Source organism: Rhizobium sp. 01L419, from assembly GCF_056400025.1.
Genome location: NZ_JBFTSM010000007.1, coordinates 272,806 through 321,986, shown reverse-complemented (window position 1 = coordinate 321,986; position 49,181 = coordinate 272,806). Strand labels below are relative to the sequence as shown.

Sequence of the window (49,181 nt, the reverse complement as noted above, 5' to 3'; positions counted from 1 at the left end):
TTTGCGTTCCGTTGTCCAGCGTCGCCGCCGGACGTCACCGATCATCAAGTCAACCTGTCGAAACTCGTTAGACATAAGCTTATCCTCAAGCCTGTGCTTGAGCCTTCCTGCTTATGCTGAGTGTCCGGTCGAAAATGGGGGCAGTTCAGTGAGCCACATTTCAAATTCATTCATATTCGTATTCTTTAGGTGCCTAGCCACAAGCGCCAGAAGCCCCTTGTTGTCGTAGCATTTAGCAAGTGCGACGATGTCGTTAGATGAAACAGCGTCGGCAATGCGCTGCCGCGCCTCCGCCCCAATAGCGGCCACATCGAGCGCAGCAGTTTTTGTTGCGAATTCAGCGGCGATCTCGTCAATAGAATTTGCAGCGCTCAGATCAATCTTCTTTAAAGTGCGATCGATCCGTCTGCGGCAATAGCGTGCTGCGGCGCTTTCCACCAATGCGGGGGTAACGTCTGCCATCACCACTTGAAGAAGCGCGCGCAAACGCTCGTCGCGGGCGTCTCCTGTATAGCCCTCGTGCTCTGCTATTTTCGCACCAACGTCGGGAAGCAAGAACAGGTTCTCGATTTCAGATACTGGAAGAACCGCAATACCCAGAGTGTCAAGATGCGCAATTTCCGCGTCCGAGTAGTCGTCCGCATCGACAATTCCCGAACAGGTTACACGCGTAAGCCTCGCGTTGGCGCGCATAGTTACGACAGAGTGGATTACCTCTTCACACGAGCCACGCGGAATAATGGTCCAATCCGGATAACAGCAGCGATAGATGGCAATGTCCAGGCTCGTCCGTCCTCCCTCAACAAAGAGTACAGGACGACGACTGCCTAAGATAAGAGTTGTAATTTCCTCATCAAAGCCGGTTTCCTCTGGAACTGGCTCAATCGTCCAACCAGTTCCAGGTAGATAGTCGCGAATGACAAACTTCTGAGCAATTCGGGAGGCAGCGAATTCGAGGTCATGCGTGATAAAAACGAAGGCGCAGTCCGGCCGCGCGCCTTCTAACTCGTCCCACAGCTTATCCATGATGGACCGATGAACATGAAGCTCTGGTTCATCGAAAATCAAAAGGGTATCGGGATCAGCAGCAAGCACCTGCCCGATCATGTAGAAGACAGAGCGCTCACCATCGCTTAGTGCGCTAGCACTGTAGGGCACACTTGAACCACCAGCCCGCACATAGATGTCGTCTCCGGTTATTTCGAGCGTTCGGTGCGGAATAAGTCGTTGCCAGATATCTACAAGCTGTTCGAAATACGTCAATTCCGGCTGAGACGTATTTCCTTGTCGTAACCTCTGGTGGCTTCGCAACGTCGTGTTTGTTTGTTCGGCAAAGAGCGTTTGTAGCAAGAAGTCAAAATCATTCAGCATTCCGGTCGCCATGTCGCCATGCCACCGGCTTCCAACACGGTTGCCAAGGAAAGCGTCTTTATGAGCGTGTCCGGTTCGCAACCCCTTCAGCGCAACGTCCTGATTGATCTTGTCAACATTAGGATTGAGCGACAGCGCCCTATGTGCGGAGATTCGGTGCGCTCGGAGCTCGAGTTTACTCTCTATTTCGACTGCAAGCCGCGTCTTCCCCCCGCCGTTAGAGCCAACGAATATAATCGAGGCGCCCGCCGAAACTGCAAACGACGTTTCCCCAGTTGGACCTGGGACCGAGAATTCAAAGGCCATCAAAGAAGGATCCGGTTATGACGTGAAAAACGAAACTTGTATGTAATTGAAATTGTTTGACTTGGTCTCAGAAAGGCAGACTTCGAATCTCTTGTTACTTATCTGACGCACGGCGTCTTTAAGCAACCTTAGCCTGCCACTTTCCCCTCACTCCCCCACAGCACCCCCAGCCTTCTTCCAAGCATCAATCCCACCCTCAATATGACACGCACTCCCCACCCCGGCATCCTGCGCCGCCTGCACAGCCATCGCCGACCTCTCCCCAAACGCACAATAAAACACCACCCTCTTGCCCGTCGCCACCGCCAGCTCATGCAGCATCCCGCCCGCTGACAGGTTCTCCTGCAGATCCGCATAGGGCGCATGCAGCGCGCCCGGGATCACCCCGTGCCGCTCCCGCTCGCTCCTCTCGCGCAGGTCGACGATAACAACATCGCTCCGCCCCCGCAGCCCCAGCGCATCCTTCGCACTAACCGCCCAGCCCTTCCGCGCAATCTCCTCCTGGTGGAGGCCGATATGGCTGTTGGCGGGGACGGCGACGTCCATCATTTTCGGGTTGGGCAGATGCAGGTTGTTCATCAGCTCGGCATATTCCTCGACCGATTTCACCTGCAGGCGCGGGTTGAAGCGTTTTTCCTCGCCGATGGTGGAGACGGTGTCGCCCTTGTAGTCATGGGCGGGGAAGAGCAGCGTTTCCTCCGGCAGGCGGAGCAGCTTGTTGAAGATCGAGTCATATTGGGCGCGGGGATCGCCGTTCTGGAAATCGGTGCGGCCGGTGCCGCGGATGAGCAGCGTGTCGCCGGTGAAGATGCGGTCGCCCATCAGGTAAGAATAGGAATCGTCCGTATGGCCGGGCGTATAGAGCACGTCGAGGCTGAGGCCCTCGATGCCGACGCGGTCGCCTTCGGAAACGCGCATGGCCACGACATCCGCCTTGGTCTGCTCGCCCATCACGGTGATGCAATGCGTCTGGTCGCGCAGCGCGCCGAGGCCGGTAATGTGGTCGGCATGCAGGTGCGTATCCACGGCCTTGACCAGCTTCAGGTCCAGCTCGCGCACGAGCTGCATGTAGCGATCCACCTTTTCCAGCACGGGATCGATGATCAGCGCCTCGCCGCCCCGCCTGGAGGCGATGAGATAGGTGTAGGTGCCGGAAACACTGTCGAAAAGCTGTCGGAAAATCATCTGTCCACTCCGTTGCTGGCTTGGTTGTCCTGAACCGTGCTGCGAACTGCATCGGACTTATCGGCCGATCATAATATTGCGCCGGGGAAAGCGGAAGAAGCGGGCGGGGACGGATGACAGATCCGCCCTCGCCTAATCTTGGTAGCTGACGTAAGGCGATGTAAGCCTTGCCGTTACGTCATGGCCCGTAATCAGGTCAGGATCGGCTGCGGCACGATGCGGATATAGGGCTTCGGCTCCTTCCAACCCTGCGGATAGAGCTGCTTTGCCTCATCGTTGGAAACCGAGCCGGCGATGATCACCTCGTCGCCCGGCTTCCAGTTGACCGGCGTTGCCAGGCGATGCTTGGCTGTCAGTTGCAGGCTGTCGATCACGCGCAGGATCTCGTCGAAATTGCGCCCCGTCGTCATCGGGTAGGAGATGACGAGCTTGATCTTCTTGTCCGGGCCGATGACGTAGACATTGCGCACCGTCTGATTGTCGGCGGCGGTGCGGCCTTCGGATGTGTCGCCGGAAGCGGCCGGCAGCATGTCGTAGAGCTTGGAGACTTCGAGCGAGGGATCGCCGATCATCGGGAAATTCACTGCGGTGCCCTGCGTCTCGGCGATATCCATCGCCCAGCCGGAATGCCTGTCGACGGGATCGACCGAGAGGCCGATGATCTTGACGCCGCGCTTGTCGAATTCCGGCTTCAGCCGCGCCATGTAGCCGAGCTCCGTGGTGCAGACCGGCGTGAAATCCTTCGGGTGGGAAAACAGGATGCCCCAGTCCTTGCCCAGCCATTCATGGAAGGCGATCATGCCTTCGGTTGTCTCGGCGGTAAAGTCGGGGGCGATGTCGTTGATACGCAGTGACATGGTCTTGATCCTCTCTTGAGTTGCCGGCCTCCTCGGCCGGGTCGCGAAATCTGGGTTGATCCTGATCACACGCCGCGAAGTCATTGATGTCTGGCGTGTTGGATGTACGATGCAGACATTACGGACGACCCGTTCCCTCAGCGTTCCCCGGCGCAGCTTTCCGTGCGGCGGGCGGGAACGCGGCCGGGGCGCATATTCAGACATGGCTTTTTTTCTTCACTCTCCGGTTTTTGACCGGCCCGACTTCGATCAGATTGCATTCGACAGGGGCGTATCTTGAAAATCTCCATTCAGCTGCTCGGGCGCTTTGCCGTCCGCATCGATGATGCCGAAATTCCCGCGGCGGCCTGGAAGCGCGATCGCGCCGCCGCCGTCATCAAGCTGCTCGCCATCTCGCCAGAGCATCGCGTCCACCGCGAACAGGCCATGGATGCCTTCTGGCCGGATCTGGATGCCGAAGCGGCCGGCGCCAATCTGCGCAAGGCGATCCATTTCGCCCGCAAGGCGCTGAATGCGCCCGATGCGATTGCGATTTCGAAGGAGATCGTCACCTTCTCGCCCGAGGCAGAGGTGGAAACCGATGCGGCGCGCTTTGAGGCATCGGCGAAAGCCGCACTCCGCAGCAAGGACCCGGCTGAATGCGAGGCCGCCGCCGATCTCTATGCCGGCGCGCTGCTGCCTGACGATCGCTTCCTGGAATGGCTTGATAGCCCTCGCCAGCGCCTGCAGCAGCTCTATACGGACACGTTGCGTGCCGGAAAGCTGTGGCGTCGGCTGATCGCGCTCGACCCGACCGACGAGGAGGCGCAATGCGCCCTGATGCAGGCAGCGCTCGATGCCGGCAACCGCACGGAGGCGATCCGCCAATTCGACCAGTTGCGCGAAAGGCTGCATGCCGAACTCGGCGTCGGCCCGAGCCGCCCGGCAATCGAGCTTTACGAGCAGGCTCTCGCGCTTTCGGGCACGCAGCCCGCCGCACCCGTCGAGCGCATCCGCGCCTCGCTCGCCTGGGCGCTGGTGCATCTGCAGAGCGGCGAATTCGGCAAGGCGGCGGATCTGGCGCGGCAGACGCGCGCCGAGGCGCTGGATGCAGGGCTTGGCCGCGAAGTCGGCGAAGCAGGCGCCATCCTCGGCCTCACCGCCCATATGCAGGGCCAGTGGCGCGAGCTTTTCCGCAGCGAATTCACCGAATGGGTGCGCAAGCGCAGCGCCTTCGTTCCCGCCGTCTTCGATGGCCATCTCTGCCTTGCGGAATTCTGCCTCTGCGATGCGAAGGGCCACGGCCTGATCGCCGAAAGCGCCAATGAGCTGCTCGGCGTCGCCGATGAGGCGAAATCATCGGCCGGCCGCGGCCTTGCCTGCCTGATCCTCGGCGAAATCGCACGCTGCGCCGGCAATCTCGATGAGGCCGAACGGCTGCTGACCGAGGCCGAGCGTCTGCATGTGGAAGCCAATGCCATCTCCGGCCGGGTGCTTGTGCTGGAGCGGCTGGCGGAAATCGCCCTTGCCCGCGGCCAGAAATGGCGCGCCGGCCGGCTGATCCAGAAGGCATTCGCCGATGCGCAGGGCTCCTGGCTTTCCAACCACCTGCTCCTGCGCCTGCAGGCGCTCGCCGTGCGCTCCGCCACCAGCAGGGAGAAGCTCGCTGACGCCATCCTCACGGGCGACCGGCTGCTGACCCCCGGCGCCTGCCAGCCCTGCTCCATGGGCCTGCGCACCGCCTCGGCGATCGCGCTCGCCCAATCAGGCAATCTGGAACAGGTAGACAAGCGACTGAACGAAGCCGAACGCATCGCCGGCATGTGGCAGGGCGGCCCCTGGGCGGCTGCTTTGTGGGAAGCGCGCGGCGTGCAGCGCAAGGCGCAGGCCAACAAGATTCGCTCTGTCGCCGCCTTCGCGGAGGCCGCCGCCCGCTACGAAGAGCTCGGCCGGCCACTCGATCAGGCGCGGTGCCTGAGCCAGATGAACGAGGCGCAGATGGGCGTGGCTGTGTGAGCTGCCCGATTCCGGTCAAATCCCCGTTTTTACTGTGCAAAAATAATGCAAATGCCCGGCGGAAAGCACCGCCGGGCATTTATTAAGCAATAGCTGAAATAATTTCGCCGCGATTTAAAAAGTGAAATTGCGGTTCCATTATTCCGGCCTACAATGCTCCACGCTGGATGCTGCAAAACCAGTGGAGAAGGGTTGCCCACATCTTCCAAATCGGGTGGCCCTTCTCCTTCCATACAGCAAGCGGCGGCCAGTTTCTATTACATGCGTAACATTTTGAACGGGCATTCAAGAAATCCCCGGGCGAACGGGGCTGCACGATGACGTGATCTTCCAAAAGTTGAAGAACACAATCTGCGCCCTAGAACGTCTTCGAGGGGACGTTTGAGGGAATGTCGATGATCAGAGATAAAATGTCGGCGAGTCACTCGCCGATGCAGGAAGACGACGTCGCTCTTTGCCAGCGCGTCTACGAGCATATTTGCATGGCAAGACATATCGCCACCGACGGCGAACGCGAGGAACTGGCCATCCAGATCCTGCATTTCTATCAGCATGGGGTGAAGGACCAGGGCAGTCTGGAGCGTTTGTTGTTGTAGGTGGGGCAACATTTTTTCCGCAAAATTCATTAGGATAGATGGCAAGCGCCTCTGTCTGTTTGAGCCCTGATCCGGGCAGCGAAGCTCCCTGCTCTCCCGCGCCGGCCGGCATGACCGAATGAACCATTCACCTGCATTTGCGCACTGCTGACAGGAACTGTCAGCAGCCATGCCGCATGATGTCGAAACTACGTGCCTATCCGCCAGTCACCATCAGCCGGAACCCGGATAACCGAGGGATAGCTGGGCTTCAGTCCAGACACGATCGGAGCAGAGCGCCCGACATGAAGCCGCACCAGCGTATCTTCTTCATCCAGTTTGCCGTGGCCTTTTCGCTCGGGGCCTTCGTGTCGCGGCTGCCCGATCTTCAGCGCGCCTTCGGGCTGACCGAAGGCGAACTCGGCCTTCTGCTTGCGGTCATGTCGGCAGGCGTGCTCTTCGGCCTGACCTTTTCCGTGCGGTTCATCGAAAGGCTTGGCGCACGCACCACCGCCTTCGTTACCGTCTTCGGCGCCTCGCTGTTCTTTGCGCTGATCCCCTGGATGCCATCGGCCCTGCCGGCGGTGCCCCTGTTTTTCATTGCCGGTCTCTTCACCGGCGCATTCGAGATCAATGCCAATATCGAGACCGACCGCCACGAGGCGCTGCTCGGCCGCCGCATCATGAGCCGGGCGCACGGCATGTGGAGCGCCGGCTTCTGCATCACCGCGCTTGTCGGTGCCGGCATGCGGCAGGCTGCCGTTCCGATCGAGCTGCATATGGCCGCCGCTGTCGCCTTCGTGATCATCGCCGGCACGATCATTTTCGCCGGCATCGAAAACGCGCCGCTGCGGCAGGATGCCCACCCCGGAGATGCGCCGCTCATCGCCGTTCCCACGCTCGGGCTGCTGCCGCTCTGCCTCATCGGCGCGGCACCCCTTCTCGCCGAGGGCGCCAGCGTCGACTGGTCGGCGATCTACATGCGCGACGTCTTTGCGGTCGCGCCCTTCGTCGGCGGGCTCAGCGTGACGATATTCTCCCTGCTCATCGCCATCGGCCGGCTCGGCATGGATCCCGTCATCGACCGCTTCAATCCGCGCCCGGTCGCAATCGCCCTCCTGCTCATCGCGACAACCGGCCTCGTCATGGTCGCGACGGCGCCGCATCCGGTCGTCGCACTCCTGGGCTTCGGCCTGACGGGCATCGGCTGCTCCTCGGTCTATCCGCTCGCCATTTCCGCCGCAGCCCGGCGCACGGATCGCCCGGCCTCCATCAATGTCGCGGCACTCGGACAGACGACCTTCATCGTCTTCTTCGCCGGCCCGCCGCTGCTCGGCTTCATCGGTGAATATTTCGGCATCCGCTTTTCCTATTGGGCTGTCGTGCCTATCGTCATCGCCGCGCTGCTGGTCACCAGGGCGTTTGCCGCGACGCCTGCCGCGGTCGCCGGAGGTGCCGAGCCTGTTCGGCCGCATGGCTGACGCGGCAGGCCTCGGCGTAAAATCTGGCGACCCGCAGCTTGAGTTCAGCGGCGGTTGCAGGCTAAGCTGATGCTACTGCACCGAGCTCTTTTCAAGCGCCGCAAACTGCCCGCTGCGCCAGATCGAATGGCCTGCCTTGCCCAACCTACGGTTCGACAACGTAATCCATACCGGGAGGAAAACTATTGGGTTATCTGACCGACGAGGAACTTGCCCGGCTCAGGGTGGAAAAGATGATCATCCATCTGGTCGGCAGGCCGGGCGAGCCCTTTCAGCCGCGCGGCGAGATCAATGTCCAGCAGGAGGAATTCTTCCGGGCCCGCATTCAAAGCGAGGCCGGAGACGGCGTCCACTCCTTCGTTGACGGTTCCGACGTCCGCCAGCTGGTCGAGGCCATCGCCAGCGGCAGGCTGGGTTTCACCGAGGGTGGGCAAGCACTGTCCCGCCGCTTCTTCGAGCTTCACGTCCGCCAGAGCGTGGCCGGCGCCTTCTTCGTGCTGCAACTGCGCCCCGAAGTGGCGAATACCCTGCTTTTCGTGCTGATCAAATACGACTATCGCGAAGCCGTCGAGCTTTCCGATGCGAATGGGCGGAGCATTCTGCGGGCGATCGTCCAGGCCTTCGTCAAGGAGCGTCAGGCGGTCCAGAAATTCTGCCTGATCCGCGTCCGGGATGGAGTGGCCGATGAGATGGTCTGCGCCTCCGACCGCATGAAGGAATCGCCTGATCTGACCGACTATTTCGAGCGCTATCTCGGCGTGAAGCGCGCCAAGACCAATGCCGAATTGTCGAGCCGGCTGAACGAGGCGCTGCGCGGCACGCTGCAGGAGGTCAGGGATATCCTGCCCGACGCCGATGTCGGCGCCGCCATGTCGAAGGCCAAGCTCGCCTTGCAGGGCCGTGCCACGGTTTCCAATGCCGATGTCGTCGATGCCGTCATGCATGCCGCCGATCGCCCCGCCGATGAAAACCTGCTGGCGCGCATCGATACGGCCATGCGCCGGGGCCTGAAGCGCCAGCAGCTGCAGGATGTAGAATTCCGCCCGGACCGCGCCACGCTGGATATGCAGCCCCGGCAGTTCGTCCGCACCGCCGAGGAAGTGCGGCTGGAATTTCCGGGCGCGGAACTGGGTCGCAGCGTCACCCGCGAGACCGACGACGATGAGATAGTCTTTACCGTTCGCACGCGAAGATTGGTGGAAGATGGCACCCTCCCAGTCAAAACTCGCTGAAGCGCTGAACACTCTCATCGACGAAAAGAAGGCGACCGTCACCGAAACGGCGGCCGGCATTTCCGTCTACCAGCTCGAAGGCCCCGATGCCGACGGGCTCTACACACTGTTCGAAGAGGCCGGGTGGAAGAAGATCATCTGCCGCGACAAGGGCGGCGAGATCCCGCGCCATCTGATAGCCGCCAATGGCAAGGGCCTGACGATCACCGCCGAGAGACCGGCGACGCCTGATGGCATCGAGGTGATCCTGACCCGAAGCGGGTTCGAGGCGCTGCTGGACAAACCTCCGGAATCGACGATCGTCTGGGTCGAGGGCCTGACCGCTGCCATCGACACAAGGGCCGTTCGCTATGGCCCCTGGTGGCACGAGGGCGAGTTCAAACCCGAGGGCGGCGCCGAAAGCGTCGCCAGGGTCACGCGCCTGCTGGGCAGGAAGGGACCGGGCGACCATCTCGGCCGCTGGCTGCTGAAAGCGCCCGCCACGCCGGTTCATGAGAAGGCGCTCGAGCCGTGGCGCGAGCGGGCGGCCTCGCGGCTGCTGCGCGCCATGGCGCAGGAAATCGAGCCCGACAACAAGCTGCTGTTCAAGGGGCCACCGCCGGCGAGATTCATCGTCGAGGACGAGGAGGATCTGGCCGCCGACCTGTTTGCCACGCTCCAGTCGGTCGCCACATGGCTGCTGGAGAGCGATCGCGAGCTGGAAAACCGCCACGGCCTGCTGGCCGCCGAAATTGCGCGAACCGCCACGCGCGGCGGCAGCGCCATGGATCTGGCAGGTACGTTGCGCCTCGCTCTCGAAGGGGCGCGCATCGCATACAGTTTCGGCGTCACCCAGCAGAACAAGGACACGCTCAGGGCGCTCGGCGACCTGCGCAAGGCGGTTTCGGAAGACACGGCAAAACTCTCCGAGATCATGCGCACGCTGGGCACGGCCGTCGCCGGCGCCGTCTTCGCCAATATCGGCCTCATCATCGCCCGAATGAATGTGCCGGCCGGCGGCAAGTTCGTAGGCCCGGCGGCAATCCTTGTCGGCATCGTGCTCGCCATTTATGTCCTGTCGGTCATCGGCAGCGGCGTGCATTATATCCGGGTACAGGGCTACCTGCGCAACGAGTGGCGCAACAGCCTCTACAGGTTCCTCTCCGACGACGATTACAAACGCCTCGTCGAAACGCCCGTCGCCCGCGCCGAAACCGCCTTCTGGTGCGTGGCCGCAGCGGGGATACTGATGCTGGTGATTTCGCTGGCGGCTCTGTTCAGGATCGTGAGTGCCTGAGCGGTCGGTGCCGAGCCCCCTGGCTCAAGCCTACCCCACCCTGCGCTATGCAAATCCCCCTCCATGCTCTACAAAACGCCATCACCATTGCCAGGAATATCCAGCCAATGACGATACCCACAAAGCTCGCCGACTGGCTCACGCCCGATCGAACTGCCCTGCTGGTCTACGATATGCAGATCGGTATCGCCCGGCAGGTCGAGGGCTCCGAGGAAACGGCGCTGCGCATTGCCGATATCGTCGCCGCTGCCCGGCGAGCCGGCATGCGCATTGCGTTCTGCCGCCATCTTTCGCTGCCGAAGCCGTGGATGGGGCTGTTTGCGACGCGCATGGCCATGACATGGCAGCGCACGGATGATCCCGGGCAGGTCAAACCCTGGTTCTTGCGCGACAGCGAAGCAGTGCAGATCATCCCGGAATTGCAGCCGCAAGAGCAGGATTTCGTTTTCGACAAGCTCGGCATGTCGGCTTTCGAGGGAACGCCGCTCGCGCTCGCCATGCGCGACGCCGGCCTTTCGGCGTTGGCGATCTGCGGCATAGCCATGGAAATCGGCATCGAGCCGACCTGCCGGCAGGCCGCCGACCTCGGCATCGTTCCGATCCTGATCGAGGATGCCTGCGGCTCCGGCCATGCGGAAGCGGCAAAACGTTCAGTCGAATCCCTTCGCTTCATGGGCGATACGATCGTCACCAATACGGAAGGATTCCTGCAGGCTGTTGCCCGCTCGCGGTGATGTCCACGGTTGACCTGCGCATACGCCCCCTAATTAAAACCGGGCTTGTTTGCGAAGGAGGCTATGTTGGCGGCACTTATTGAAGACTATGCCCTGATCGGAGATTGCGAAACCGCTGCGCTCGTCTCCAGGAACGGCTCGATCGACTGGCTCTGTTTTCCGCGCTTCGACTCCCCCGCCTGTTTTGCCGCCCTGCTGGGTACGCAAGAGAATGGCTTCTGGTCGCTGTCACCAACAGGTGACGATGTCAGCGTCACGCGCCGTTACCGGGACGACACGCTCATTCTCGAAACCGAGTTTCAGACCGGGACCGGCACCGCCATCATGACGGACTTCATGCCGCTGCGCGATGGCACCAGCGACCTGATGCGCATCGTCGAGGGCAAGAGCGGCGCCGTCGCCTTCGACATGGAGCTCAACCTTCGCTTCGACTACGGGCGAACCGTTCCCTGGGTCACGCATGGCGAAGACGGCGGCATCACCGCCATTGCCGGGCCGGACCGGCTGACGCTGAACTGCGCCGTGCCGCTCGAAGGCCGCGGGATGAGCACGGTCGGCTCCTTCAAAGTTGCGGCCGGCGAGAGCCAGATCTTCACCCTCACCTGGTCTCCCTCGCATCTGCCGCCGCCGGCCCAGCGGCAGGTGGAATATGCGCTGCCGGACACCGAGGAATTCTGGCAATCCTTCGCGGCGAAGTGCCCCAAGGTGGGCAAATGGACAGAGCAGGTAAAGCGCTCCCTCATCACGCTGAAGGCCCTGACCTACATGCCGACAGGCGGCATCGTCGCCGCCGCGACCACCTCCCTGCCCGAGAAGATCGGCGGCCCGCGCAACTGGGACTATCGCTATTGCTGGCTGCGCGACGCGACGCTAACCCTGCTCGCCCTGATGAAGCTTGGCTATTACGAGGAAGCACACGCCTGGCGCAACTGGCTGCTGCGTGCGGTGGCCGGCGCCCCGGCGCAGATGCAGATCATGTATGGCGTCGCCGGCGAGCGCAATCTGCTGGAATGGCAGGTTCCCTGGCTGAAGGGCTATGAAGGCTCGACGCCCGTGCGCATCGGCAACGCCGCCGCCGAGCAGGTGCAGCTCGATGTTTACGGCGAGGTGGCGGACGCCATGCTGCAGGCCCGCAAGAGCGGACTGCCGTCGCATCCGCGCGGGCGCGAACTGGCGACCGCCATTCTGCCCTTTCTCGAAAAAGTCTGGGTGGAGCCCGATGAAGGCATATGGGAGGTGCGCGGCCAGCGCCAGCATTTCACCTATTCGAAGGTCATGGCCTGGGTCGCCTTCGACCGCGCCGTCAAGATTGCCGAGGAGGACGGCGAGCCCGAAGCCGCCGCACGCTGGCGAGCCATCGCCGATCGCATCCATGCCGAGGTCTGCGAAAAGGCCTTCGATCCCGAACTTGGCTGCTTCGTTCAGGCTTACGGGTCCAGGGCGATGGATGCCAGCCTGCTGCATCTCGGCATGGTCGGCTTCATCCCGCCTGATGACCCGCGCTATGTCGCGACCGTCGAAGCGGTCGAACGCAAGCTGATGCGGGATGGCCTGCTGCTGCGCTACGAAACGCTGGAGGTCGATGACGGCCTGCCGCCAGGCGAAGGCGCTTTCCTCGCCTGCAGCTTCTGGCTCGTCGATGCCCTCTACATGATCGGACGGCGGGACGATGCGCAGCACCTGTTCGAGCGGCTGCTGGCGATCTGCAACGATGTCGGGCTGCTGGCGGAGGAATACGATCCCGTTGCCGGGCGCATGCTCGGGAATTTCCCGCAGGCGTTCAGCCATATCGGGTTGATCAACAGTGCGTTGAACCTCTCACCGGTAGAGGGGCCGGCGGATCAGCGTTCGGCTTGATGGGGCGATGCGCTGGGTCCTACCTCAGTCACCAGGTGAGATAAGAGCGAGCGTGAGCCCGCGGGCGCATACGTGCCCGCCTCCGGCTTGGCGACGGAGAAAAGATATCGTCTCCAATAGACATCACCCTATTGTCCAGGAATCCGAACGATTCATTCGTTTCCCTTTTGTACTCTCAACCCCTTCCATTTCATGATGACAACAGCCATATTCCGCGCATGGCAAAATCTCCGAAGAAATCCCCCGCTTCGAATGGCTTCGAAGAAGCCCCCCAGTCGTCGTTTGAAGGTGCGCCGCTCAGCGGCAGCGTCTCCGATTGGGTGAAGCAGCTCGAGGCCGATGCCGAGCAGGCGGGCGTCGAGAGCCAGCGCGAAATCGCCTCCAAGGCGGGCAAGCACCGCAAGAAGGTGGAGAACGAGGCGCGCAAGCATACCGAGGCTGTGAGCGTCAACAAGAAGGCCACCATCAGCAAGACGGCGCGTGGCGTTTCCATCGGCGGTTCGTCCGACCCGAAGACGCGCGCGGCCGCCGGCCTCAATCCCGTGGCCGGTCTCGATATCTCGCTGGAAGATGCCGGCAATCTGGCGCCCGGCAGCGTCACCGCCACGGTGGAGGCGCTCTCGGCGCTGATCGAGAGCGGCAATCCGCTGCACAAGAACGGCAAGATCTGGACGCCGCACCGCCCTGCCCGGCCGGACAAATCCGAAGGTGGGATTACCATCCGCATGGATTCCGAATACCAGCCGGCCGGCGACCAGCCGACGGCGATCCGCGATCTCGTGGGCGGACTGGAGACCGGCGAGCGCAGCCAGGTGCTGCTCGGCGTCACCGGCTCGGGCAAGACCTTCACCATGGCCAAGGTGATCGAGGAAACGCAGCGCCCGGCGCTGATCCTGGCGCCGAACAAGACACTGGCCGCCCAGCTCTATTCCGAATTCAAGAATTTCTTCCCCGACAATGCGGTGGAATATTTCGTTTCCTACTACGATTATTACCAGCCGGAAGCCTATGTGCCGCGCTCCGACACCTATATCGAGAAGGAAAGCTCCATCAACGAGCAGATCGACCGCATGCGCCACTCGGCGACGCGCTCGCTGCTCGAACGCGACGATTGCATCATCGTCGCTTCCGTTTCCTGCATCTACGGTATCGGTTCGGTCGAGACCTATACGGCCATGGCCTTCCAGATGAATGTCGGCGACAAGCTGGACCAGCGCCAGCTGCTGGCCGACCTCGTGGCCCAGCAATACAAGCGCCGCGACATGGATTTCCAGCGCGGCTCCTTCCGTGTGCGCGGCGATACGATCGAGCTCTTCCCGGCCCACCTTGAGGATGCCGCCTGGCGCATCTCCATGTTCGGCGACGAGATCGATTCCATCACCGAATTCGACCCGCTGACCGGCCAGAAAACCGGCGACCTGAAATCGGTGAAGATCTACGCCAATTCGCACTACGTCACGCCGCGCCCGACTCTGAACGCCGCCGTCAAGTCGATCAAGGAGGAGCTGAGGCTTCGCCTCGCCGAGCTTGAGAAGGCCGGCCGCCTGCTGGAGGCCCAGCGCCTGGAGCAGCGCACCCGCTACGATATCGAGATGCTGGAGGCCACCGGCTCCTGCCAGGGCATCGAGAACTATTCGCGCTATCTCACCGGCCGCGACCCCGGCGACCCGCCGCCGACGCTCTTCGAATATGTGCCCGACAATGCCATCGTCTTCATCGACGAAAGCCATGTCACCGTGCCGCAGATCGGCGGCATGTACCGGGGCGACTTCAGGCGCAAGGCGACGCTGGCCGAATATGGCTTCCGCCTGCCCTCCTGCATGGATAACCGCCCGCTGCGCTTCGAGGAATGGGATGCCATGCGCCCGGATACGATCGCCGTGTCGGCGACGCCCGGCAACTGGGAAATGGAACAGGCCGGCGGCGTCTTCGCCGAACAGGTCATCCGCCCGACCGGCCTCATCGATCCGCCCGTCGAGGTGCGCTCCGCCCGCAGCCAGGTGGACGACGTGCTCGGCGAAATCCGCGAAACGGCCGCCAAGGGCTATCGCACCCTCTGCACCGTGCTGACCAAGCGCATGGCCGAGGATCTGACCGAATATCTGCATGAACAGGGCGTGCGCGTGCGCTACATGCACTCGGACATCGACACGCTGGAGCGTATCGAGATCATCCGCGATCTGCGCCTCGGTGCATTCGACGTACTCGTCGGCATCAACCTGCTGCGCGAGGGCCTGGATATTCCCGAATGCGGCTTCGTCGCCATTCTCGATGCCGACAAGGAAGGCTTCCTGCGCTCCGAGACCTCGCTGGTCCAGACGATCGGCCGCGCCGCCCGTAACGTCGACGGCAAGGTCATCCTCTATGCCGACAACATCACCGGCTCCATGCAGCGCGCCATGGACGAAACCTCCCGCCGCCGCGAAAAGCAGGTGGCCTACAATACCGAGCACGGCATCACGCCTGAAAGCGTCAAGGCCCGCATCTCCGATATCCTCGATAGCGTCTACGAGCGCGACCACGTGCGCGCCGATATCTCCGGCGCCTCCGGCAAGGGCTTCGCCGATGGCGGCAACCTCGTGGGCAACAACCTGCAGACCCATCTCAACGCGCTGGAAAAGTCCATGCGCGACGCCGCCGCCGACCTCGACTTCGAAAAGGCCGCCCGCCTGCGCGACGAAATCAAACGCCTCAAGGCCGTCGAACTCGCCGCCATGGACGACCCGCTCGCAAGAGAGGAAGCCAAGTCGATGGAAGGGATCAGACGGAACGCCAAGGCGACCCGCGAGTCCCTTCTCCCCGCCGGGGAGAAGGTGCCCGGCAGAGCGGATGAGGGGGCTACACCCTCCTACTTCGCCAAGCCGCACCTCGACGACATGGGCCACGACCCCACCACCCCCGCCGACAGCAAGACCCTCTTCCGCCGCAACACGCTGGATGAGATGACCGTGGGCCGGACGGAAAAGCCCGTGGTTGGACCTGTGCCGGAAAAGCCGGATGCGGCAAAGGGCACGCAGCGGTTTTCGCCGTTGCTTGAGGGGCAGCCGGAGCGCGATGATGTGCGGCCGCTGGTGCGCGGGAAGACGGGTGTCGGGAGCTATGAGGATCCGGGCGAGCAGAAGCGCAAGAGCCGGACGAAGGGTAAGACTGGGCGGCCGGGGCGGTAGGCTCACAAACTCGAGCCGAGATCATTGGCGGCCAGATCCCCCTCGTCCAAGCTCTAAAGCGCTCGCACGTTACTTTTGTCGACTGCGCTTTATCACTTCGCCAAATAAATCTTCGTCCGATTGTATATGAGTCGATAGCTCGTCGAGGTAGGACTTGAGCCTTCCCTGTGGCGAAGAGTTCTTCTTCACAGGTTTGGTGTAATTGGCGATTGCTCGAACCACCTTTACCGGGAGCAGTTGCAGTAGCACACGAGCGCCCTTCATATCAGTCAACCCTACGGTTCGAGCGTCGTAGGACCCAGGAAATCCTCCCAGTTCTGGAAAGAACTCGCCCTGGTCAGCATTGTAGGTCTTCACCTGTTTGGCGTCGACATCAGAGAGAATGCGTTTTAAAGCGATGGTCTCAAGCCTTTGCGATTCCGAGGCTATCAAGCTCGGGTGCCTAGCTCTCAACTCTTTGATGACATCATCATGCGTGTAATAGCCGCGAAGGCCAAGCTCATGTGCAATTCTTCTCAAAGCGCTGCGTAAGTTCATCTCATCGAACTCCGATGTGCGTCAACCAACCACATTGCGTGCATGCGAATCGCTAGATCAAAGCATGAACATAGTTCGTAGACACGTCAAGCACTCGACCCCACAGAGCGCTAGCAGCTAGGCCAACATGAAGAATTTCGACTCTGATTGGCACGATGATGGCGGTAAATCGCGACCGAAATCCGGCACGCCAAGTCCTGAGCAGCCTCTACCGACTGAACGTGAGGAACGGACGAAGACAGGGTTTGGCATTAGATCAACTTACCAACGCCAGCGGCAGATTAACTACCTGCTAACGTCTCTGGGGCGCAGGCGCCATTGCGCCTAGCTCACGAAGAAATCTGCTCGCCATCGCATTAACGTTGCCGTTGTTCAAATTAAACGCCTCTTTGTATGAGAACTGTCTGAAACTTGATATCGTCAGCGTTCCCGGCTTACCTTCATTTGGCAACGCCTTGACTCGAGTGAGAGCCACGTAAAAGAGCCGGCGCTGCTCTTCCGTCTTTCTGCCTCGCTCAAGAGCATTATCTTCTGGATCTAGAAATCTCGGCAATAAACCGTCTACAACACTTGTGATATAAACGACGGGACATCCAAGCCCCTTGCTGCCGTAAAGAGTCATTATCCTCACATAGTCGACATCCGCCGGGAAGTTTGGCTCGTATATCTTTTCAACTATCAGATCTTTCAATTCTCGTAGCTGAATTTCGCCTTCGCCCGCTTCCAGTTCTTCACCGAAAAGATCTCTTATGCGATCAAAAACGAATTCATCTGCTGGAAAAAGGAAATCAAGGCGCTGAGCGCTCCCCTGTATCTGCGCGAGTTCCCCGATTTTTGCACGGATGGTCCGAAAACGATCCAGCAGACCACGCGTATGCGGCAAACGAATTCGGCCTGCATCTATCTCGCCAAGAGTATCCCACGGCGCTAATCCCGTTTCTTGGCAAACCGCCTTCAAGCGGGCGTACTGAGGGGCTCTGTAATTATCGCTGCCAAATCCCAACAACCAACGCAAAGCTGGCCTATCATCATGGTCACAAGCGACCATAAGGAGGGCCAACCGTTCAGTAACTTCATCGGTCTCTAGTTCACTTTCGGACAAATACTCCCGATGCGGAATGGCAGCCTCTCTCAGTCGATTAGCTATTTTCATTCCTAGAATTTTACGCGGTGTGAGGACGAGAATGTCTCCGGGCGCCGTTCCACTCTCAATCCTCTGAACAATATCTGCCGCTATGCCATTGGCCTCCTCATCAGTTCCTAAAAACTGAATTATGGAAACACTTCCGACACCTTTTTCCGGTAGCGCTCTAAGCTGGTGATTTGCGCCGCCTTGATTGTTTGCGATCAGACTGTTGGCCATAGACACAACTGTCTCAGGGCACCTGTGACAGTCGAGTAGCTGATGATCACCTCGATCTAAATTCTCAGCCTCCCACTCAAGTATACCCTCGCGGTGGGCGTGCTTAAAACTATATATGGATTGATGTTCATCGCCGACGATAATCAGGCCCGCATCTCTTGAAAGTAATCTAATTACCCCCTGTTCGATTTTGTTTAAGTCTTGATATTCGTCAACAAGTATGTGCGAATACATTTCAAATTCTGCTGCAGCAGGATTATCCCGGAGATATATGTAAAGATAAGGTATCAATTCACCCAGAAGCATTGATTTGCTGAATTCCAAATGCGAGACGAGTTCAATACGAAACTGGGTATCTAAGGGATCAATTTCTACCACAGGCTCATCTATTTGCTCTCGTGCGAACCCGGCTTCATAGGCAGCAATGCGCTTTGCTCGCAGCCTCTTATCCCCGAACCTTGCATCCAAATCATAGAGAAGTGGCTCAACTTCGAACTCCAGCATAGGCCTGGTAGTGCGACCTAAAGCATCCATCACGTGCTGCTGTCTCAATATTTTCATGGCAAGGCTGTGAAGCGTTCTCGCTTCTATTTCTGCTGCTCCCGCCACGTCCAGGCTGTGCAGCTCACGCCTAATATCTTCGGCAGCGATACGAGTAAACGTTACCGCCAATATCCGCTCCGGTATGACACCCTGCTCAAGAAGGCGTGCAACTCGCCTTCTCATTGAGAACGACTTCCCCGTACCAGGCCCGGCCATTACTCGAATTCGCTCACGTGCGTCACTTGCGATATTGTGCGCCGGACTACCAACAACTAGACCATTATCCCAAGGCATGAATCACCCTCATAAATTGATCTAACGATAACAACTCAACATAAATGCGCAAGGATCAACTAAAGCTTGCGAAAGCTCCTCCATACTCTCGATCATTTGATACGAAGCAGGGCGTGAAGTCGGGCGTTAAGTACACCAGTGGGGGTTATCTTGGACTCCACAACAGCCATCCGAAAGTCCCTTCCACCCACATCCGCGACTCCTGCTAGACATCTGCCACCAACCAAAAGGAGCCCGCATGCGCCTCCCCATCTTTATCCTCGGCCTTACCTTCTCGGCACTGATCGTCTCTCCTGTGTTCGCAGCCACTTACAAAACCCCCAAGGCGCTCCTCCAAGCCCTCTACACCTTCAACACCGACACCGCCTCCGACGACGCCCCCTCGCCCTATTCAACCTTCTTCTCCGACCACCTGAACGAGATGCTCCAGACTGACATCGACAACACCCCTGACGGCGATGTCGGAGCGATCGATTTCGATCCCGTCATTGCCGGGCAGGACGGCGAGGCGAGCAATCTCCGGATCGGCCAGCCGATCCTGCTGGATGACCGCGCCGAACTTGAGGTGCAGTTCCGCAACGGCGAAGAGGTCACGCTCTACTACACGCTGGTGAAGGAGCATGGCGGCTGGAAGGTGGAGGATATTGCCAACCAGCAGGGCGAAGAGCCGTGGAGCCTCAGTGCGCTGCTGGGCGACGCGCAATAGGCGGCCCTGAGCGCTTGGCATGTCATTGCCACCGAACCAGCCTTCGGACAACGCCGGCCCCCTCTGAAACGGGCCGGGTTTATTAGCGCCCGGTCATTGCAATGGCCGGCCCGCGCCCCATATCCAACCGTGGCGGCATATGGAATAAAGCCGCCTTTTGCATCGGTTTCCCGATGCCCTCAAGGGAAGACGCGCTGTCTTCCGACACTCTGCAAAACAGCTTTTTCGCAGCGATCCTGAGCAGCATGGCCGCGCCCGCAAGGGCTGGCAAAGAGCAATGTCTCTCATACGCCCAGACATTTAAGAGACCGTGCTGAAAAAGACCTCTGACGCATTCGATGATGAGCCGTGCATATCCCGCCTGCATCAGGCGTGGCCGCTTATGCGTCCTTGGCAGGAGCCGGAGGCACCAATTTCTGGAGAAACTGCGATGTCCCTGATTTTCCCCAATAGAAGCCGCAGCTTCGACGAGGGCCGCGATGGGGTTCGTTTCTCCGGCTATGACGGCATGTTCGAGGTGCGGTTTCTGATCGAGGCGAGCGCGCTGCGCTCCATCGCGCAGACGGGCCACTCGGAAGCCGAATGCCTGAGCGCCTTCGATGCGGCGCGCCCCTCCATTCTGGAGGCGGCATCCGGTGTCTACGGCCGCGGTGGCAAGGACATGTATACGCTGACGGAGAAGGATATCCGTCGCTAAAGCATATCGCGCAATAGTGCGCAGCGGTTTGCGACAACGACATGCGCGAGACAAGGACGTAAAGCGTGGCAGGCGAATCCTGGAGATCGCGACACGCTTCAGTTTCACGCCCGGGATGAACCGGCACGGAGATGAGACATGTCAGTCAACAGAAAACATCTGAGCGTGGTGGACAAGCGCCCGCGTGCTCACCCGGAAGACGCCGATCTCGAAACGGCTGTCTACGATGCGCTTGCCCATACGGGCGATCTCGACCCCAGCTATATTTTCGTGACGGCACACGGCAGCGACGTCACGCTCGCGGGCTGGGTTCACGTCAGCGAGGAAATCTCGCTCGCCGAGCAGGTGACCCTGCGGACACGCGGCGTGCGCAGCGTTCACAACGAGCTGTCGCGGGATCTTTAGCGCACCCATTCGTCTCGGCGCGGCTGCGCGCCGACCTCCGGCAAAGCTCGAACGCAGGCCGGAGGCGAGGAGCCCGGCCCCAGCGCCGGGTTCCGCGTTGCCGGGCGCGAGCCGCCCGCAAGCCGAAGCCGGTTCCTCCCACACATGACCGATTCGCGATCGGCCCCAAACGACCGATGGATAAGCTATGCGCCAGAAAATCGACACGATCACCAGACAGGCCCCTTCCGCCACAGGCCGGCACGCCACCGCCAATGAAAACCGCCCTGCCCAAAACCCCTCCGCCAGAGAGATGATCGCCGAAGCCGAATCCGCCCGCGCTACGGTGGATGCGGCCCGCGATGAGGCGGCTGTGGGGGAAGAGGCCGGCGAAGGCGAAGCGGGCGACAAGACGCCAACCGGCGATCCGCTTCCGACAATGGAAGAGCTGGAACTGGCCCGGGACGATCACAGCAGGAAGATCGTCGGAAGAGAGGCGGATGGGGAGGATTGAGCTGTACAGGCGCGGCGGATTCGTTGCGCAAGGCAGGCTCGGAAAGCCGAACATGCGCGCCAGCATCGCCAAGCGGCTGCATTTTCTGTAGCGTGAATCGATGGAAACGCCACCGACCGGACTCGGACAACAAGCAATGCCAGAACTGCGCATCAACCCCTTCCCCTCGCCCGATGAATTCGCCGCTCTCTGGGCCGCCGCCTGGGATGGCGCGCAGGCGCCGGATTTTACCGGCATCCTGCCGCGCAGCCTTGCCCATGTCGGCGCCTATGACGAGAACAGGCTGATCGGCTTCGTCAATGTCGCCTGGGATGGCGGCATTCATGCCTTTATCCTCGATACCTGTGTCCATCCGGATCTGCGCCGGCAGGGCATTGCCACACAGCTGGTGATGGAGGCGACGCGGATCGCGCGGGAGCGCGGGGCGGAATGGCTGCATGTCGATTACGAGCCGCATCTTCAGGGCTTTTACCGCGCCTGCGGCTTCAGGCCGACCGAGGCCGGGCTGATACAGCTCGACTAGACGGGGAGACCCTACGACAGAAGCGGGCGATAGCCGCCGCCGGGTTCGCGCCGGGTCAGGAAGAAATGCAGGAGGTTGGCATAGCCGCGGGCATCGTCGATGGCGCGGTGCGTGTGCTCGATATTGCCGAGCCATTCGCGCGGATAATGGGCGATATCGCATTCCCAAGGGCTGCGGCCCGTCGCACCCGCCACCAGCGACAGGATGCAGAGCGGCGGATGGCGGAACAGGCGGTCGGCGATCCACGGCCCTTCGAACAGCGGCCGGCCGGTGAAGCGCTTCAGGTAGTGGTCGAGCCAGGGGCCGTCGAGCGCGACCGGATGCGCAGCGAAGATCGGCTCGGCGCGCAAGGATTTCACCCAGGCGATGAAGCGGGAGATGACCTCGGCTGCGGGCTCGGCATTGTCAGTCGCGGCGGCAAAGGCTTGCGGATGCGCCTGCCAGAAAGCCATGGTCACAGGGTCGCGCCCGGCTCCCTCGAGCGGCTGCAGCACGGCTTCGAATTCGCCGACGATCCGGCCGGTCTCGGAGAGGGCAACGGAGGCGAAGGAGAGCATCGAATGGGTGCCCGGTATGGGGCCGTCGAATTCGCAATCGGTGACGATGTAGATATGCGGCACGCGCGATGTGCTCCCAGGTCTGCTTTGGTCTTGGAGTGAGCATAGCCGGATATTTGGCTATTGCCATGGGGGCGTCCCACGATAGTCCGTCGCCGTCGCCTCTCTCCCCGAAAAGCCAATCCGGGAGCGAAAGTGCCACCCAGCCCACAAAAAATGCCCGGCCACATCATGACCGGGCATCCTTCGACCCACGCTGCGATCAATTGTTATGTGAGGCGCAGGCTTCGTCCATCGGGGTGGCGTTGCTGGTGCCGCCCTGCGTCTGCAGCTTGCCGGAGCCGGTGCCTGAGCTGCTGGCGTGGTCAGGGCAGTCGGGCTTTTTCATCTTCATCGCGCCGCCCGTCGTGCTGCCGGTCGTGGTCTTGTCCATCGTGGCAGGCTTCTTCTTCATATCGGTGCCGGCGCCGCCGCCGGAATCGGTGGTGTTCTTATCCATGGTGGCGCCAGTTGGAGCCGGGTTGGACTGGGCGAAGGCTGATGTGGCCATGCCGAGGGCGAGCAGCGAGGCTGCGACAATTCTCATGCGCATTGGCATTCTCCTAGGTGGATCAGTTGGTTGACCCATATGGAACCGCTGGTGATGGCGATTGTTCCCCGGCGATGTCCACAGTTTTCTCCTGCGCAATTCCTGGACGAGCTGGGCTGCAGGTTTCAATCAAGCTACATTAGCCAGATCGCATGCGCCGGAGGACGGATATTTCCCGAATACCTCATCGAAATGGCTGAAGCGACACGGTCGGAGGAGACGAAGGCCGCATAAGGAGGCAGGCGGAAACGAGCCGCCACGCCCATCATCTGATCTCAAGCCCGGAAAACCCCACCGGGCTTTTTTCTCGCGCCGTCGTACCGGGCATTGGCGGCAATCCAGAGACGCGGGCCGTAGTGGTGGCGAGCAAGGCGGATTGACGGGAAAAAGGCCGGCTGCCGGCCCCTATTTCCCGAGATAGGTCTGCAGGAAGTCATGAACGGTGGCGATCGACTGCTCTGCCGCAGCGGCATTATATTCCTCCACATGCCCGAACACCGTCTTCGGTTTCGTCATCGCCTCATCATCGAAATCGTGGCGCGCGCCCGGATAAACATGAAGTTCGATCGGCGGCCCCTTCCCGCTGAGATTGGCGATCCGCCTGCGGCATTTTTCGGCCGGGCTCCAGTCATCGAGTTCGCCGACCATGATCAGCGTCGGTACGGTCGCATCGCTCTCATGCACGGCACAGACGGGATAATAGGCAACCGCCGCCTTGAACTTTTCATCCATCAGCTGCTCGTTCCCGTCGATCTTCGTCGCCTCCAGCGTCGCAATCCCGCCGGCCGAAAAGCCCATCAGCGCCACGCGGCTGGCATCGATGAAGCCCTGTTTCGACAGGAAATCCAGACCGCCATAGGCATCGAAGACGCGATCGGGAAGATAGGTCTTGCAGGTATTCTCAATGTTGCGGGTGGTGAAACTATCGACGACCAGCACGGCATAACCCCAGGAGGCCAGCTGCTCCGGCCAGGCATCCTTCACGTGAGACCGGATACCGCCGCATCCATGCATCAGCACAACAGCCGGAAACCGCCCGTCACCCTGCGGGCGGGTCAGATAACCGATCAATGGAGTCGCCTGCAGTGATGGCAGCGCCTCGCCCTGTTCCTTCGCCTTGCGCTCCAGAAACGGGCTTGGCTTCACGACGGCGCTGTCGAAGTGAACCAGCTCGTCGGCATAAGCCTGCGGCATGAAGTTCAGGGAGACGACGAGGCGGAAGAAGAGCCGCGCGATTTTCACTGAATGACCTCTTGGCGGATGGATGGCACGACGTTGACACCTTCACCACGCAATTTGGGTGAAGCGACGATCAAGGCAATGCGGCGGAGAGGCGCATGTTCCGGCGACCGCTGCTGGTATGGAGCGGTCTCACGGTGGGTGACAGCGATTGCGGTTCAAACAGGCCGATCACCGAGAAGATCACAGAGGTCGAGCGAGATCCCGCATGGCGGCGGCCGTCAGCGTTTCCATACGCTCCCTGAGCGCCTTCTCATCCACATCCTTGCCGGCGGCGCGGATATCCGCAACCATCTTGGCGATCACGCCTTCATCATCGGCGCCGGTCAGCCTGAGATCAATGATCTCGCCGATATAGGCCTCGCTGTCTGCGCCCGTCATGCCGCAGACCCAGCGGGCGAGCAGTCGGTCGCTGCGCGATCGCACCTTGAAAGCCATGTCGGAATCCAGGAAATACATCTGCTCCAGCGCCTTCTCGCGATCTTCGAATACGGTCATGAGGAAAGCTCCCCCGTCGCATTCGTGGTCTCCAGCAGCTGGTGGAGAAGTGCGGGCTCGATCCTCACGATCCTGCGCAAGCGGCTGCCTTCCGCAATCGAGGGCAGATGAATGAAGGTTCCGACGCGTCGCTAGGCGATGCGCGAAAGACCCTCGATCGGCTCCTCATCCTGCACGATCTTGTAGTCGCCGGCCGGATGGATCTCACCAACGAGATCGGGCAGCGTGAAGGAGGCGGAGAAATGGACGATGGTGTTGGTTGTGCGTGTTGACGATGCGTAGGCTGACATGGCGACAGGCTCCAGGTGAAGGCCTCTGACCGCAGCCCGGTGAAAAGCCTCATCGGGCTACGGCATCGGTCTGGCAATCGAAATTCGGAAGCGTGACTGTCTTCAAGTCTCTGACACACCGGCGAGAACCATACGGCCAAACGACGACCGGATATCATTGCGCTCCAATTGAGTCGCGATTAGGACGAAAATATAAAACAGCAGTTTTATCGAGTTTGTACACTTAAACCCAAAGAATTTTTTAAATATAATTGAACAATTACAACAGAAATATCAAATAAAATAATAAACAAAACGCAGATTTTTTATTGTGTTATTATTTAAGCACGCGAAATCGCGTACTTTTTTAAAAGATTGGAATTCGTGATGCAAAATATAACATGGCTTCGCCCCGGCCTGTGGGGCGCCGTGTGCGGCGCGGCCGCATTGGCGATTGTGGGTTTCAGTTGGGGAGGCTGGGTGACCAGCGGCAGCGCCCAGAAAGCCGCCGGTATCGAGCGCACCTCGGCGATCGCCGCCGCGCTGACACCCTACTGCCTCGACCGCGCCAAGAGCGATCCGGCCTCGGCGCAGATCATGGCCGAGCTGAACTCGGCCGGCACCTATGGACGCAGTGACATCATCAAGAAGGCCGGCTGGGCTACGCCGCTCGGCACCACCGAACCGAACGCGGACCTTGCGCAGGCCTGCCAGATAGCTCTTGGTAAGCCGAGCTGAGCGTTTCGCCCCCGCAAAAACGAGGCCGGCGAGAAATCCCCGGCCGCTTGCCCCACCGACCGCTCACCCAGGCCACCCGCTCGCCAATCCTTCCCGGAGGATGATCATGCACAGACAGAAATTCGCCTGCGCCATGAGCGCAACGATCTCTGGCTGCGATCAGGCGCCATGACCGTCAATCCCCGTCCGGCAGCGGCAGACCGCTGAAACCATGGGAATACCCGCCTTCGATAGCGATACGGCACTCCATGCAGCGCCAGCGCAGGACCGATGAAGGGTGGCGGCTTCAAGACACGAACAGGAGGCATGCAACATGCCTGGAAACACACCCGACAAACCCGCCTCTCATAGGGATGGAAGGCATCACAACGCCAATGCGAAGCGCCCGGCAAGGAGCCCCTCGGCCGTGGAACTGATCGCCCAGGCCACCGCTGCCCGCGCCACCCTGAACGGCCACCAGCCCGGACCGTCAGACAAGGCTCCGGCCGGCAATGATCTTCCGACAATCAAAGAACTCGAGGAAGCGCGCGACGACCACAAAAAGAAGATCGCCACCGAGAGAGAAGCCGACGGGAGAGCACGCGAAGCCCACAAGAAAGCCCGCGCGGCTGATGGGAAAGACCAAAAATCCAAAGAAGAAACCGAGGCGCGAGCAATCCGCGCCCGGTGGAGGCCCGCGGCATGAACGGCAGGCTCAGCGCTGCAGCCGGATCGCCGCCTGGATCAGATCCTGATGGAAGCGATGGTTGCGCAGATCCCCAGTCATCGTGACCAGCCTTTCCCGCGCCAGCCCCGCCGGCTCTCCCCGCGTAAGCATCCCGTCGATCAGGATCTCCTGCGCCGAAATCATCTGCCGGTCGGCAACCACTTGCCGGCGCGCAACGTCCAGATCCTTCAGGGAATAGGTCATGGACAATCATATCACATGCCGGACATGCTGTACGGAAATCCGTTGGGCTCACGCCCCTGCCATCCGGGTGGCTACAGCATCGGCCTGAAAATCGGAACCATGCGCGCGAGCAAGGCCGGATGATCTCCTGCGGCGATGGTTCCCCTACTCCGCAGCCTCCCCGCGCTGCGGCTCCACCACCTCCACCTCCACCTTTTCCAGCGGTGCCAGAACCTCCACCTCATACGAGTAGCCCTCGAGCATCGTATAGGTATGCTCGATCGTCTGGATCTGCTTCTCCGTCTTGCGGATGGCGTCGGCGATGGCTTCGCTGCGGGCGCGCAGCATGGAGCCGAGCACGTCGGTTTCCGGGCGGCGGCCGAGGCGGTCTATGTGTTTGCGCACGCGTGCGCGGTGGCGTTCGAGCTCCAGGATGTGGAAGCGGCTCTTGACGATATCGTCCGACAGCTTGCGGCGCATGGCGGCCACGGGATCGAAGCTGCCGGGTTCGCGCTCGTCGAGGATCACCTCGTTGACCAGCGATTCCAGCATCAGCACGCCTTCGAGATCCCTCGGGTCGGCAAGCTGCGGATCGTAGCCCGTATCGTCATAGACGCGCCGGCGCACGGGATCCTGCAGCAGTTCGTAGGCGATCTGCAGCCGGTTGAAATGATCGGAGTCGCCGCCGGCATCCGGATGCGCGCCCTTGGCCGCCTTGCGCCAGGCAAGCCTGATCGCCTCGCCATCGGCTTCGCGCTCCAGTCCAAGCATGGCATAAGGATCGATCACGCCGGCACTTCCTTCATTCACTGCTTCGTCCCTCCGAGACCTAACCGCAGGCTGGCGCCGCATCAAGCCCCGAAACACCCTGCCATAATTGCGGCAGCTCGGGACGAAATTGTGGAACGCGGCTGATTTTCCCACAGGCAAGGGGTTAACGGGGCGCAATTTCTGCCGCGCTGGTCGGCGGGAGAGTGGAGGATGGGGCCAAAGCCAGGCAAAAGAGCAAACGGGCAGCCCCTGCGGGCCACCCGTCGTCCTGAGCCGTTCTCGATCAGTTGCCTGGCTTGTTCCTGATCGCCGCGTCTATCTGCTTCTTCACGGCATCCAGGTTGAAGGAGGCCGGATCCTGCATTGGCGGGTAGTCGACCGCCGTAAGCGCGAGTTTGGCGACTTCCTGCTGAACACTCACAAAGCGCCAGAACTCACGAGCAAAGAAGTCGTTCATGTAGCCTCCACCCAGGTCATTGAGGCTTTGTTCGCCAATCGACGGTGTTCGCTCGAAGGGATCCTGACGGATATTGACCATGGTGGGCATATCAGTCGTTACCTTTCCGCCGGGCCAACCCTGCGGCTGTTGAAAGAACTGAAACTTGAAATTGTCGAGGCGTACGGCCCCCAGAGCAGGGCCGCCGAAGTAGAAGAATTCATGACGTGCGGACGGCGCATTGCCCTCCAGCAGGTCCATCTGGTTGTAGCCATCGAGGTGGTTCTTGTAGGTCACATCACCCAGCTTCACGCCCTTGAGCAACTGGTCGGTGATGTTGGGATTACCAGCCGCCGCCACCAGCGTGGGGAACCAGTCCAGGGCGGAGAAAATACCGTTCTCGACCGTGCCCGGCTTGACCTTGCCCGGCCAGCGGATGATTGCGGGTGCGCGGAAGCCGCCCTCCATCACGGTACCCTTGGTGCCCTTGAACGGGGTCATGCCGCCGTCAGGCCAGGTAAAGACTTCTGCGCCATTGTCGGTCGTGAAGACGACGATGGTGTTGTCAGTCTCGTCGGCGTCCTCCACGCATTTCAGGATGGCACCGACGCTGTCGTCCAATTGTGCCACGCCCGCTTCTTCGAGACCATAATTGGTCTGGCTGTTCATCAAAGCCTGGTATTTGGGAGACAGGAACGTCCAGACGTGCATGCGCGTCGTGTTGTGCCAGACAAAGAACGGCTTTCCTTCGGTCCTGGCCTTGTCCATGAAGTCGCAGGAAGCCTTGACCAGCACTTCGTCGAACGTACCCATGTCGTACTTGGCCTTGGGTGTTATGTCATGCATGTTCGGCACGTTGGACATATCGGGGTACGGCGCCAGCGGGCCTTCGTCGATGATCCGCTGCTTGCCGATCTTGCCCCAGCGCGGCTGCTGGGTCGCGTCATCAGTATCAGTGGCAAAGCTGTGCACCAGATTGCGCGGCCCGACCTTGTCACGGTAGGACTGGTCATCCGGGAACGAATACCAGTAGGGGTCCGACATCGCATCGAGGTGGTACAGGTACCCGAAGAACTCATCGAAGCCATGGAGAGTCGGCAGGAACTTGTTCAGATCGCCGAGGTGGTTCTTGCCAAACTGGCCCGTGGCGTAGCCCTCGGTCTTGAGGACGGCGGCGATGGTTGCTGCCTTGTCCGGCATGCCCACATCCGCGCCCGCCTGACCCACAGTCGTCAGGCCGGTGCGCAAGGGGATTTCACCGGTGATGAAACTCGCCCGGCCGGCCGTGCAGCTCGCCTCGGCATAATAGTCGGTGAACATCATGCCCTCGGACGCCAGCTTGTCGAGGTTCGGCGTCTTCCCGGACATGATGCCCCGGTGATAGGCACCGAGGTTGAACCAACCGACATCGTCGCCCATGATGACAAGGATGTTGGGTTTTGACTGCGGCTGCTGCGCGACTGCCGGTGCACCCAGCGCGGTCGCGCATGCGGAAGCCAGCAGACCAAAGCAAAGGTTTCGCATGGTACTCATGGTGTATCCTCCGTTGAGTTTGCTCGTCGCTCGGCCTTGTTGGCACTGCTTTCTAGAGTAGAAGGATGCCCATCCTCTCGGCCGAAGACGATCTGATGTCGTGACAGTTCGCGGCATGGCGTTGCAGGAGATCGGGTATGTTGGCTACAGGAATGCCGCACTGATTGCTCGCCATAGGGTGGCGACAGGCGTACCCGCTATCGAAGCGTCGATGGCCAGCAATGAAATATTTGCCCCGGCGTCTGCCTGGATGTGAGCAGTCGCCTTGGCGGATAATCGCACATCTTCGCCTTCGCCGCCAGATTGAAGGCTCTCGTCGCCACGCTCCGGTGGAATAGGCCCGGTGCATGACACCGACCGCAATGCCGAACCCACATGATGATGACCGGTTTGGCGCAAAGCGGTGGCTCGAACCGCTGTAAAGCGGCTGTTGGCACTTGCTACGTCATACCGCCTTTCTCACCCCCTTTGTCCGCACGCCGATAAAAGGAATCCCGAGAGAACCGGAAGCCCATCAGCCGCAAGATGCAACTCGCCCCCTTCAGGTTGCAAATCTCACACCATCCCGCAATGGCACAGCCATGCAAGCCTCTGCTAATCTTCCGCCAACCATTTGAATCATCATCAATTCTCGCAACCGCGAAAGCCATGCCATAATATTGCCGCTTGCTTTTTGCCCGAAATGCTGGCACGAACTGCGACACTCGGGCATTTCGCATGCCGGTGACTGGACTGAAGTGGTAATGCCCTTTCGGAGCGCCAATTCCGGTGGGGCGGCATGGGTGACACCCATGCGCGTAGATGTTCTTTCCCCGTACGTGACGTCTCGACTGACCCTTCGCGTCCGGCTTCCAGAGGCCGAAACGCGAAAGCTAAAGCCGTCCGCCTCCCCTCCGCCGGGGGTGCGGATAAACTAACTACCAATGGGAAAAGGACTATCCCCTATGGCCACCAAGGGCACCGTAAAATTCTTCAACCAGGACAAGGGTTTTGGTTTCATCACGCCGGAAGGCGGCGCGAAGGACGTTTTCGTCCACATCTCCGCTCTCCAGGCTTCTGGCATCCAGTCGCTCCGCGAAGGCCAGGAAGTTTCCTTCGACACCGAGCCGGATCGCATGGGCAAGGGCCCGAAGGCTGTCAACATCCAGGCCTTCTGATCTGATTCAGGTCTCTCTGCTTCGGCAGGCGACGGCGCTCCGCAAGGGGCGCCGTTTTTGTTTTGGGGGCGCGAGAAGACCCCTCCACAACCCATCCCCACAGGTGGGAGGGGCTTAACCTGCCGCGCCGTCTCTGCCCCATCGGTGACCACGGAGAGTGCCGCAAGCTCAACGCTAAGTCCCTCCCGCTTGTGAGGGTCCCAAGGACGGGTCGAGACCCGTGGCTCGACCCCGGCATCCGACAGGAGGGGTTGGAGAGGGGATTTTGCCGCATCTTCCACATCCGCGTGACATGCGCTTGAAGCCATCGGGCAGATGATGCAGTCTGACCGCCTCACTTGGAAGACGACCCGGCTGAGGATGACCCCATGCCCAGCGATGCCAGTCTGACGAACATGCCGGCCTGCACGGTCGTCGATCTCCTGAACCGCGGAGATGTGTCGCCGCTCGATTGTCTCGACGCGCTGGAGGCGCGCATCGGCGCTGTCGATGCTGCGGTCAACGCGCTGCCGACCCTCTGTTTCGATCGCGCCCGTACCCATGCCCGCCGGCTGATGCAGCAGCCTCCCGGCAGCCGCGGCCGTCTGGCGGGATTGCCGGTGCCGATCAAGGACCTGACGGATGTCGCCGGCGTGCGCACCACCTATGGCTCGACCGTCTTTGCCGATCACGTTCCCGAAAAATCCGACATCATGGTGGAGGCGATAGAGGCTGAGGGCGGTGTCATCTACGCCAAATCCAACACGCCGGAATTCGGCGCCGGCGGCAATACGTTCAACGAGGTCTTCGGCGCGACCTTAAACCCCTGGAATACCGGGCTTTCCGCCGCGGGTTCCTCCGGCGGTGCAGCCGTTGCCCTTGCAACCGGCATGGCCTGGCTGGCGCAGGGCTCCGATCTCGGCGGCAGCCTGCGCAATCCCGCAAGCTTCTGCGGCGTGGTGGGGCTGAGGCCGAGCCCCGGCCGCGTGGCCTGCAATCCGGACTCGAAGATCGATCGACTGGTCGGCGTCAAGGGCCCGATGGGCCGCAGCGTCGAAGATACGGCCCTGCTGCTCGACGCGATGACCGGCGAAAACCCGGCAGATCCGATTTCCCTGCCGAGGGGCGAGGATTTCCTGGCGGCGGCGCGCTCCGGCTGGCGGCCGGCCCGCGTGGCCTTTTCCGCCGATCTCGGCATCACCCCTGTCGATCCCGAGGTGGCCGCGATCTGCCGCGCGGCGGCTGCCCGTTTCAGCGAGATGGGCGTCATCGTCGAGGAGGCTCACCCGGACCTCTCCGAAGCGCATGACACATTCCAGGTTCTGCGCGGCATGACCTTTGCTTCTAGCTACGCAGGGCTTCTCGACGGCAACAGGGACAAGATGAAGCCGGAGGTGGTCTGGAATATCGAAAGGGGCCTCAGCTATACGATGGCGGATGTCGTGCGGGCGGAAAACAACCGCGCTGCGATGTTCCGGCGCATGAACCTGTTCTTCGATACCTACGATCTCCTTCTCTGCCCGGCCACCATTGTCGCCGCCTATCCGGTCGGCCAGAGATATGTCGGCGAATGTGCCGGCCATACGTTCTCAAACTATGTCGAATGGCTGGCGATCGCCTACGCAATTTCCCTGACGACCGCCCCGGCCCTCAGTCTGCCCTGCGGCTTCACTGCCGATGGTCGCCCCGTCGGCCTGCAGATCGTCGGCCGGCCCCGCGGCGAGGCACGCGTGCTGGCTGGCGCCCGCGCCCTGGAGCTGATTCTCGATCTGCGGCCCGCAACGCCGATAGACCCGCGCACCCCAGCCTGACGATACTGGGACCGACACCCCTCAAAGCCGCCTGCCCTATCCCGCCGCATGATCGCGCGAAAACTCCCGCGCCGCCATCAGCACCGGCATCAGCGCCCGTCCCGCCTCCGTCAGCCGATACTCGACGCGCGGCGGCTGCTCGCCGAAATCCGTCCGCGCGACAAGCCGGTCCAGCTCCAGCTCCCGCAGGTGCTGCGTCAGCATCTTCTGCGAAATGCCCGGCATGTCGCGCTTCAATTGCAGGGTGCGCATCGAAGGCTCGGCGAAGAGGCGAAACAGGATCGGCAGCTTCCAGCGCCCGCTGATCATCCGCAGTACCCGCGTCACATGTGCGACCGAGCCTTCAGGCCCGAGGCAGGCGGCGCGGTCTTCCCGTTCTACAGGCACTTCTAAGTGCGTAATTGTATCGAGCATCGTCCTGTTCTTCTGTGCTTCCATCCACTCCAAGATAGGAAGACCGCAATGGATTTGAAACTCGACGGCAAGACGGCGCTCGTCACCGGCAGCAGCAAGGGCATCGGCGAAGCGATCGCCAGAGGGCTCGCCCGCGAACAGGCCACCGTCATCGTCCACGGCCGCAACAGGGCCGAAACGGAGCGCGTGGCCCACGAGATCATTGCCGAAGGCGGCCGCGCCCATGCGGTAACAGGCGATCTCACCGTCGATGACGAGGTGGAGCGCCTGATCGGCGAAGCGCAGGCGCTTGCCTGCCGGATCGACATCGTCGTCAACAATGCCGGCGGCTCGGGCGAGCCGGAGGACTGGACGAACAGCCGGCCCGCCTCCTGGGCGTCGGCCTACGACCGCAATGTTCTCGCCGCCGTCCGGGTCACCACAAGGCTGCTGCCTGGCATGCGGCAGGCCCGCTTCGGCCGCGTCGTCAACATCTCCAGCCTCGCCGGCCTGATGCCGCCTGCGGGCCGCCCGGATTACTCCGCCTGCAAGGCGGCGATGAACGCCATGACCTCTTCCATGGCCAAGGCGGTGGCGGCCGAGGGCGTGACCGTCAATACGATATCGCCGGGCACGATCCGCAGCGGCCGGCTGGACGCCCGCTTCCGCGAGGTCGCGGCTGAGCGCGGCATGGCCGAGGATACGGCGTGGGAGGCGGTGGAACGGGCGGTGCTACCGCTTTTCGCCGAGGTGCCGCTTGGGAGGGTGGGCACGCTGGAGGAGATCGCCGACGCCGTTGCTTTCCTGGTCAGTCCGCGCGCCGGCTATATTACGGGGGTGAATCTGCGGGTCGATGGCGGGATGTTGCCGGCGATTTATTGATCGCAGGAGGTTGCGCTTGGTCCAGTAGCCGGAGGAAAACGTGTGTCTCGATCATCAACCTGGATCAATCTGTCAGGGATCATTCCGGTCTGTACCATCGCCAAAAACCCCTCCCCAACCCCTCCCCACAGCTGGGAGGGGCTAACTTGAGGCGCCGCCTCGCTCCCTCCGTTACGTTGAAGATGTGAAAAGCCGGTGCGGCAGGTTAAGGGGGTTGGGGCGGGGTCTTCTGTCCGGCCTCTTCATCAACTGACCTGTGAGGGTCAGAGAGATTGGACCACCTTCGCATTCATTCCCCACCAAGATAGGTCCCGATATACTCCCCGCGCTTCCAGACCTCGGCGCGCAGCCGGGCCTCGGCACCCCTGGATGTCACCGGCCACAGATATAGCATCCTGTCGGCAATCTCTTCGCCCGGCTGCAGGATCGCCTCGATGGCAGCGGCCTCTTCCGCTATACCACCATAATCGGGCATCGCCAGCAGTTGCCGGTCTGCCACCCCTGCCGCTTCATGCAGCTTGCGCCCGAGCGCAATAAGCACCGCATCATCATCCTCGGCCGGCTTTTGCTCCATTGTGGCGCCACCCGCCTCGATCTCCGAAAGCAACAACTCGATACTGCGCCCGAGATCGTCACCAGCCGTCAGCCTCGTCCGCCATGCCTCGACCGCCTGCCTGCACCGCGCACGCTCCCGGCCGATCGCAGCAGCGAGGCCGAAGCCGCCCGAAAGCTGCGCGGCCCGTACCGAATGTATCAGGTCGTCGGGAATATCCTTCAAGAAAGCCACCCGTCGCGCGCCGGAATGGCTGCCGTTTCTGCCGGCCGGAAGAGTGTCACCGCACGGTGAGAAATATCTGCAGACACACCCGGTAACGCTGCAATCCGCCAGGATGGCGCGCCGTATGCCAGTGCCTTGATGAAGGTGATGTCGCTCGCTTTGAGCGGGCACGCATGCATGCAAAACTCTCCAGTTGGATATCGCTGCCGTCATAGGGTTGTACCCGGCAACGGCGACAACAAGCAAGGAAATTATTCCTAATTATATACTTGACGTACCACGGCCTTGTTGATATCAATGATCGCAAGGAGATAGCCGATGTTCGACCTCACAAACGAAATCTACACCGACGCCGAAAAGGCCCGCGAGCATCTTGAAGCCATCCATTGGCCGAACGGCCCGATCTGCCCTCATTGCGGCAACTGCGATACCACCCGCATTACCAAGCTGACTGGCAAGTCCACCCGCCCTGGTGTCTACAAGTGCAACGATTGCCGCGATCCCTTCACCGTGACTGTTGGAACCGTCTTCGAGCGATCCAAGATCGCCCTGAATAAATGGGTTCTTGCCGCTCACCTTATGGCCGCCTCGAAGAAGGGCATGAGCGCCCACCAGCTTCACCGTATGCTTGGCGTTACCTACAAGACCGCTTGGTTCATGGCCCATCGCATCCGCGAAGCTATGAAGGAAGACGTAAAATCCGCTGGCCCCATTGGCGGCGCTGGCAAAACCGTAGAAGCCGACGAGACCTACATCGGCAAGCGCGAGACACCCCGTAAGCTCGCTCGTGGCCGCATTGCCAAGCCTACCAAGAGCGGCAAGGCTGGCGGCGCACAGAAGCGTATCGTTGTTGGTCTGGTGGAGCGTGGCGGCATGTCACGCATGTTCCACCTGAACGACGCCACCAAGGAAACCGTGCGCGAAGTCCTCGTGCGCAACGTGTCCCGCGATAGCAACCTCTACACCGATGAAAGCCGCCTCTACATCGAGACCGGCAAGGAATTCTCCACGCACAAGACGACGAAGCATTCGGCCAAGGAATACGTTCGCTATGAAGGCGATCTCGTCATTCACTCCAATACGATTGAAGGCGTCTTCTCAGTCTTCAAGCGCGGCATGATCGGCGTCTACCAGCATTGCGGCGAAGCTCATCTTCACCGTTACCTTGCCGAGTTTGATTTCAGGTATAACCGCCGCGCCGCCCTCAAGATCTCGGATGCAGAACGCGCCGAAGACATTCTTCGTCAGGCTCGCGACAAGCGCCTTACTTATCGGCGGGTTGGTGAAGCCAGTTACGCCTAAGCAAAAGGCGCGACGATTCCTGTGGAGGCGCAAGCTTAAGCAGCGGGATTGACCGAAGTTCTTCTTGCGCGACTCAGATACTTGGGAAAGCGTAAAAGGCGGACGTCTGAACCACGTCCGCCTTTTGTCAACCAAGCCAAAGGACGGCTCGGCATGAACACGTTTCAGACTTTGAATCCTCCCGGAAGAGTCGTCAAGCCGTCCTTGGCATTTTCCAAGGACATACCGCATGCAAACATTCTGGCTTACATTCCGTCTTAAAGAGAATGGCACTTACACGCAAAGATACGACAACCTAATAGAAACTGTTCGCACGTCAGCGAGCAGTTGGTGGGTTGAACCATCCTCGTTCCTTGTTTTCTCCTCATCAGAAACAATCGACACGATTGCGTCTCGCGTGAAGAAAGCCATCGATACCACAGCCGATCTGGTTGTTATCGGTATGCCTGACTACAAGTCAGCCCGTCTCATCGGAAACAACGAAGACCCGGACATCTTCGATTTAGTACCCTTTATGAAAAGGGCCTGACGCACCTCGACTGGAATACGTAGCTGACGTGCGAACCAAAGAACGAGATTAACTCTTATCGTCAGCATCGCGACCATCCTTATCCTTCCCAGGCTTCGGCTTGGGAGGGGCTTTCGGATCTGGGGGCGACTTGAGCATACGCTTCAAAATGTCGTCGCCTTTCTTCTCGGCACTCATTTCAGGTTCTTTCGCCATGGCTGACAAGCTACCATTCCTCTCTGATGAGTTCCATTTCGCGATTGCTAGCGTCGCCGCTCGGTCTGCGCAGATGGAGCATCATATTGAACTGGCAATTGCCCAACTCCTTCAGGGGAAGGACAACACCGCTCGGTTCATACTAAAAAATCTCGGGCAAGATCGCATCGTTAAATTCTATCAAGCCCTCTTGCTTGACGAATTCCCAGAAGACAAGGAGGCAATCGATGCGCTTATCAGCCTCGTTGAAGACCTTAGAAGGGAGCGAAACGAAATCCTTCATTGGCTTTGGGGGAAAACTGATGACGAAACCACAGCCGTTAACGCTACACTTCGCCCATTTAGGGACGAAAAAAGGAAATACAGAACAGCGGCCGACATAGGCCTCATTGCTGGCGGCATGCTGTCATCTGTTCGATACATGACTCGATGGATGGAGCTTTATAGTCAGAAGCGCACGAAATCATGGCTTCAAAGACTCGCTTTGCCAGTTCCCCCAAATAGTTTGGCTTCTGCATTAGAGAAGGATCGGCAAGAAAGCGAGCCCCAGCCCCAGCAAGATTCATCTCAGCAGTAATCTCATTAGCCGGCCTGTCACGCATAGGAATCATCCCATTTCAATGTTAGTACGTCAAGTATATAATTAGGCAATTATTCCTATCTTCGATCACGATCCATATCAGACGAAACTTTTCAGGGACCCGGAACGCTCGAAAACAAACAAAGATAGGTTTATGTTCCGCCCACTCAGGCCGCCTCGCCGTGGCGCTCGATGAGCTCGGACCATTCCATGGCCGCGTGACGGCCGGGCACGGTCTTGTCGTCCTCGATGACGGCGGCGACGCGCCGGAAGAGCTCGTCGGCAAAGGGCGCCGGCCGGCCGAATTCGGCATTGCCGGCTTGGCGCAGCGTGGTGCCCCCGGCAAGATGGATGGCCTCGACACTGAACCCCTCGTGATCGCCCGAGAGCTCGGCGGAACCGTACAGCAGCAGGCCATTGTCGTTCCGGCCGAGGACAGGGATGGTGAGCTCGTCGAAATCGAACTGCAGACTGAAGGCGTTCATCGGCCGATGACCTCCTGATGGAGGTGCGCTTCACGGATGAGCTGGGCCTCATAGCGGCCGGCCAGGCAGAGCACGAAGCCGGCGGCAAGGACGAGGCCGGCAAGCGGCTGGAGCATGCCGATGGCATGAAGACGGCGGGCGGCCTGTGTCGATAAAGGCGCTTTGCCCCCTGCTCCCAAATATCCGGATATCATACGGCAGCTCCTGCATCGGCTTTGATTTCAGCGATGCGGAAGGATGCGATGCCAATGGTTGAGCGACGGAATGGCCGGGACCGGCCCGCCGCTGCCTCTATGCTGCCAGCGAGCGTATATCCTTGGCCACGTCGGCGAGATCATTGTCGAGCTGGTGATCGCGCCCCGGCAGCGAGCAGACGACCGCATCCGGGATCGCCATGGCGTAAAGCTCGATATGCGCAAAGGGCACCGTGTCGTCGTCGCTGCCGTGATAGATGAGCACGGGCATCCCCTCCGGCAGGCTTTCGGAAAAATCGCTGCCCCCGGCGATCTCATCGCTCTCCCATCCGCCGGCACCCATGAAGGGCGGCGCGATCAGGATGACGGCGCCGGGCTCGAAGGCCGGCCACGCTTCGGCAAGCGTGTGGAGAAGCACCGTGCCGCCGAAGGAATGGCCGATCAGGATGGCGCCGTCTTCGAGGGTTTGGAACTCGGTGATAACAGCGGCTTTCCACGCCTGATAATGCGGATCGGCCTCGTCGGGCATGCGCGGGTAACGGATGGTGTAGGCATCGCCGAGTTCGCGGGCGAGGCTGTCTACCAGCTTGTTGTCCCACTCGTCGTGGGTCGTCTCGCCGGCGCCCTGAATGAAGAGGATCTGTGTTGGCATGGATGGTATCCCGGTTGTGACCATCAGGGAGATGGGTCGTTGCGGGAACAGGGCAAGGGTCTTGAGCCGTCCTTCGGACTCCCACAAGGAGGGAGATCGACGAGTGCGGAATTCGACAACCAGATGCCACCAACCTTGGTGGCGGCGTTCAGGGCAGCTTTGCGCTAGACCCGGACAAGCGCGTAGAAATCGCGGGTCTCACCTTCCCGACACTATCGCCTTCCACCGATGCGGCGCATATCCACAACGCGGCCATCACGCTGCCGTATGGAAATCTCGAACCGGCTGTTGCCTCTCTGGGCCCGATAAACGAAGAAACGACCACGGCAGTCGATCCGCCTGACGTCCCTGAAACCGCGGCTACGGAGCAGCCTCTCGCCCTGACTACAGGTAATCCCTCTGCCGCTGTTGAGATTGCTGCCGACGCTGATGGAGATCTGGGCCTGCGCGCTTGCTTCAGTCGGCATGGATATTGTTGGGACTGACAGGCCGATAGCCAGCGCTAGTGACAGAAACAACGATGATCTGGACAAGGCATCCTCCCTTTGGATAACGGGCTCCGAACACGCCGTACTCGTTTGTCTGCAGAATTATACAACCTTGGGAATAGGAGCGATAGGGGCGCGTCAGTACGACGCCGTCTCCGCTGCCCGTTCAGCTAACCAGAGGGATATTGAGGACCGGCAAGGACGGCTCGAGACCCGTGGCTCGCCCCCGGAGTCCGGCAGGACAGAGGGGTGACCCACGGGACACCTCCCCTACTCATCCACACACCCTCACCTCGCTGCATCACCCCGCAGCAACCACCTTCCCTCGCCTCAGCAGCACCGCAACCACAAACCCGCAAACCGCCGTCACCCCGCCAACCAGAAACACGCTTCCGTATCCCGCCCGGTCGGCGAGCACGCCCGCCAGCGGCCCGGTCAGCCCGTAAGCCAGATCCTGGAAGGCCGAGAAGCCGCCAAGCGCCGTGCCGCGCAGATGCGGTGCCACGAGATGCACGACTTCGCGCCCCATGGCGGGAAAGATCATCGAGCAGCCGAGGCCGGTCATGAAGGCGCCGATCAGGGCGACGGCGGGATCGGCGGCACTCCAGATCAGCAACTGGCCGATGGCTTCGACTGCGAGCGAGACGACAGCGACCGTGAGCCCGCCGTAGCGATCCGGCAGGTGGCCGAAGACGAGGCGCACCAGCACGAAGCCGCAGCCGAAGGCGGTCAGTCCGAGGCCCGCATGATCCCAGCCGAGATCGCGGAAATAGAGGGTGAAGAAGGAGCCGATCGCCGCAAAACCCATGCCCTGCAGGCAGACGATCAGCCCGTGCACCCAGATGCGACCGATGACGGCGGCAAGCGGCGGGCGCTCCCTGCCCGGATGGGCGGCAACGGCGGGCACGCTGCGGATCGCGGCAAGCCCGAGCAGGGGCAGCATGGCGCTGACGGCCATCGTGCCGGCAAAGCCGATGTTATCGAGCAGCAGCAGTCCAACAGGCCCGCCAAGCCCAAGCGCGCCGTAGATCGCCGCGCCAACCAGCGCCAGCACCCGGCCGGAGCGCGCCGGCCCGACAAGCCCGATGCCCCAGGCAATGACGCCGACGGCGACAAGGCTTTCGCCGAGCCCGATCAACAGCCGCCCGGCAATGAGGATGGCGAAGGCCGCAGCCGGCGCCTGCAGCGAGAGCCCGGCGGCGAGCGAAATCAGCGCCCCCGCCACATAGAAGACCAGGCCGCGCTGCACGGCGAGCTTGGCGCCCCTGCCATCGGCAAGCCCGCCGGCATAGCCGCGGGTGAGGATGGTGGCGAGGAAAGCGATGCCGACGCCAAGGCCCGCCCAGCCATTGCCGAGGCCAAGCGTGCCGGTCACGAACACGGGTACGACCGGAAGGGCGATCGCAACGCAGAGATAGGAGACGAAAAGGATCGCGGTCAGCACGTAAAGCCGTGCCTGCTCGCGATCATCAGTAAGACGGAAAGCCATGAAAACCTCCTGGCTGTTTCCTCGTCAGACGGGCACAAAAAAACGCACTCCGACCGGCGAGGATCGATAAGTGCGTTGCTTGACGTCAAACGCTTACGGCCAGAGGACTGGCGTGGATTGGCAGATACGGGATATGTGGGCAGGTGTCAACGGGCAGCCCATCTGCGCGAAAACCCCTCCCCAACCCCTCCCCACAAGGGGGAGGGACTAACTCGGGGCACCACCTCACTCCTCCCGAAATGTCGAGAATCTGGAAGGTGGCGCGGCAGGTTAAGCCCCTCCCCCTTGTGGGGAGGGGTTTGGGGCGGGGTCTTAGCGAGGGCCAACGAGCATGGATTTGAGAGACGATCCCCCAATCACCGGCACCATCGCCAGCAACAGCCCCACCTAAGCCGATTTCACCGCACCCGCATTGAACCGCGACCGATCGACAAGCACATCCCTCTTCTGCCCCACAAACAGGCCGACGACGAGGTTTCTCGCCTTGATGCTTTCGAGCTCCAGCCGGCGCGCCAGCTTGCGCAGCTTGCTGAGCGGCAGGAAGACCAGATCCTTTTCCGGGCGCACGAAATCACCGCTCTCGGCCTCACCCTCCAGAAACCGCTGCTGGATGACGGGCGCCGGCTCGATCTGGTAGGCGGCAAGCCAGGAGCGGTGCCAGAAATGCGCATCGATCAGCGAATAGGTGGTGGTCTCAGCCAGCATGCGTTTTGCAGCCTCGGGGCCAATAACGTAGCCTGCCAGCCCCACACGGTTCTGATAGACGCGGGTCGCGCCAAAACGGCCGGCCGCGTCCTGCCAGGCGCGCTTGCGATTGAGGATATGGCGCCGCGGGGCGAATTCGAGATCGTAGACGCTGTTCCACGCATCGTTGCGGGCTTCGATATTGGCGAGGACGGCCGTGATATCGTCTGACAGCACCGCGTCGTCTTCGAGGATGAGCATCTTCGCGCCATGCTCTACAACCGCCTGCCAGGCCTTGCGGTGGGACAGGAAGCAACCGATGTCCTGCCGCCGCGTCGGGCTCGGCCAGTTGCTGGCAGCCGTCTGGCATTCCTCGACTGTCAGATCGGCAGCCTCGAACGCGTCGAGAAACTCGAAGGACAGGCCGAGTGCAGCCAGCTGCCGGATCTGGAAGCTCCGCCGAACCTCCTCCGCCTTGCGGCTGATGATCAATATTCTCAAGTGAACTCCCTGGCGCCCTATGCCTGCCCTGTCAGCGCAAGCATATAACTGTGTTCCGATGCAAGCAAAAGTGCGGAATTTGCGAGCAGCCGGCGGACGGCAACCCCTTGCCCGGAAGATTGAAAGCAGCGAATTGCTCAGAGAGCAGATAACGAGTAAAATGTCGGCCGTTAATTCGACCATAGGGAGTGGGCAATGAGCAGATTGTTGATCCTCTCGGCTGGTGCCATCCTGGCGCTAACCTCCGTGGCGTCCGCTACGCCGGCTATGCAACCGCTGAAGATTTCCAAGGAATGTAGCCAGTACACCGGCGAAACCCCGAGCTTCTGCACCATTACGGAATCGAACCTCGCGGCGATCCCGGCGGGCACCAAGATCTTGTACTATGGGCCGGTGACCGGCAGTCCCCTTTTCGGCAGTAGCACGGCGGTCATTGCCGTCGGAAACGGAGACACGGCGGTCGGGTACTGCGTCACCTACGACACCGCCAGCCCGATGCAGGGAACCTGTGCGTTCCATGCCGGCAGCGGAGCGCTTGCCGGATTCCAGGCGGTCGTCAAGGTCACCGTCGACGACAAGCAGATCTATCACTGGGACGGGGGCTACCTGCTTGGCGCCGCCAAGTGAGAACGGAAGAAATGCTGCTCTCGTCCGGATGTTTGCCGTGATTTGCTGCCCTGACTCATAACCAGTGGGTGACAGTGGCGGCGAGGCAGACAGCCGCAAGGACGTTCGTCGCAGATGGATCGTACCGGGTGCCGCTGATCACCCGGCGGTCATGACTATTGGCTTGCCGCGTGTCTGTTGGCTGCAGCGCCTGCAGCCACGAAAACTGCCCCTCCGTGAGCTAGAAGCAATTCCGTTTCACCTGTGGTCTCCCTTCGGAGACCGTGAATCATGGAGCCGCCGTCAACGGAATCCTCTTTATGGGTCCGGACCCTGGCCTATGCCGCCGGCCGAAGCGAGTTCGTGGCCGCTTCGCGCCAGAGGCGGACATGCCGTTTCGGCGGTGTGCTGGTTGCCGTGCTTCCGTAGGTGTAAACTGCCGGCACTGTTGCATGTTCATCCAAGGCAACGATGATGGGAACCCCCGCACTCGACCGGAAGCTGCTCGCGATCCTGGCGGCGGATATGGTCGGTTACTCGAAGGCGATGGAGGCCGATGAGGCCGGCACCATCAGGCGACTGAAGGACATCCGCGCCGACCTGATCAATCCCGCCATATCTGAGCGCCACGGCAGCGTTATCAAGCTGATGGGCGACGGCACGCTTGTTGCCTTCGACAGCGTGGTCGATGCGGTTGCCTGCGCCGCGGAGTTCCAGAATAGCGTGGCGGCGCGCAACGCCGGCCTGCCGGAGACTGAGCGCATCCTATTCCGCGTCGGGATCAATCTGGGCGATGTGGCCCTGGTGGATGGCGATCTCTATGGGGATGGGGTGAATGTCGCCGCGCGGCTGGAGCATTTGGCCGAGCCGGGCGGCGTGATGGTGTCGGGAACGGCATACGATCATCTCCAGGGCAAACTCGACTGGCCGCTGGATTTCGCCGGCAATCAGCAGGTCAAGAATATCAGCCGCCCGGTGCGGATGTATCGGCTGAGGCTCGACGGCAAACGGGCGCGTCGCCCGCTTCTCGGGATGATACCGCGCTCGGCCATGACGGCTGCGGCGGCGATCGTGGCGCTTGCTCTGGCGGGCGGCGCGGCCTGGTGGTTCTTGCAGCCCGAACCTTTGAGCGGCAAGCCGTCGGTGGCGGTGCTGCCCTTCGACAATTTTGGCGGCGACGAGGCGAGCGGGCGTCTGGCTGACGGCCTGACGGAGGACATCATCACCGACCTCGCACGGTTTCCCGAATTCGAGGTGGTGGCGCGCAATTCGACGGAAATTTATAAAGGCAAGCCGGTGGATGCCGGCCAGGTCGCAACTGCGCTCCATGTCGGCTTTGTTCTGGAAGGCTCGATCCAGCGGCAGAGTGGCCGGGTGCGGATCACAGCACAGTTGATCGATGCAAGAACCGGCCACCATCTCTGGTCGGAGAACTGGGACCGGCCCGCCGAGGACGTGTTTGCCGTTCAGACCGAAATCGCGGAGCAGGTCGCCAACCGCCTCGGCGGCGGAGTGGGACTGATTCAAGAAGCCTTGCGGGTTGCAGCCAAACGCAAACGGCCTGAAAACCTGAGCGCCTATGACTATTATCTGCTCGGTTCCGAGAAGATTGAAAATCTCACCAAAGCAGATGCGGAGGCCGCCATCACCTTTCTCAACCGCGCCGTCGAGCTGGACCCGGGGCTGGCACGGGCCTGGGTAGAACTTTACCATGCTCATGATCTGTTGGGTGTGTTCGGTGGCGATCCCGAGGCCAACCGCAAGGCGGCTGCCGATGTGGCCGAACGCGCCGTGCAGCTTGATCCGAGCGACGCCGAAGCACATGCGGTATTCGGTATGAGCCTTGCCAATAAGGGCGACATGGGCCGCGCCAAGTCCGAATTCGAAACGGCCCTTCGTCTGGCTCCCGGTTCGTCCGAAATCCTGACTTTTTACAGCGGCTATGCCGCACGCTTCAGTGAACCGGAACGCGGTGCTCAGATGGTCGACAAGGTCATGCGGCTCGACCCGAACTATCCGATGTGGACGTCCAACTTCTTCTCGCCTGCCTATTTCATGGCGGGCCGATATGAGGACGCGGTGAAGATGCTGGAGCGCATGACGCCCAACAATTACCAAAGGTGGACCTGGGTGGTGCGCAGCAGCGCCCTCGCCGCATTGGGTCGAACCGATGAGGCGAATGCCTCTGTCAGGGAAGCTCTCAAGCGGCACCCGGACCTGACTGTAGAGAGCATGATCAATGAACCCGGCTTGAGCACAATAGAGCGCAGCCGGTTCATAGAAACGATGCCGCTGGCCGGCTTCCCGGCATGCGCCAAGCCCGAGGCGCTGGCGAAATTCGCGAGACCTCTGCGACTGCCGGAATGCGAGGCAGAGAAGGCAACCCCTCTCGGGCGGCTATAGAGCCGGCAGGCGGCGCAACTTTTCAGGAATCCGCCGACTGTCCGGGCGCAAGCCGCCTGCCCTCACTGCGGATAGAGGGTCGAGACGCGCCCGGCGAAATAATAGGCGACGATGCCGATCCATTCCTTCATGCCTATCGTCAGCAGGTCGGCATTGGCTAGCGGATGGCCGGCCGACAGCGCCAGGCCCTGTCGTCCATTCGTGCGGTAATCGGCGACCCAGGGGGTAACGTCCATGCCGAGATTGCGGAAGATTGCCACCGCCCGCGGCATGTGGAAACCCGATGTCACGAGCAGGCAGTGGCCGAGGTTCAGCCGCTGCAGGATCGCCTTTGTATTGATGGCGTTCTCATAGGTGTCGCGCGATTCCGCGTCATATTCGACACGAGCCGGATCGATATGGAAATCGTTGAACATCCTGGCGATGATATCCGCTTCCTTGACGTAGCCGCCGGTAAGACTGCCATCGCCGCCGGACATGATAACCTTGGCATTGGGATAGACGCCGGCCAGCCGCACCGTTTCTATATAGCGATCGGCCGCGTCATCGAAGTTGTAGCCACCGCGCACGCTATCGACCTTTGTCGCGATCCCACCGCCGAGCACGACGATGCAGGCGACATCGGCAGGTGCGGCCGGCCGTGGAAAACGATCCTCCAGCTCCTGCACGATCAGCGCACCTGACGTGGTGTAAAAGCTCACGAAGATGAGCGCCAGGGACAGCAGCCCAACCGCGATGGCGAGCCGCCGGACATGGAAGATCATCAGAACAATGCTGAGACCGATCAGCAGGAAGCCGAGGGTGACGGGTTGGGACGTGAGCCAGAAAACCTTCGCGAAGAAAAACATGGGCGTGCCGGGATCCTACTGAAATGCGGCCACGAAAGCCTATTCGTGGATTCGGGGCAAGTCTGGTTTTGAGGAGACGTTCTGCCCTCTCCGGTTGATCAGGTCAATCGATGAGGAGAGTTGCGCGCAAGTCGCTATTTCCCCATTCCGCTTCGCCGCTCGCCGCACGAATTTACGGCGGCATTTACGGTAACGTACTTCCCCGCCATGTGCGTCGTGTGTTTAGGACTTGAAGTTGCATAGGGGCGCAGACATTAGCCCGCCGGCCATTCGGTCTCGCGTATGCGCCGGAGCCCCGGACATGACGAGAGCCATGATGAGCGGCAGCGGGTCCATCGCGCGGCTCCTCGACGGCACAGAGGATCGGAAACGGAGGGGTTTCTGTGAGACATCATCAGGGTGAAAATCTCAGGCAAGCGAAGCGCACGCCCGCCGGATCGCCGCACCGTTTCAGACGGCCCGCGGCCATGCTTGCCGCCACCGTATCTCTTTTCATCGCCTCGGTATCCCTTGGCAATGTCCAGGCCGCCGATCTTGTCATCGCCGTGCCGAACTGGCCATCGGGACAGGCGACGGCCAATATCCTGAAGGTCGCGATCGGCAAGAACTTCGGCCTCACGGTCGACCTGCGCGAGATGGGAGAGCTCAATGCCTTTGCCGGGCTGGAATCCGGCGAACTCGATATCCACCCGGAGGTCTGGCGGCCGAATCTCGATGCGGCGATCGAAAAATACGTCGATGAGAAGAAGGCGGTGGTTCTGGCAAAACGTGCCGTTGCCGCCTGGCAGGGCCTCTGCGCCACCGAGGACGCCGAGAAGGCCGGCATCAAAAGCGTCAAGGACCTGTCGGACCCTGAAAAGGGCGCGCTGCTCGACACCGATGGCGATGGCCGCGGCGAGCTCTGGATCGGTGCTGCGACCTGGACCTCGGCGAGCATCGAGCGCATCCGCGCCGCGAGCTACGGTTACGCCAGGAACCTCACCCTGGTGGAGGCGGAAGAAGATGTCGGCATGGCTGCCGTCGATGCAGCCGTTGCAACCGGCCGCCCGATGGTCTTTGCCTGCTACGCGCCGCACAACGTCTTCGAACTGCACAAGGTCACACGGCTGAAGGAACCGGCCTACGACCCCGCAAAATGGAAGATAGCGCCCGGCAGCGATCCGCTCTGGATCGAGCATTCGAAGGCCGATGTCGCCTGGCCGCCGTCGGAATTCCACATTGCCTGGTCGGTCTCCTTTGGCGCCAAACATGCCGATGTCGCCGCCTTTCTGCAGAGGGTCGATCTGACGCCGCAGGAAGTGACGGCCATGACTTATGCGCTGCAGGTAGAGCGGACGCCGCCTGCCGACTATGCGCAAAAATGGGTGGCCGACAATGCCGCCCGCATCCAGGGGTGGGCAAAGCCATGAGCCGGACGTTGCAGAAAGCCACCCTCGCCGCACTCGCCCTTACATTCGCCGCCTGTGTTGCCCTTGCGGCCGGCACGCAGATCTATGATCCCAAGACGCGGCAATGGGTCAATTACGACAAGAACACGGCGCGTAAATATTTCGCCCGCAACAAGCAGGTTCCGGATGCCTTCCGCCGGCAGGTCGTCACCTTCCGCACGGCGGAGGAACCGGGCACGATCATCATCGACGGCAACCAGCATTTTCTCTACCTCGTGCAGCCGGGCGGCCAGGCGATCCGCTACGGTATCGGCGTCGGACGCGAAGGCTTCGGCTGGGCCGGCATCGTGCGCGTCGGCCGCACCGCAGAATGGCCGACCTGGACCCCGCCTGCCGAAATGGTGGCCCGCGACCCGAATGCCGCCAAATGGGCGGCCGGACAACCGGGCGGCCCCGACAATCCGCTCGGCGCCCGAGCGCTCTATCTCTATGCCGGCGATGCCGACACGATCTACCGCATCCACGGCACGCCGGAATCCTGGTCGATCGGCCTCGACGTATCCTCGGGCTGCATTCGCATGAACAATGACGACATCATCGATCTGCACTCACGGATAAAGGTCGGCGCCAAGGTCATCGTCCTGATGCAGGGCGCGGCCCTCTACAAGGGTGTTTGAACGTGGGGCGTCTGAAACGGGGGACTAACATGCGCATTTCCTTGGAGAGCAGGCCACTTTGCGCCCTGCTCCTTTGCTCGCTATCGGCGATCGCAGCCTGCCAGTCGTCCCCGCCGCCCGACCAGATGTCGCGCACGGCGGTGCAGACCGCACCCGCCGACCTGCAGCTGCTCTGCGCCGATGCCGCCGCCAAACAGGCAGGCCTCGACCGGGCCAAGATCCTGCCGACGGGATCGCGCCCGGTGGATGCCGGCGGCTTCACCGTCGATCTCGATGCCTCGGGCCGCAAGTTCAGCTGCGTCATCGACAATATGGGTATCGTAAAGAGCGTTCAGCCGGCGTGAGCGCGGCCGCAGTTGCGCCGTAGTGCCACGGGGCAGCCGCGGTTATTTGAACTCGTCATAGAGCGAGAGCAGCGAGGCCTGTTCGGCAATCGTCCTCTTGATCGTCTCCGCCATTGCCGGCTTCCTGCTTTCCGCGTCGACGGCGTCCTGGAAATTCTGCAGCGCTTCCTTGGAGGCCTCCAGGGCCTGCGCCCGGATGCGCTCGGCCATATCGGCATCGAGATGGCCGACCTTGAGCGGCAGAAGGATCTTCAGGCCCTCGATGATCTCGTTCTTGTCGATCGCCCCCTTGGCGGTCGGATCGAAGGTCGACCAGCGTTCTTCTGCAGCATCGATATCGAAGATCCTGTTATCGGCATCGGCCAGCCGCTTCTGAGCGGCCATGTATTCGTCCTTGCTCATCAGCCCGTCGCCGTCGATATCGGCATCGTCGAGCGTTTGCTGGGCGGTGCGATCGTAGAGTTCGGCCAGCAGCTGATCATCCGTTTTTGCCGGAAGCGTGTTCACCAGTTCCCCGCTTGTCCTGTCGTATTTCCCCTCGCCGTAAACGGAGACGGCGACCCTGGGCATATAGCTGGGCACGTTGCGGGTTGAATTATCGGAGCCGACGATCATGGTGCTTCATCCTTCTGTTTGGCGTGTGGATGCGCGCAAACTGGAAAGCGGAGCTTGCTTGAAACTGGCCGAAAACGTGTATCTCAGCCTTGTGTTACAACTGTAACGAAATTCCCGGAAACAGGCGGGCCGGCCTATTCTCCTGCCTGCAGAACCGGGGGATAGGCAGCACTTCCCTCCCCGCCGAGCCGCTCCAGCATGATCTCGATCAGCGCCCGCACCTTGGCGGGCACATGCGGTCCGGGTGGGCGCACCACATAGATTGCGCCCTCATCCAGATAATAATCGACCAGCAGCGGTACGAGCGTGCCCTTCCTGATCTCGTCGGCGACGATGAACGAGGGCAGCTCCGCTACGCCGAGCCCGGCGAGCGTCCAACTCAGATGCACCTCGGCATTATCGGTCAGAAGCCGCCCGTTCGGGCGGATCGACACCATGCGCTTGCCGGCACGGAACTTCCACTCCGGAATATGGCGCCCGGAATAGATGATGCAGCTATGCGACACCAGGTCTTCCGGCCTCTCCGGGCGGCCGTTGCGGGCGATGTAATCGGGGCTGGCGACGATGAAGGGCCTGACCGGCGCAATGCGCCGCGCAATCAGCGAGGGGTCGCGCAGTTCGAAGAGCCGGATCGCCGCATCGTAATGCTCGTTGATGAGATCGACGGCCCGCTCGGAGAAGGACACGTCGAGTTCGAGCCGCGGATGACGGCCGGCAAGCTCGGTCAGAACAGGTCCGAGATAGCGCTGGCCGAAGGAGAGCGGTGCGGCAAGCCTGAGACGCCCGGTGACATCGCCGCCGGCATAGGTGGCGACTGCATCCCGCGCTTCCTCGAGTTCGGCCAGGATCCGCCCGCAGCGCAGCTTGAATTCGAGCCCCGCTTCCGTTGCGCTGATGCCGCGCGTGCTGCGGTTGACGAGCGTCGCGCCGAGATCGCTTTCCATCCGCGCGATGCGCCTGCTGACGATCGATTTCGAAACGCCGAGGCTCTGGGCGGCACGGTTGAAGCCGCCGCTTTCGACCACCGCCACGAAGCTTCTGATATCATCCAAGTCGATCATCTGCGTTCCACTGAGCGCAACACC

General features: G+C 61.1%; 50 protein-coding genes. 26 read left to right on the top strand and 24 right to left on the bottom strand.

The genetic code is table 11. The features are described 5' to 3' along the window. Positions 1–111: 111 nt before the first annotated feature. The 3 genes from AC1DUP_RS16675 to AC1DUP_RS16665 form a co-directional block, all read right to left on the bottom strand. The gene (locus tag AC1DUP_RS16675) at positions 112–1,677 is read right to left on the bottom strand and encodes an AAA family ATPase (RefSeq protein ID WP_477833234.1); all 1,566 of its coding nucleotides are present in this window, start codon (positions 1,675–1,677) and stop codon (positions 112–114) included. Between the two features lie 147 nt (positions 1,678–1,824). Further along, complete coding sequence (locus tag AC1DUP_RS16670; protein WP_477833233.1) at positions 1,825–2,862, bottom strand: MBL fold metallo-hydrolase; 1,038 nt, start codon at positions 2,860–2,862, stop codon at positions 1,825–1,827. A 191-nt stretch (positions 2,863–3,053) separates the two neighbouring features. Continuing rightward, the gene (locus AC1DUP_RS16665; RefSeq protein ID WP_113301385.1) at positions 3,054–3,719 is read right to left on the bottom strand and encodes a peroxiredoxin; all 666 of its coding nucleotides are present in this window, start codon (positions 3,717–3,719) and stop codon (positions 3,054–3,056) included. Between the two features lie 276 nt (positions 3,720–3,995). On the opposite strand from AC1DUP_RS16665, the gene AC1DUP_RS16660 reads away from it, so the two are divergent. From AC1DUP_RS16660 to uvrB, 8 genes are all read left to right on the top strand, one after another. Then, positions 3,996–5,714 (top strand): BTAD domain-containing putative transcriptional regulator, encoded by a 1,719-nt coding sequence (locus AC1DUP_RS16660; RefSeq protein WP_477833232.1) that lies wholly within the window; start codon positions 3,996–3,998, stop codon positions 5,712–5,714. A 395-nt stretch (positions 5,715–6,109) separates the two neighbouring features. Then, positions 6,110–6,310, top strand: coding sequence for a hypothetical protein (locus tag AC1DUP_RS16655; RefSeq protein WP_113301388.1), 201 nt, complete (start codon positions 6,110–6,112; stop codon positions 6,308–6,310). A 284-nt stretch (positions 6,311–6,594) separates the two neighbouring features. Further along, a complete protein-coding gene (locus AC1DUP_RS16650; protein WP_477833231.1) occupies positions 6,595–7,770 on the top strand; it encodes an MFS transporter in 1,176 nt (391 codons plus the stop codon). Between the two features lie 185 nt (positions 7,771–7,955). Next, positions 7,956–9,002 carry a hypothetical protein gene (locus AC1DUP_RS16645; protein ID WP_477833230.1) on the top strand — a complete coding sequence of 349 codons (1,047 nt, stop codon included), beginning with the start codon at positions 7,956–7,958 and terminating at the stop codon, positions 9,000–9,002. Beyond that, entirely contained in the window at positions 8,974–10,278 is a 1,305-nt protein-coding gene (locus AC1DUP_RS16640) for a hypothetical protein (RefSeq protein WP_477833229.1), read from the top strand. The genes AC1DUP_RS16645 and AC1DUP_RS16640 overlap by 29 nt, the downstream gene beginning before the upstream one ends. 107 nt (positions 10,279–10,385) lie before the next feature. Further along, entirely contained in the window at positions 10,386–11,012 is a 627-nt protein-coding gene (locus AC1DUP_RS16635; protein ID WP_477833228.1) for a cysteine hydrolase family protein, read from the top strand. A gap of 66 nt (positions 11,013–11,078) precedes the next feature. Further along, the gene (locus AC1DUP_RS16630; protein WP_477833227.1) at positions 11,079–12,869 is read left to right on the top strand and encodes a glycoside hydrolase family 15 protein; all 1,791 of its coding nucleotides are present in this window, start codon (positions 11,079–11,081) and stop codon (positions 12,867–12,869) included. A gap of 218 nt (positions 12,870–13,087) precedes the next feature. Beyond that, a complete protein-coding gene (gene uvrB / locus AC1DUP_RS16625) occupies positions 13,088–16,036 on the top strand; it encodes an excinuclease ABC subunit UvrB (protein ID WP_477833226.1) in 2,949 nt (982 codons plus the stop codon). Between the two features lie 69 nt (positions 16,037–16,105). Here uvrB and AC1DUP_RS16620 read toward each other — a convergent pair whose 3' ends face one another. Next, entirely contained in the window at positions 16,106–16,573 is a 468-nt protein-coding gene (locus AC1DUP_RS16620; RefSeq protein ID WP_477833225.1) for a hypothetical protein, read from the bottom strand. Positions 16,574–16,865: 292 nt separating this feature from the next. Then, complete coding sequence (locus tag AC1DUP_RS16615) at positions 16,866–18,773, bottom strand: UvrD-helicase domain-containing protein (protein WP_477833224.1); 1,908 nt, start codon at positions 18,771–18,773, stop codon at positions 16,866–16,868. A gap of 238 nt (positions 18,774–19,011) precedes the next feature. On the opposite strand from AC1DUP_RS16615, the gene AC1DUP_RS16610 reads away from it, so the two are divergent. From AC1DUP_RS16610 to AC1DUP_RS16590, 5 genes are all read left to right on the top strand, one after another. Continuing rightward, positions 19,012–19,479: a DUF3828 domain-containing protein gene (locus AC1DUP_RS16610; RefSeq protein ID WP_477833223.1), complete on the top strand. Its 468-nt coding sequence runs from the start codon at positions 19,012–19,014 to the stop codon at positions 19,477–19,479. 430 nt (positions 19,480–19,909) lie between these two features. Then, positions 19,910–20,176, top strand: coding sequence for a DUF1488 family protein (locus tag AC1DUP_RS16605; protein ID WP_113301398.1), 267 nt, complete (start codon positions 19,910–19,912; stop codon positions 20,174–20,176). A gap of 138 nt (positions 20,177–20,314) precedes the next feature. Beyond that, a complete protein-coding gene (locus AC1DUP_RS16600) occupies positions 20,315–20,581 on the top strand; it encodes a BON domain-containing protein (RefSeq protein WP_113301399.1) in 267 nt (88 codons plus the stop codon). A 187-nt stretch (positions 20,582–20,768) separates the two neighbouring features. Beyond that, positions 20,769–21,074 (top strand): hypothetical protein, encoded by a 306-nt coding sequence (locus AC1DUP_RS16595; RefSeq protein WP_477833222.1) that lies wholly within the window; start codon positions 20,769–20,771, stop codon positions 21,072–21,074. Positions 21,075–21,210: 136 nt separating this feature from the next. After that, positions 21,211–21,597, top strand: coding sequence for a GNAT family N-acetyltransferase (locus AC1DUP_RS16590; RefSeq protein WP_477833221.1), 387 nt, complete (start codon positions 21,211–21,213; stop codon positions 21,595–21,597). A gap of 11 nt (positions 21,598–21,608) precedes the next feature. On the opposite strand, the gene AC1DUP_RS16585 is transcribed toward AC1DUP_RS16590, so the two are convergent. The 5 genes from AC1DUP_RS16585 to AC1DUP_RS16565 form a co-directional block, all read right to left on the bottom strand. Beyond that, positions 21,609–22,217 carry an exonuclease domain-containing protein gene (locus tag AC1DUP_RS16585; protein ID WP_113309827.1) on the bottom strand — a complete coding sequence of 203 codons (609 nt, stop codon included), beginning with the start codon at positions 22,215–22,217 and terminating at the stop codon, positions 21,609–21,611. Between the two features lie 199 nt (positions 22,218–22,416). Then, the gene (locus tag AC1DUP_RS16580; RefSeq protein ID WP_477833220.1) at positions 22,417–22,746 is read right to left on the bottom strand and encodes a hypothetical protein; all 330 of its coding nucleotides are present in this window, start codon (positions 22,744–22,746) and stop codon (positions 22,417–22,419) included. Positions 22,747–23,148: 402 nt separating this feature from the next. Continuing rightward, complete coding sequence (locus tag AC1DUP_RS16575) at positions 23,149–23,985, bottom strand: dienelactone hydrolase family protein (RefSeq protein WP_477833219.1); 837 nt, start codon at positions 23,983–23,985, stop codon at positions 23,149–23,151. 180 nt (positions 23,986–24,165) lie between these two features. Further along, a complete protein-coding gene (locus tag AC1DUP_RS16570; RefSeq protein WP_115034821.1) occupies positions 24,166–24,480 on the bottom strand; it encodes a DUF1476 domain-containing protein in 315 nt (104 codons plus the stop codon). 131 nt (positions 24,481–24,611) lie between these two features. Further along, positions 24,612–24,770: a hypothetical protein gene (locus AC1DUP_RS16565; RefSeq protein ID WP_477833218.1), complete on the bottom strand. Its 159-nt coding sequence runs from the start codon at positions 24,768–24,770 to the stop codon at positions 24,612–24,614. A gap of 366 nt (positions 24,771–25,136) precedes the next feature. Here AC1DUP_RS16565 and AC1DUP_RS16560 point away from each other — a divergent pair, with 366 nt between their 5' ends. Both AC1DUP_RS16560 and AC1DUP_RS16555 read left to right on the top strand, forming a co-directional pair. Beyond that, positions 25,137–25,487, top strand: a complete 351-nt coding sequence (locus tag AC1DUP_RS16560) for a hypothetical protein (protein ID WP_113309823.1) — start codon at positions 25,137–25,139, stop codon at positions 25,485–25,487. 406 nt (positions 25,488–25,893) lie between these two features. Then, the gene (locus tag AC1DUP_RS16555) at positions 25,894–26,172 is read left to right on the top strand and encodes a hypothetical protein (RefSeq protein ID WP_477823016.1); all 279 of its coding nucleotides are present in this window, start codon (positions 25,894–25,896) and stop codon (positions 26,170–26,172) included. A 9-nt stretch (positions 26,173–26,181) separates the two neighbouring features. On the opposite strand, the gene AC1DUP_RS16550 is transcribed toward AC1DUP_RS16555, so the two are convergent. From AC1DUP_RS16550 to AC1DUP_RS16540, 3 genes are all read right to left on the bottom strand, one after another. After that, complete coding sequence (locus tag AC1DUP_RS16550) at positions 26,182–26,397, bottom strand: hypothetical protein (RefSeq protein WP_113309822.1); 216 nt, start codon at positions 26,395–26,397, stop codon at positions 26,182–26,184. Between the two features lie 144 nt (positions 26,398–26,541). Beyond that, the gene (locus AC1DUP_RS16545; RefSeq protein WP_115036467.1) at positions 26,542–27,147 is read right to left on the bottom strand and encodes a DnaJ domain-containing protein; all 606 of its coding nucleotides are present in this window, start codon (positions 27,145–27,147) and stop codon (positions 26,542–26,544) included. A gap of 283 nt (positions 27,148–27,430) precedes the next feature. Then, a complete protein-coding gene (locus AC1DUP_RS16540) occupies positions 27,431–29,116 on the bottom strand; it encodes an arylsulfatase (RefSeq protein ID WP_477833217.1) in 1,686 nt (561 codons plus the stop codon). A gap of 944 nt (positions 29,117–30,060) precedes the next feature. On the opposite strand from AC1DUP_RS16540, the gene AC1DUP_RS16535 reads away from it, so the two are divergent. After that, entirely contained in the window at positions 30,061–30,273 is a 213-nt protein-coding gene (locus AC1DUP_RS16535) for a cold-shock protein (protein ID WP_113301405.1), read from the top strand. A gap of 368 nt (positions 30,274–30,641) precedes the next feature. Then, positions 30,642–32,063 (top strand): amidase, encoded by a 1,422-nt coding sequence (locus tag AC1DUP_RS16530; RefSeq protein ID WP_477833216.1) that lies wholly within the window; start codon positions 30,642–30,644, stop codon positions 32,061–32,063. A 36-nt stretch (positions 32,064–32,099) separates the two neighbouring features. Here the strand turns inward: AC1DUP_RS16530 and AC1DUP_RS16525 are convergent, their stop codons facing one another. Beyond that, positions 32,100–32,477 (bottom strand): winged helix-turn-helix transcriptional regulator, encoded by a 378-nt coding sequence (locus AC1DUP_RS16525; RefSeq protein ID WP_477833215.1) that lies wholly within the window; start codon positions 32,475–32,477, stop codon positions 32,100–32,102. A gap of 48 nt (positions 32,478–32,525) precedes the next feature. Here AC1DUP_RS16525 and AC1DUP_RS16520 point away from each other — a divergent pair, with 48 nt between their 5' ends. Further along, the gene (locus AC1DUP_RS16520) at positions 32,526–33,338 is read left to right on the top strand and encodes an SDR family NAD(P)-dependent oxidoreductase (protein ID WP_477833214.1); all 813 of its coding nucleotides are present in this window, start codon (positions 32,526–32,528) and stop codon (positions 33,336–33,338) included. A 289-nt stretch (positions 33,339–33,627) separates the two neighbouring features. On the opposite strand, the gene AC1DUP_RS16515 is transcribed toward AC1DUP_RS16520, so the two are convergent. After that, positions 33,628–34,116 carry a hypothetical protein gene (locus AC1DUP_RS16515; RefSeq protein ID WP_477833213.1) on the bottom strand — a complete coding sequence of 163 codons (489 nt, stop codon included), beginning with the start codon at positions 34,114–34,116 and terminating at the stop codon, positions 33,628–33,630. Next, positions 34,113–34,295: a hypothetical protein gene (locus tag AC1DUP_RS16510; RefSeq protein ID WP_477833212.1), complete on the bottom strand. Its 183-nt coding sequence runs from the start codon at positions 34,293–34,295 to the stop codon at positions 34,113–34,115. The genes AC1DUP_RS16515 and AC1DUP_RS16510 overlap by 4 nt, the downstream gene beginning before the upstream one ends. A gap of 139 nt (positions 34,296–34,434) precedes the next feature. Between AC1DUP_RS16510 and AC1DUP_RS16505 the strand changes: the two genes are divergently transcribed. The 3 genes from AC1DUP_RS16505 to AC1DUP_RS16495 all read left to right on the top strand — a co-directional run bounded on the left by AC1DUP_RS16505 (position 34,435) and on the right by AC1DUP_RS16495 (position 36,719). Next, a complete protein-coding gene (locus AC1DUP_RS16505; protein ID WP_477833211.1) occupies positions 34,435–35,418 on the top strand; it encodes an IS1595 family transposase in 984 nt (327 codons plus the stop codon). 229 nt (positions 35,419–35,647) lie between these two features. Further along, positions 35,648–35,947 (top strand): hypothetical protein, encoded by a 300-nt coding sequence (locus AC1DUP_RS16500; RefSeq protein ID WP_477833210.1) that lies wholly within the window; start codon positions 35,648–35,650, stop codon positions 35,945–35,947. A 130-nt stretch (positions 35,948–36,077) separates the two neighbouring features. Beyond that, complete coding sequence (locus AC1DUP_RS16495) at positions 36,078–36,719, top strand: hypothetical protein (RefSeq protein ID WP_477833209.1); 642 nt, start codon at positions 36,078–36,080, stop codon at positions 36,717–36,719. A 170-nt stretch (positions 36,720–36,889) separates the two neighbouring features. Here AC1DUP_RS16495 and AC1DUP_RS16490 read toward each other — a convergent pair whose 3' ends face one another. From AC1DUP_RS16490 to AC1DUP_RS16470, 5 genes are all read right to left on the bottom strand, one after another. Further along, the gene (locus AC1DUP_RS16490; protein ID WP_477833208.1) at positions 36,890–37,207 is read right to left on the bottom strand and encodes a hypothetical protein; all 318 of its coding nucleotides are present in this window, start codon (positions 37,205–37,207) and stop codon (positions 36,890–36,892) included. Next, on the bottom strand, positions 37,204–37,401 hold the full coding sequence (locus AC1DUP_RS16485) for a hypothetical protein (RefSeq protein ID WP_477833207.1): 198 nt from the start codon (positions 37,399–37,401) through the stop codon (positions 37,204–37,206). The genes AC1DUP_RS16490 and AC1DUP_RS16485 overlap by 4 nt, the downstream gene beginning before the upstream one ends. A 97-nt stretch (positions 37,402–37,498) precedes the next feature. Further along, entirely contained in the window at positions 37,499–38,053 is a 555-nt protein-coding gene (locus tag AC1DUP_RS16480) for an alpha/beta fold hydrolase (protein WP_477833206.1), read from the bottom strand. A gap of 789 nt (positions 38,054–38,842) precedes the next feature. Continuing rightward, positions 38,843–40,030 carry an arabinose transporter gene (locus AC1DUP_RS16475; protein WP_477833205.1) on the bottom strand — a complete coding sequence of 396 codons (1,188 nt, stop codon included), beginning with the start codon at positions 40,028–40,030 and terminating at the stop codon, positions 38,843–38,845. Between the two features lie 387 nt (positions 40,031–40,417). Further along, positions 40,418–41,215 (bottom strand): glycosyltransferase family 25 protein, encoded by a 798-nt coding sequence (locus tag AC1DUP_RS16470; RefSeq protein ID WP_477833204.1) that lies wholly within the window; start codon positions 41,213–41,215, stop codon positions 40,418–40,420. A 195-nt stretch (positions 41,216–41,410) separates the two neighbouring features. On the opposite strand from AC1DUP_RS16470, the gene AC1DUP_RS16465 reads away from it, so the two are divergent. Together AC1DUP_RS16465 and AC1DUP_RS16460 are read left to right on the top strand one after the other, a co-directional pair. Further along, a complete protein-coding gene (locus tag AC1DUP_RS16465; RefSeq protein WP_113301872.1) occupies positions 41,411–41,842 on the top strand; it encodes a hypothetical protein in 432 nt (143 codons plus the stop codon). Between the two features lie 453 nt (positions 41,843–42,295). Beyond that, positions 42,296–44,224 (top strand): adenylate/guanylate cyclase domain-containing protein, encoded by a 1,929-nt coding sequence (locus AC1DUP_RS16460; protein WP_477833203.1) that lies wholly within the window; start codon positions 42,296–42,298, stop codon positions 44,222–44,224. 62 nt (positions 44,225–44,286) lie between these two features. Here AC1DUP_RS16460 and AC1DUP_RS16455 read toward each other — a convergent pair whose 3' ends face one another. After that, the gene (locus AC1DUP_RS16455; protein ID WP_115034812.1) at positions 44,287–45,072 is read right to left on the bottom strand and encodes a YdcF family protein; all 786 of its coding nucleotides are present in this window, start codon (positions 45,070–45,072) and stop codon (positions 44,287–44,289) included. A 467-nt stretch (positions 45,073–45,539) separates the two neighbouring features. On the opposite strand from AC1DUP_RS16455, the gene AC1DUP_RS16450 reads away from it, so the two are divergent. From AC1DUP_RS16450 to AC1DUP_RS16440, 3 genes are read left to right on the top strand one after another with little or no spacing between them, the layout of a single operon-like run. Continuing rightward, complete coding sequence (locus AC1DUP_RS16450) at positions 45,540–46,481, top strand: ABC transporter substrate-binding protein (RefSeq protein ID WP_477833245.1); 942 nt, start codon at positions 45,540–45,542, stop codon at positions 46,479–46,481. Continuing rightward, the gene (locus AC1DUP_RS16445; RefSeq protein WP_113301870.1) at positions 46,478–47,137 is read left to right on the top strand and encodes a L,D-transpeptidase; all 660 of its coding nucleotides are present in this window, start codon (positions 46,478–46,480) and stop codon (positions 47,135–47,137) included. The genes AC1DUP_RS16450 and AC1DUP_RS16445 overlap by 4 nt, the downstream gene beginning before the upstream one ends. A gap of 29 nt (positions 47,138–47,166) precedes the next feature. Then, positions 47,167–47,481, top strand: a complete 315-nt coding sequence (locus AC1DUP_RS16440) for a hypothetical protein (protein WP_113301869.1) — start codon at positions 47,167–47,169, stop codon at positions 47,479–47,481. A 42-nt stretch (positions 47,482–47,523) separates the two neighbouring features. Here the strand turns inward: AC1DUP_RS16440 and AC1DUP_RS16435 are convergent, their stop codons facing one another. After that, positions 47,524–48,096: an EF-hand domain-containing protein gene (locus AC1DUP_RS16435; RefSeq protein WP_113301868.1), complete on the bottom strand. Its 573-nt coding sequence runs from the start codon at positions 48,094–48,096 to the stop codon at positions 47,524–47,526. A 134-nt stretch (positions 48,097–48,230) separates the two neighbouring features. Further along, positions 48,231–49,157 (bottom strand): LysR family transcriptional regulator, encoded by a 927-nt coding sequence (locus tag AC1DUP_RS16430; protein ID WP_113301867.1) that lies wholly within the window; start codon positions 49,155–49,157, stop codon positions 48,231–48,233. Positions 49,158–49,181: the final 24 nt, after the last annotated feature.

Coding starts and splice junctions, on each gene's coding strand:
- AC1DUP_RS16485 (WP_477833207.1), bottom strand. CDS start 37,401: ATGATATCCGGATATTTGGGAGCAGGGGGCAAAGCGCCTTTATCGACA.
- AC1DUP_RS16465 (WP_113301872.1), top strand. CDS start 41,411: ATGAGCAGATTGTTGATCCTCTCGGCTGGTGCCATCCTGGCGCTAACC.
- AC1DUP_RS16560 (WP_113309823.1), top strand. CDS start 25,137: ATGCAAAATATAACATGGCTTCGCCCCGGCCTGTGGGGCGCCGTGTGC.
- AC1DUP_RS16530 (WP_477833216.1), top strand. CDS start 30,642: ATGCCCAGCGATGCCAGTCTGACGAACATGCCGGCCTGCACGGTCGTC.
- AC1DUP_RS16460 (WP_477833203.1), top strand. CDS start 42,296: ATGGGAACCCCCGCACTCGACCGGAAGCTGCTCGCGATCCTGGCGGCG.
- AC1DUP_RS16665 (WP_113301385.1), bottom strand. CDS start 3,719: ATGTCACTGCGTATCAACGACATCGCCCCCGACTTTACCGCCGAGACA.
- AC1DUP_RS16505 (WP_477833211.1), top strand. CDS start 34,435: ATGTTCGACCTCACAAACGAAATCTACACCGACGCCGAAAAGGCCCGC.
- AC1DUP_RS16565 (WP_477833218.1), bottom strand. CDS start 24,770: ATGTCAGCCTACGCATCGTCAACACGCACAACCAACACCATCGTCCAT.
- AC1DUP_RS16600 (WP_113301399.1), top strand. CDS start 20,315: ATGTCAGTCAACAGAAAACATCTGAGCGTGGTGGACAAGCGCCCGCGT.
- AC1DUP_RS16455 (WP_115034812.1), bottom strand. CDS start 45,072: ATGTTTTTCTTCGCGAAGGTTTTCTGGCTCACGTCCCAACCCGTCACC.
- AC1DUP_RS16445 (WP_113301870.1), top strand. CDS start 46,478: ATGAGCCGGACGTTGCAGAAAGCCACCCTCGCCGCACTCGCCCTTACA.
- AC1DUP_RS16570 (WP_115034821.1), bottom strand. CDS start 24,480: ATGACCGTATTCGAAGATCGCGAGAAGGCGCTGGAGCAGATGTATTTC.
- AC1DUP_RS16595 (WP_477833222.1), top strand. CDS start 20,769: ATGCGCCAGAAAATCGACACGATCACCAGACAGGCCCCTTCCGCCACA.
- AC1DUP_RS16590 (WP_477833221.1), top strand. CDS start 21,211: ATGCCAGAACTGCGCATCAACCCCTTCCCCTCGCCCGATGAATTCGCC.
- AC1DUP_RS16640 (WP_477833229.1), top strand. CDS start 8,974: ATGGCACCCTCCCAGTCAAAACTCGCTGAAGCGCTGAACACTCTCATC.
- AC1DUP_RS16655 (WP_113301388.1), top strand. CDS start 6,110: ATGATCAGAGATAAAATGTCGGCGAGTCACTCGCCGATGCAGGAAGAC.
- AC1DUP_RS16490 (WP_477833208.1), bottom strand. CDS start 37,207: ATGAACGCCTTCAGTCTGCAGTTCGATTTCGACGAGCTCACCATCCCT.
- AC1DUP_RS16450 (WP_477833245.1), top strand. CDS start 45,540: ATGCTTGCCGCCACCGTATCTCTTTTCATCGCCTCGGTATCCCTTGGC.
- AC1DUP_RS16635 (WP_477833228.1), top strand. CDS start 10,386: ATGACGATACCCACAAAGCTCGCCGACTGGCTCACGCCCGATCGAACT.
- AC1DUP_RS16605 (WP_113301398.1), top strand. CDS start 19,910: ATGTCCCTGATTTTCCCCAATAGAAGCCGCAGCTTCGACGAGGGCCGC.
- AC1DUP_RS16540 (WP_477833217.1), bottom strand. CDS start 29,116: ATGAGTACCATGCGAAACCTTTGCTTTGGTCTGCTGGCTTCCGCATGC.
- AC1DUP_RS16525 (WP_477833215.1), bottom strand. CDS start 32,477: ATGCTCGATACAATTACGCACTTAGAAGTGCCTGTAGAACGGGAAGAC.
- AC1DUP_RS16620 (WP_477833225.1), bottom strand. CDS start 16,573: ATGAACTTACGCAGCGCTTTGAGAAGAATTGCACATGAGCTTGGCCTT.
- AC1DUP_RS16580 (WP_477833220.1), bottom strand. CDS start 22,746: ATGCGCATGAGAATTGTCGCAGCCTCGCTGCTCGCCCTCGGCATGGCC.
- AC1DUP_RS16550 (WP_113309822.1), bottom strand. CDS start 26,397: ATGACCTATTCCCTGAAGGATCTGGACGTTGCGCGCCGGCAAGTGGTT.
- AC1DUP_RS16520 (WP_477833214.1), top strand. CDS start 32,526: ATGGATTTGAAACTCGACGGCAAGACGGCGCTCGTCACCGGCAGCAGC.
- AC1DUP_RS16615 (WP_477833224.1), bottom strand. CDS start 18,773: ATGCCTTGGGATAATGGTCTAGTTGTTGGTAGTCCGGCGCACAATATC.
- AC1DUP_RS16440 (WP_113301869.1), top strand. CDS start 47,167: ATGCGCATTTCCTTGGAGAGCAGGCCACTTTGCGCCCTGCTCCTTTGC.
- AC1DUP_RS16535 (WP_113301405.1), top strand. CDS start 30,061: ATGGCCACCAAGGGCACCGTAAAATTCTTCAACCAGGACAAGGGTTTT.
- AC1DUP_RS16650 (WP_477833231.1), top strand. CDS start 6,595: ATGAAGCCGCACCAGCGTATCTTCTTCATCCAGTTTGCCGTGGCCTTT.
- AC1DUP_RS16430 (WP_113301867.1), bottom strand. CDS start 49,157: ATGATCGACTTGGATGATATCAGAAGCTTCGTGGCGGTGGTCGAAAGC.
- AC1DUP_RS16545 (WP_115036467.1), bottom strand. CDS start 27,147: ATGCTTGGACTGGAGCGCGAAGCCGATGGCGAGGCGATCAGGCTTGCC.
- AC1DUP_RS16480 (WP_477833206.1), bottom strand. CDS start 38,053: ATGCCAACACAGATCCTCTTCATTCAGGGCGCCGGCGAGACGACCCAC.
- AC1DUP_RS16510 (WP_477833212.1), bottom strand. CDS start 34,295: ATGCATGCGTGCCCGCTCAAAGCGAGCGACATCACCTTCATCAAGGCA.
- AC1DUP_RS16500 (WP_477833210.1), top strand. CDS start 35,648: ATGCAAACATTCTGGCTTACATTCCGTCTTAAAGAGAATGGCACTTAC.
- AC1DUP_RS16435 (WP_113301868.1), bottom strand. CDS start 48,096: ATGATCGTCGGCTCCGATAATTCAACCCGCAACGTGCCCAGCTATATG.
- AC1DUP_RS16610 (WP_477833223.1), top strand. CDS start 19,012: ATGCGCCTCCCCATCTTTATCCTCGGCCTTACCTTCTCGGCACTGATC.
- uvrB (WP_477833226.1), top strand. CDS start 13,088: ATGGCAAAATCTCCGAAGAAATCCCCCGCTTCGAATGGCTTCGAAGAA.
- AC1DUP_RS16675 (WP_477833234.1), bottom strand. CDS start 1,677: ATGGCCTTTGAATTCTCGGTCCCAGGTCCAACTGGGGAAACGTCGTTT.
- AC1DUP_RS16670 (WP_477833233.1), bottom strand. CDS start 2,862: ATGATTTTCCGACAGCTTTTCGACAGTGTTTCCGGCACCTACACCTAT.
- AC1DUP_RS16475 (WP_477833205.1), bottom strand. CDS start 40,030: ATGGCTTTCCGTCTTACTGATGATCGCGAGCAGGCACGGCTTTACGTG.